A 51,766-nucleotide genomic window follows, 5' to 3' on the forward strand; every position below is an offset into this window, starting at 1 on the left:
CTGGTGCCGTCGCTGCTGCCGGTGGGCGACGGACTGCTGTGCGCGGTCAAGCGATAGCTTCCGCAGGACCGGGTACACCGCTCTCGGGACCCGGGTACGGCGACGCCCCGGCACCGCATGCGGTGCCGGGGCGTCCGAAAGGGTATGGTCGCTGACGCTTCAGCCGACGACGTTCTTGAGGGCGTCGGCGAGCGCCGCGGCCTCGTCAGGGGTCAGCTCGACGACGAGCCGACCGCCGCCTTCGAGCGGAACGCGCATGACGATGCCCCGCCCCTCCTTGGTCACCTCGAGCGGGCCATCACCCGTCCGCGGCTTCATGGCCGCCATGCTCGTTCCCCTTCCTGAAAACAGCTCATCGTCTACCGACGGCCCTGGAGGGCACGCGTGATCCAGACGGGGACACGCGACACCGGCATCGAACACATTGCTTCCAAGCCATTATCCCGCATCTCAGGACCCGATGACCAACATCAGTAGGCATCGCTTGGGCAACGCGCGCGAGCAAAACCACTCAATTCGGCGATGTGGCTGCGATACTTCGCCGCCGTCTGTCCTTACGCCGACCGAGTCGGCTCCGGTTTTCTTTGACGCAGGTCACACGTCGGGTCCGGCTCCCCGGCGACGATCTCCGCCATGCTGTCCTTCGGACATCGACGTACTGAGCGGTACGTCAGCCGCGACGACGCAGACGACGGAGGGGACGCACCATGACCGACACCGTGCTCTACGAGGTGACCGACGGGCTCGCGACGATCACGCTCAACCGCCCCGAGGCGATGAACGCGCTGAACGTCGCGACGAAGGCGGCCCTGCGTGACGCCGCGCGGGAGGCGGCGGCGGACCCGGCAGTCCGGGCGATCCTGCTGACCGCGGCCGGGGACCGGGCGTTCTGTGTGGGCCAGGACCTCAAGGAGCACATCACGCTGCTCGCGTCCGACCGGGAGACGGGTGCGGGGCAGACCATGACCACGGTCCGGGAGCACTACAACCCGATCGTGCGGGCGCTGGTGGGGGCGCCGAAGCCGGTGGTCGCCGCCGTCAACGGGGTCGCCGCCGGCGCCGGGTTCGGGTTCGCGCTGGCCGCGGACTACCGGGTGGTGGCCGACACGGCCGCTTTCAACACGTCGTTCGCGGGGGTGGCGCTGACCGCGGACTCCGGGGTGTCGTGGACGCTGCCCCGGGTGGTGGGGCCGGGGCGCGCCGCCGACCTGTTGCTCTTCCCCCGGAGCATCAGCGCGCAGGACGCGTTCGAGCTGGGCATCGCGAACAAGGTCGTGCCGTCGGCCGAGCTGCGGGCCGAGGGCGAGAAGGTCGCGCGGAAGCTGGCGGAGGGGCCGACGGTGGCGTACGCGGCGCTGAAGGAGGCGGTGGCCTTCGGGCTCACGCACTCCCTCGACGAGACGCTGGACAAGGAGGACGAGCTGCAGACGCGCGCGGGGGCCTCCGAGGATCACGGGATCGCGGTGCAGGCGTTCGTGAACAAGGAGAAGCCGAAGTATCTGGGGCGGTAGGGGGCAGTGGGGAACTGCGGGTGCGTGGGGGCTGGTCGCGCAGCTCCCCGCCCCTTCGGGGCGCTGTCGCTTACGGGGCTTTCCGGGCCGCGCAGGTTTCCAGGTGGTCGTTGACCAGGCCGCAGGCCTGCATCAGGGCGTAGGCCGTCGTCGGGCCGATGAAGCGCAGGCCGCGCTTCTTCAGGGCCTTGGAGAGGGCCGTCGACTCCGTGGTGACCGGCTGGACGTCGGACAGGGTCTTCGGGGCCGGATACGTCCCCGGTGCCGGGGCGTGGGACCAGATCAGCTCGTCCAGCTCGCCCGGCGCCCACTCCGCCAGGACCTGCGCGTTGGCCATCGTCGCGTCGATCTTGAGTCTGTTGCGGATGATGCCGGGGTCGGCCAGGAGCCGCTCGCGGTCCTCGTCCGTGAAGGCGGCCACCTTGTCGATCTGGAAGCCCGCGAACGCGGCTCGGAAGGTGGGGCGGCGGCGCAGGATCGTGATCCAGGAGAGGCCCGACTGGAAGGCCTCCAGGCTGAGGCGTTCGTAGAGGGCGTCGTCGCCGTGGACCGGGCGGCCCCACTCCTCGTCGTGGTACGTGACGTAGTCCTCGGTGGACAGGGCCCAGGGGCAGCGCAGTCTCCCGTCCGGGCCGGCCACGGCCGCTCCGGCCGTCATGCGCGGCCGTCCTGCTCCGGCTTGGCCAGGGACGTGTGCGGGGCGTGCCCGGGGTGCGGCGCGGCCTGGGCGCCGGCCAGTGCGGACTCCAGGTCGGCGATCCGGGCGTCCCGCTCCGCGAGCTCGGCGCCGAGGCGGCTGAGCGCGTCGTCGACGTCGGCCATGCGGTAGCCGCGCGGAGCGAGCGGGAAGCGCAGGCTCTCCACGTCGCCCCGGTTCACCGGGCGGTCCGGGGGCAGCGGGTCCTGGAGCCGCTCGGGTGCCACCTCGGGCAGCGGTCCGCTCTCGCCGCCGCCCACCACGGAGAGTGTGACCGCGGCGACCACGACCGCGAGCGCGACGACCAGGAACAGGAACATAACCATCGCGGTGGCCCCCAGGCTCGATGAAGCTCGGTGCAGCAGCACTCATTGTGCTCAGTGTGCTCGGTGTCGAATGTGTCTGGGTCCGATCGTGCCATGCGAGTCTGACAGTTAGGGTCGCAGGCGGCCGTACCGAAGGACTTACTACGAGAGGTCACAGGGGATGCTCAGGCTGGGCAGGCGGGAATTCGGGCCGAACGAGCCGGTGATCATGGCCATCGTGAACCGGACGCCGGACTCCTTCTACGACCAGGGGGCGACCTTCCGTGACGAGCCTGCCCTCGCGCGCGTGGAGCACGCGGTCGCGGAGGGCGCCGCGATCATCGACATCGGCGGGGTGAAGGCCGGCCCCGGCGAGGAGGTCAGTGCCGCGGAGGAGGCCCGCCGGACCGTCGGGTTCGTCGCGGAGGTGCGCAGGCGCTTCCCGGACGTCGTGATCAGTGTGGACACCTGGCGGGCGTCGGTCGGCGAGGCCGTCTGCGAGGCCGGGGCGGATCTGCTGAACGACGCGTGGGGCGGGGTCGATCCCGGTCTGGCCGAGGTCGCGGCGCGGTACCGGGTGGGGCTGGTGTGCACGCACGCGGGCGGGGCCGAACCGCGGACCCGGCCGCACCGGGTGACGTACGACGACGTGGTGGCCGACATCCTGCGGGTGACCCTGGGGCTGGCCGAGCGGGCCGTCGCTCTCGGGGTGCCCCGGGAGTCCGTGCTGATCGATCCGGGGCACGACTTCGGCAAGAACACGCGGCACAGCCTGGAGGCGACGCGGCGGCTGGGCGAGATGGTGGAGACGGGGTGGCCGGTGCTGGTCTCGCTGTCCAACAAGGACTTCGTGGGCGAGACGCTGGACCGGCCGGTCAAGGAGCGGGTGATCGGCACGCTGGCCACCACGGCGGTGTCGGCGTGGCTGGGGGCGCAGGTGTACCGGGTGCACGAGGTGGCGGAGACCCGGCAGGTGCTGGACATGGTGGCGTCGATCGCCGGGCACCGGCCTCCGGCGGTGGCCCGGCGCGGGCTGGCGTAACCCCTGGGGGTCGCGCCCGGCCCCCAGGGCCCCCCGCCGCCCGGCCCAGCCAGGTCGGCTCCCGGCCGCCCGGCCCAGCCAAGTCAGCTCCCCCGACGCCCGGCCCAGCCAAGTCGGCTCCCCGCCGCCCGCCCCAGCCAGATCGGCTCCCCGCCCGCCCGACCCAGCCAAGTCAGCTCCCGCCGCCCGCCCCAGCCAGATCGGCTCCCCGCCCGCCCGGCCCGGCTCGGTCTGCGCCTCGGGCGGCCGGGGCGGGCGGCGGGCACGGCGCCTAGCGGGCCGCTTCCTTCGAGACCAGGGCGACCGCTTCCGCCACGTCGTCCGTGACGTGGAACAGGAGGAGGTCCTTCTCCGCCGCCTTGCCCTGGGCGACCAGCGTGTTGGTGAGCCAGTCGACCAGACCGCCCCAGTACGCGCTGCCGAACAGCACGATCGGGAAGCGGGTGACCTTCTGGGTCTGGACGAGGGTGAGCGCCTCGAAGAGCTCGTCGAGGGTGCCGAGGCCGCCGGGCAGGACCACGAAGCCCTGCGCGTACTTGACGAACATCATCTTCCGCACGAAGAAGTACCGGAAGTTGAGGCCGATGTCGACGTAGGGGTTGAGCCCCTGCTCGAAGGGGAGCTCGATGCCGAGGCCGACGGAGACGCCGCCCGCTTCGAGGGCGCCCTTGTTGGCCGCCTCCATCGCACCCGGGCCACCGCCCGTGATGACGGCCCAGCCCGCCTCGACCAGTCCGCGGCCCAGCCGCACCCCCGCGTCGTACTCGGGCGACTCCACCGGCGTCCGCGCGGATCCGAACACGCTGATCGCCGGCGGGAGTTCGGCGAGCGTGCCGAAGCCCTCGATGAACTCCGACTGGATGCGCAGCACCCGCCAGGGGTCGGTGTGGACCCAGTCGGAGGGACCGCCGGCGTCCAGCAGCCGCTGGTCCGTCGTGCTCGGGGTCACCTGGCCGCGCCGTCGGAGGACCGGTCCCAGGCGCTGCTCGTCCGGCGGCACCTTCTTCCCCTCGGGGTTCCCGGTAGGCATATGTGCGCTCCCTCCGCTTGCGGGTCTTTCCGCTTCAGCGTAGATCCACGCGGGTTACGCGCGCGGGACGTCGGCGTGTCCGGTGCGGAGCGCGCCCGTGCCGGTGTGTCCGCGACGGTGTCCGCCGCCGCGTCCGTCAGCTCGTCAGCCAGGCGCGCAGCCGCTCCTCGCCCGCCAGGATCTTCCCGGTTTCCACCCGTTCGTCCCGCTTGTGCGCCAAGTGCGGGTTGCCGGGGCCGTAGTTGACCGCCGGCACGCCGAGGGCCGAGAAACGGGAGACGTCGGTCCAGCCGTACTTGGGCATGGGCGTGCCGCCGACCGCCTCGATGAAGGCCGCCGCGGCCGGGTGGGAGAGGCCGGGCAGCGCGCCGGGGCTGTGGTCGTCGACCACGAACTCCTCGACCCCGCAGTCGGCGAAGACCTCGCGGACGTGCTCGATCGCCTCGGCCTCCGACCGGTCCGGCGCGTACCGGAAGTTGACGGTCACCACGCACTCGTCGGGGATGACGTTGCCCGCCACCCCGCCCGAGATGCCGACCGCGTTCAGGCCCTCCCGGTACTCCAGGCCGTCGATGACGGGGTAGCGGGGCTCGTACGAGGCGAGGCGGGCCAGGATCGGGGCGGCCGCGTGGATCGCGTTGGAGCCCATCCAGGAGCGCGCCGAGTGCGCGCGCTCCCCCTTGGTCCTCAGCAGCACCCGCAGGGTGCCCTGGCAGCCGCCCTCGACCTCGCCGTCGGACGGTTCGAGGAGGACCGCGAAGTCGCCCGCCAGCCACTCGGGGCGGGCCTCGGCGACATGCTTGAGGCCGTTGAGGTCGGCGGCGACCTCCTCGTTGTCGTAGAAGACGAAGGTCAGGTCGCGGTTGGGCGCCGGGACGGTGGCCGCGATGCGCAGCTGCACGGCGACGCCCGACTTCATGTCGCAGGTGCCGCAGCCCCACAGCACGCCGTCCTCGTCGAGACGGGAGGGGACGTTGCCGGCGATCGGGACCGTGTCGATGTGGCCGGCCAGCACGACCCGCTCGGCACGGCCCAGGTGCGTACGGGCCACCACGTTGTTGCCGTACCGGTCGACCGTCAGGTGCGGCAGCGCGCGCAGCGCGGTCTCGATCGCGTCCGCCAGCGGCTTCTCGGTGCCGCTCTCCGAACGGAAGTCGACGAGCTGCGCGGTCAGCGCGGCGGCGTCCAGCGTGAGGTCAAGCGAGGTGTCGGCCATGACCTCGACCTTAGGGCCTGCCCGGCGCGCGCCACGCTGAGGGCTGTCTCACAGGCTTCCCGACCCTGCGGTGGCCCCCTCGTACTCTCCAGTATGTTGTACGCGTGTCAGAGCCGTCCCCCATCCGCCCCAAGCGTCGCGGCCGTGTCCTGCGTTTCGTGTCGGGCTTGCTCATCCTGTGCGCCGTCGGTGCCTATCTGGTGGTCCAGTACGTCACCGGAGGCGGTGGCGCCGAGGGCTGCAAGGTCGTGTCGGGCCGAAGCGACGACAGGTCGTACGAGTTCACGCCCGAGCAGGCGGTGAACGCGGCGACGATCGCCGCCGTCGGCACCGGGCGCGGTATGCCCGAGCGTGCGGTGGTCATCGCCCTGGCGACCGCGATCCAGGAGTCGGGGCTGCGCAACATCGAGCACGGCGACCGGGATTCGCTGGGCCTGTTCCAGCAGCGGTCCTCGCAGGGCTGGGGAACCCCGAAGCAGATCCTGGACCCGGCGTACGCGGCCGGCATGTTCTACGCCCATCTGGCCAAGGTGCCCGACTACGAGACCCTGCCGCTGACGGTGGCCGCGCAGCGCGTGCAGCGCAGCGGATACCCGGAGGCGTACGCCAAGCACGAGACCGACGCCTCGCTGCTCGCGGCGGCGCTGACCGGGCAGGCGGCGGCCACGCTGACCTGCGACGGCCGGCCGGCGGCGGCCACCGCGAAGGCGGCGGCGACGGCGACCGGCCCGGACGCGGTACGGACCGCGCTGGTACGGGACTTCGGGCGGGACGCGGTGGAGGAGGCCGGCGCCGAGGTGGGCGGGACGTCCGCGAAGTCGCCGACGCCGACGCCGAGCGTGACCGCCACCGCGCACGGGCGGACGGTGACCGTGCCGGTGCCCGAGGGCGGGAAGAAGGACAAGTCGGGGCGCACCGAGAGCGAGCGCGGCTGGCAGCTGGCCCACTGGGCGGTGGCCAACTCCTCGGCGCTGCACATCCAGCGGGTGTCGTACGCCGGCCGGGAGTGGGCCGCGGGAAGCACCGACAGCCAGTGGCGGCCGGCCGCGGCACAGGGCACGGGCGGCGCGGAGAAGTCCGCGGGGTCGGTCCGGATCGTGACCGGGCAGTAGTTCGGGAGTTCACTCCGGCGGGTCAGCCGGGACGGGTCGTGTACGTGGTGTGCCCACGCATGCGCGCGGACCCGTGTGCATGCGTGGAACCCCTTGGGAGCACCGGGCCGTAAGGATTCTGCGCGACCGCGTCGCCTGATGCTCTTTGCCCGTTTTTATCCACACCCGATAATGCGACGCGTTATCAATTCTTTACCTGGGGTCTCCGCAACCTTCGCGGGCTTCGAGCGGTAGTCACGGCGATCACGTTCCTCCCGTCGAATGGAGCATCATGTCCCTGCCTCTGACCCGCCGGATCGCCCGTGCCGCGCTGCTCGTCGCAGCGGGAGCGGCTGCCGGGGTCGGTGCGGCCGGCTCCGCCAGCGCGGCCCAGAGTCTGCCGGCCGCCACCCCGAACCTGGGCGGCCTGACCGCCCTGGACGGGGCGAGCGTCGGCAACGCCGCCGACGGTGCGGCGCAGCACGTCACCGGGGTTCTCGGCCACACCGGCGGCGCGGCGGTCCAGTCGGCGGTGCCGGCCGCCGGCAAGACCGGCGGCAAGGCCGTCAACAAGGCGGCGCCGCTGGTGCAGCGTGCCGCGGGTGACGCGGCCGGATCCGCCGGTGGGCTGCTGGGCGGCACGGCGGCCACGGCGACGAAGGGCGGGCTGCCGACGGGTGGGCTGCCGGTGAAGGGTCTGCCGCTGGGCGGCTGACGCCGTAGCGCCGGTGAGTCGAGCAGGGGCCCGGGGTTCTCCCCGGGCCCCTGCTCGTTGTGCGTCGAGTGCGGGCCGGTGGGGGCCGGTCGCGCAGTTCCTCCCCCAGCCTTCGGCCGGGGGCACCCCCAGCGCCCCTGACGGGGCGCTCCCAGCCCGCGTTGTTGTCAGGAAAGGCGCTGTACGGCCGCTCGGACTCGTTCGTCCGTCGCTGTCAGGGCCACGCGGACGAAGTTCTGGCCCGCCTCGCCGTAGAAGTCGCCCGGGGCCACCAGGATGCCTCGCTCGGCCAGGTGGGCGACCGTCTGCCAGCAGGACTCGTCCCGCGTCGCCCACAGGTAGAGGCTCGCCTCGCTGTGTTCGATGCGGAAGCCGTGGGACAGCAGGGCCTCGCGGAGGACGGTACGGCGGGACGCGTAGCGCTCCCGCTGCTCCTGGACGTGGGTGTCGTCGGAGAGCGCCGCCACCACCGCCGCCTGGGTCGGGGCCGACGTCATCATGCCGCCGTGCTTGCGGATCTCCAGGAGGGGCCCCAGGACCGCCGGGTCGCCGGCCAGGAAGGCCGCGCGGTAGCCCGCGAGGTTGGAGCGCTTGGAGAGGGAGTGGACGGCCACGATGCCGTCGTAGGAGCCGCCGTTGACGTCCGGGTGCAGGACCGAGACCGGGTCGGCCTCCCAGCCCAGTTCGAGGTAGCACTCGTCGGAGAAGACCAGGACGCCGTGGCCACGGGCCCAGGCGACGATCTCCGTGAGTTCCCGCTGGGAGAGGACCTTGCCGGTCGGGTTGGACGGGGAGTTCAGCCAGAGCAGCTTCAGGCCGTCCGGGTCCAGGTCGCGGGGGTCGTCGTAGACCTCGTGACCGGCGCGCGCGAGGCGGGCGCCGACCTCGTACGTGGGGTACGCCAGGCGCGGGTACGCGACCCGGTCGCCGGGGCCGAGGCCCAGCTGGGTGGGGAGCCAGGCGACGAGTTCCTTGGAGCCGACGATCGGCAGGACGTGGCGGTGCGTGACGTCACGGGCGCCGAGGCGGCGGCCGAGCCAGCCGGTGATCGCGTCGCGCAGCGCGGGGGTGCCCCACACCGTGGGGTAGCCGGGCGAGTCGGCCGCGTCGATCAGGGCCTTCTGGATCAGGTCGGGGACCGGGTCCACCGGGGTGCCGACCGACAGGTCGACGATGCCGTCCGGGTGCGCCGCTGCCGTCTTCTTGTACGGCTCCAGCTTGTCCCAGGGGAAGGTGGGCAGACGGTCGGAGACTGCGGACACGGTGACTCGCTCACTTTCTTCGGGGCGGCGGACGACGCCCGGTACGGCAAACGCCTCGGTCCCGTACGGCGCCGATCGGGCGTGATCAGGCCGTACGGGACCGAGGCGGCACGGTGGTTCGGCGGGGCCGCCGGTGCGGGTTACTCGGCTTCGGCCTGCGGCGGCAGCGCGGCGATGAAGGGGTGGTCGCGCTCGATCAGGCCCAGCTTGCTGGCGCCGCCGGGCGAGCCGAGGTCGTCGAAGAACTCGACGTTGGCCTTGTAGTAGTCCTTCCACTCCTCGGGAGTGTCGTCCTCGTAGAAGATCGCCTCGACCGGGCAGACCGGCTCACAGGCACCGCAGTCGACGCATTCGTCCGGGTGGATGTACAAGGACCGCTGGCCCTCGTAGATGCAGTCGACCGGGCACTCTTCGATGCACGCCTTGTCCTTCACGTCGACACAAGGCTGCGCGATGACGTAGGTCACGCTGTCGTTCCTCCTCGATTGGGCGCCGGCGGGCCTCCGTAGGCTCCGCCGCCTGGCGCGCGGGAGCGCGGCGTCGTCGATGCCCGCCCCTAGTATCTCCGTTCTGGGGCATGATCCGAACAGGAGGGGTGAACTGACCAGTGGAAATCTCTGCCGCGGGACGCTTCGAGGTCCGTATCACCGCTGCTGACGTGGGCAAACGTGTCTCTGTGCGCCGTTTGACCGGACATGGCGACACCGCCGAGAAGTTCACCGACACGGTGGGTGTTCTCACATCATGGGACGACGACGGCGTGCTGACGATCACACGGCGGGCCGGCGAGGTCGTCCGGATACCGGAGTCCGCGCTGGTGGCGGGCAAGGTGGTGCCGGCCGCTCCGGCGCGCCGCCGGGGGCCCGCGGCGACGTACGGCGAACTCGCGCGCGTCTCCTCGCGGGGCTGGCGGCCGGTGGAGAGCGAGCGGCTGGGCGAGTGGGAGCTGAGGGCGGCCGGCGGGTTCACCCGGCGGGCCAACAGCGTGCTGCCGCTCGGCGATCCGGGGCTGCCGCTGGACGCGGCGCTGGAGACAGTACGGCGCTGGTACGGCGCGCGGGGGCTGCCCGCCTACGTGCAGACCGCGACCGGCGCCGAGGGCACCCAGGAACTGCTCTGCGCGGAGCTGGAGCGGCGCGGGTGGGTGCGTGAGGTGAGCGCCGAGCTGTGGACCGGTGGGCTGGCGCAGGTGGCGGACAGCGCGGCGGGGGCGGATGTGCTGCTCTCCCGGACGGCCGACGAGGCGTGGCTGGGGCGGTACCAGCGCAAGGGCGTGAGCGAGGTCGCGTCGCGGGTGCTGGGCGGCGGGCCGTCGGTGTGGTTCGCGACCGTGCCCGGCGAGCACGGCCCGGCCGCCATCGGGCGGCTGGTGGTGGACGGGCGGTGGGCCGGGTTCGCCGCCGTGGAGGTGGATCCGGCGCTGCGGCGGCGGGGGCTGGCCACCGAGGTCATGGCCGCGCTGGCCCGGCGGGCGCTGGCGGAGGGCGCGTCGGCGGCCTGGTTGCAGGTGGAGACGGAGAACGCGGGGGCGCGGGCCCTGTACACCCGGCTGGGCCTGGCCGCGCACCACGCCTACCACCACTACCGGGAGCCGGCACCGGCCGGCTCCTGAGCCGGCCTCTGAAGCGCTGGAAACGGCCTGTGAAGCGCTCGAGCGGCTTCTGAAGCGCTGGAACTGCTCCTCAGGCGCTGGAGCGGTACGGATCATTCCGGAAGGGCACGAAACAGCTATGCGTCCCCCTCATCCCCCACCTCCCTCGCCGGAGCGGGCCGCCGAGGTCCGGCAGCGGTTCGCCGAGGAGGCGCGGTCCGAACGGCCCGATCTGGCGACGCTGTGCCTGCTGCTGGGCGCGGCGGCCGACGGCGGTCTCGACGAGGCCGGGATCGACGCGGCGCAGATGGAACTGGACCGGCTGGCGGGACAGCTGCCCTACCGGCCGGGCGGGCCGGCCGCCTGGGCCACGGCGGCGCGGCGGGTGCTGGGTGAGCGGTTCGGTTTCCGCGGCACCGCCGGGGACTACCAGCGGCTGGAGTCCTCGCTGCTGCACGAGGTGCTGCGGCGGCGGCGCGGGCTGCCGATCCTGCTGTCCGTGGTATGGCTGGAGGTGGCCCGGCGGGCCGGGGCGCCGGTGTACGGGGTCGCGCTGCCGGGGCACTTCGTGGTCGGCTTCGGCGCGGCTGAGGAGCAGGTGCTGGCCGATCCGTTCGACGGCGGCCGGGTGCTGACCGGGGCGGACGCCGAGCTGCTGGTGGTGGGGGCGGCCGGGGTGCCGTTGGAGCCGGCGATGCTGGAGCCGGCGGATCCCCTGGACGTCGTACGGCGGATCCTCAACAACGTCCGGTCGTGGGCGGCGGCGCGCCCGGAACGGTCGGACGTGGGCCTGTGGTCGGTGGACCTGGCACTGCTGTTGCCGTCGCATCCGGCGCGACTGCGGTACGAGCGGGCCCGGTTGCTGGTGGAACGGGGTGACTTCGCCGACGGGGCCGACGAGTTGGAGGAGTACGCGGGGTTGATCGACGTGGTCGACGAGGGGGCGGCGGAGCAGGTGCGGGGGGAGGCACGGGCCGCTCGGGCTCGTCTCAACTGACGGGGGTTTGGGTTCCCGCGCCCCTGGGTTGGCCGCCCTGCCCGGCGCCTGAAGGTCACCGCCGCCTCAGCCTCACTCGTGCCCGTCACCACTGTCTCCGCCGGTCTCTTTGATCCGCCGCAACGGCGTTCAGCCAGGACGGTGCGATCCGGCGGTGACCAGTCGGCCGCATCCCCTCGAGCGGCTACAGCCAGCCCTTCTCTCTCGCGATGCGGACCGCTTCTGCTCTGTTCCGTACCGCGAGCTTCTGGATCGCCGTGGAAAGGTAGTTGCGCACCGTCCCCTGGGAGAGGTGCAGCGCCGAGGCCAGTTCCGCGTTCGTGGAGCCGTCGGCCGCGGCTCGCAGGACCTCTCGTTCGCGGTCAGTCAGCGGGTTGGCGCCCTCCGCCAGGGCCGCCGCCGCGAGGGTGGGGTCGATGACGCGTTCGCCGGCGAGCACCTTGCGGACGGCCTCGGCGAGCTGGGCGGCGGGGGCGTCCTTGACCAGGAACGCGTCGGCGCCCGCCTCCATCGCGCTGCGCAGGTAGCCGGGGCGGCCGAAGGTGGTGAGGACGACCAGTTTGACGGCCGGGAGCGCCTGGTGGAGCCGTGCCGCCGCCTCGATGCCCGTGCAGCCCGGCATCTCGATGTCGAGCAGGGCCACGTCGACGTCGTTCGCCTTCGCCGCGGCCAGCACCTCGTCCCCGCGCGCGACCTGGGCCACGACCTCGATGTCGTCCTCCAGACCCAGCAGGGCGGCCAGTGCCTCGCGGACCATCGACTGGTCCTCGGCGAGGAGGACCTTGATCGTGCTGCTCATGCCCCGGATCCTACGGCCATGCCGGAGGGCAGCGGGATCCGGGCGACCAGCCGGAAGCCGCGCTTCGCACGGGCCGCCTCCAGTGTGCCGCCCGCCTTCTCCAGCCGCTCGGTGAGGCCGGTGAGACCGTTGCCGGGGCCCTTGCCTGAACCGCCCGATCCGTTGTCCTCCACAGCGAGTTCGAGGACCGGGCCGTCCAGAGTCTGGCGGCGCAGCAGCTCTACCGTGCAGGCGGTCGCGCCGCTGTGCCGGACGACGTTGGTGATCGCCTCGCGCAGTGCCCACGCGAGGGCGGCCTCGCCGTCCTCGGGTACTCCGGTGAGGTCGGGGTCGGCCGGGACCTCCGCGGTGACCGCGGCGGCGGTCAGGGCGACCTGGGCGCCCGCGAGTTCGGCGGCGAGCCGGGCCCGCCGGTATCCGGTGACCGCCTCCCGGACGTCCACCAGGGCCTGCCTGCTGACCTGTTCGATGTCGGAGACCTGCTGGGCCGCCTTGTCGGGGTGGTCCGGGAGCATCCGGCCCGCCAGTTCGCTCTTCAGCGTGATCAGCGAGAGCGAGTGTCCCAGCAGGTCGTGCAGGTCACGGGCGAGCCGCAACCGTTCCTCGTTCGCGGCCAGTTGGGCGACGGTGGCACGGGCCTTGCGCAACTCGACCGTGGTGGCGACGAGTTGCCGGATGCCGGTCATCGAGTAGCCGACCAGGAGCACCACCAGGAACAGCCCCCAGGCGTCGTCCAGGTCGTGGGCGTGCCAGCCTGCCAGCATCATGGCGGCGGTGGTGGCCGGGATCGTCCAGTAGGCGACGCGCAGCGGGAAGGTGATGCCGCACATCACCGAGACGTAGACGAACAGGCCGAGCCAGGAGCCGCCGAGGCTGAAGGCGAGGGCGACCGCGAGCACCCACTGCACGGCGACGGCGACGGTGACGGTCCCGCCGCGGAACGGCCGGCCCATCTGGCGGAAGACGATGGACAGGTAGATCCCGACGAACGCCGCCAGACCGGTCCAGCCGGCCACCGTGGCGCCGGTGGTGTGGTGGCCGGCGGTCAGGTCTCCGACCGGGGAGGCCAGGAAGACCAGCCAGGGCAGGACCCACACCAGTTTGCGCATCGCCTCGCCCCGGTTACGGGGCGGACGGCCGATCCGCACCAGCCGGTCCGCCCGGGCTTCCTCGTCCGGCCGCAGGTCTTCCGTCATCGCGCTCACGCCTTCAGCGTGTCCTTCCGGTACAGCCAGGCCGCGCCGCCGACGAAGAGGGCGAAGAAGACGACGAGGATGGCGATGTCCTGGGCTTTCGGGGCCTGGCTCTGTTCGATGGCCCGTCCCAGGGCAGCGTACGCGTGCGTGGGCAGCCACCTCGCGATGTCCTGGAGCCAGGCCGGGAAGGAGGACGAGGGCCACCACAGGCCGCCGAGGATCGACAGGCCGAAGTAGGTGATCATCGTGATCGGGCGGACCGCGTCACCGCTCGCCAGATACCCGATGGCGACGCCGAGCGCGGCGAAGACCAGGCTGCCGGCCCAGATCGCGCCGGTCAGCGCCAGCCACTGCCAGGCGTCCAGACGTACGTGCTTGACCGAGGCGGCGACCAGGAAGACGACCACGATGGAGGGCAGGCTCACCACGGCGGCGCTGGCGGTCTTGGCGAGCACGTAGCCGCGTCCGGGCAGGGTGGTCAGCCGCAGCTGCCGTACCCAGCCGCTCTCGCGTTCCTTGGCGATGCGCTCGCTGTTGCCCATCAGGACGGCGGTCAGGGCGCCGAAGGAGGCCATGGAGACCATGACGTACGCGGCGAGCGACAGGCCGGAGTCGTCGATGGTCTGGCTGGTGTCGCCCTGGCTCGCCACCAGCAGGAAGATGATCGAGGGGTAGATCACCGAGAAGAACAGGAACTTGCGGTTGCGCAGGGCGCGGGCGAGTTCCAGCTTGATCAGCGCGTTCATGACTGCTTGGCCTCCTCGGCCTCCGTGATGGCGACGAACGCCTGCTCCAGACCGAGTCCGGCGACTTCGAGGTTGCGGGGGTAGACACCGAGGGCGTACAGCGCGTGCACGGTGGCGTCGGCGTCGGAGGACTGCATGCGGACCGTCTGGCCGCTGACGTCGACGGCGGTCAGGAAGGGCAGCTCGCGCAGCGGTGCCTCGTCGATCTCGCCCTCCAGGTCGAAGGCGATCCGCCGGGCTCCCGCCCTGGCCTTGATCTCGGCGGCGGTGCCGTCGGCGAGCAGCCGGCCGCGGTGCAGCACCAGCACCCGGTCGGCGATGGCGTCGGCCTCTTCCAGGTAGTGGGTGGCGAACAGGACCGTGCGCCCCTGGTCGGCCTGTTCCCGCATGGTGGCCCAGAAGGCCTGGCGGGCGGAGACGTCCATGCCGGTGGTCGGCTCGTCCAGGACGATCAGGTCGCTGTCTCCGGCGGTGGCGAGGGCGAAGCGGACGCGCTGGGCCTGGCCGCCGGAGAGCTTGTTGACCTTGCGGTCGGCGATCCCGGAGATGCCCGCGCGGGCCAGCACGTCGGCCACCTCGTAGGGCTTCGGATGCAGGTCGCAGGCCAGCTTCACCAGTTCCCGCACGGTGACCTCGTCCATCAGGCCGCCGCTCTGCAGCATCGCGCCGACCCGTCCGGCGACGATGGCCTCGCGCGGGCTCATGCCGAAGACGCCGACCGAGCCTGCGTCGGCCTGCTTGAGGCCGAGCAGCAGGTCGAGCGTGGTCGACTTGCCCGCGCCGTTGGGCCCGAGCAGGGCCACGGTCTCCCCCGGGTACAGCCGCAGCGAGAGCCCGTCGACGGCCCGCACGTCCCCGTAGGTCTTGCTCACTTGGTCGAACCCGACGACCGGGGTGCCGGTGGCCGTCGTCGCCGCTGTCGTTGTCATGCGTCCATGCTGGCCGGGCAGGCCCGGCCGGGGGCAGTGCCGACCGTCCGGAGAGCCGCATGACAGATGTCATGCACGTGGCGTGACAGCCAGAGAGAGGGGGCGCCCGGTGGTCACCGGGCGCCCCCTCTCTCTGAGCCGTCGTCAGCTCGGGTTCGTCTCGATCACGCCGACACGCTCGGCCGTCGTCTTGCCGACCAGGGCCTTGCGGAGCGCGGAGGCGACGTCCTGGGGAGTGACCGCCGTCTTCTGGCCGGTTCCCCGGGTGATCAGCACGCCGTTGAAGGTGCTGCCGTACGCCGCCTTGAGGGCGTCCAGGTTGTACGTCTCCACCAGCTTGCCGTCGACGGCCTTGAATCCGAGGATCTTCGGCAGGGAGACGGGGCCGAACTTGATGCTGTGCGTGGCGTCCGTCTGGACGACGACCAGGTTGGACATCGCCGGCTCCGCGAACGCCTTCATCTCGCGGTCGACCTCGGTCTTGGAGACCGTCGGCTGCTGGGTGGTCGTCGGTACGGACACCGTGGCGGAGGTGTCGGTCTCCACCATCGTCCGGTACGCCTGTGTGACCGCCTGGGCGGACGCGGCCGCGTCGATGCCCTTGCCCGGCTTGCCGTAGACCGCGACGGCCTTGCCGGACTTGAACTCGATCGTGCCCTCGGTGACGGAGCCGGCGCTGCCGCCGAGGTCCTTGAGGGCGGCCTGGAGCTTCTCCTCGTCGACCGGCATGTCGGGGTCGACGACCCGCTTCTGGCCGAACAGGGAGCCGATCACGGAGACCGGGTTGTAGTCGCTCTTGGCGGCCGCGTCGACCGTCTTCTGCATGTCGAACTGGAGGCCCGCCTGGTCCGGCGGCAGCGAGACCGTCTTGCCGTCGACCGACAGCTTCAGCGGCTTGTTCACGCGGTCGCCGAAGGCGTCGTCGAGCTTCTTGACCGCGTCGTCGCGGGTGCCGCCGCCGATGTCGACGCCGAGCACGGTGGTGCCCTTGGGGACGTCGGAGTGGTTCATGAGGAGCCCGGCGCCGTAGACACCGACGCCCGCGACCACCACGACACCGACGAGCAGCGGCAGCTTGCTGCGCTTCTTCTTGCCCTTCGCCTTGCCCTTGCCCTTGGACTCGGCCGGGGGCGGCGAGACCGGCTCGGGCAGCTTGGGCGGCGTGTGCGACTGCGGCACGGCGCCGGGGCCGCCCGGCGCGAAGGGGGAGTTGGCGCCCGGCGTCACGACCGGCATGCCGCTGGTGACGGTGTGTCCGGAGACGTTGCCCGCCGGGGCGCCGTGGCCGGGCATGCCCGGTTCCGGGGCGGGCTTCTGCGGGGTGAGGATGGCGGTGTCGTCGCTCAGTCCGCCGCCGGGGACGGCGAGGTTGGGACCGCCGGGGGCGGTGCGCGCGCCGGGTCCGGCCTGCGGGGTACGGCCGTTGGGCCGGCCCGGACCGCGGCCGGGGCCCGCGGGGCCGCCGGGGGCGCCCGGGGCACCGGGGCCGCCTGGGGCACCGAAGGGCTCGCCGCCGGTGACCGGCGGGACGAACGGGCCGTCGCCGGTGACCGGTCCGCCGGTGGGTCCCGCCGGACCCTGCGGGCCGCCGGGGCCGCCGGGCCCCGCGGGGCCGTTGAAGCCGTTGGGACCACCGGGGCCGGCCGGGCCGCCGCCGGGCAGGCCGGTGCCGTTCGGGGCGCCGTTCGGGCTGCCGCCCTCGGCGAAGTACGGCAGTTCGTCGCGGCGGGGTTCGACGCTGTCCTTGGCGCCGCCCCGGGGGCCGCCGAGCGGGCCCGCGGCGAGCGCCTCGGTCACGTCGAAGGAGCCGGTGCCGCCGCCGTGCCCGGGAGCAACCGGGCCGCCGGTGGCACCCGTGGGCAGCCCCGAACCGTTGGTGGAGCCGGGCCGGGAGCCGCCGGGCGCGCCCATCGAGCCGACGACCCCGCCGGGACGGCCGCCGTTCGCCCGCGGGCCGCCCGGGGTGCCCTGGGGGCCCGGGGTGCCGGGTGCGGCCGGCGTGTTCTGGGTCACGGCTGGCGAACCGCCCGGTGGCGTCGCCCCGTTGGCGGCGGGGCCGCGCTGGGGGCCCTTGGCCGGGCCGGACTTGCGCGGCGCGAACCAGTCGCTGGCCTTCTCACCGGAAGCGGGGGCGGGGGCCGGGGCCGCTTCCGCGGCGGGCGGCTCGACGGTGCCGGTGGGCGTGGCGGGGCCCGTCGGCAGCGCGTGGGTGCCCGTCTCCTCGCTCGGAGCGGCCTCGGTGTCCGTGACGGGTGTGCGGACGACCACCGGCGGAATCGGCCGGGATCCGGGGATGTTGATCCGGATCCGGGTCGTCAGCGTGGTCTCGGTCTTGCGTTCCTCCGGCTGCGCGGCCGAACGGCCCGCGCCCGCGGCGTCGTCGGAAGCCATGGGGGTCCCGTACGGCGGCGTGCCCGAGGGGTATGCGGCTCCGCCGCGCCCGTCGGGCCCGGAGGACGGAGTGTCAGTTTCACGACTCAAGGCAGGTTCTCCCGGTTGGCTCCACCGCCCGTTTCGACCTTGCTCGGGCGGCTCGGCGGCGCGCACCACCATACTGGCCACTTCTGACGCTTATCCCATGACCGCTGGGGAAACCCACACCGGACTCGCACGCGCGCCGCACGGCGAAGTGGTACGTCACTTGCCAAGTCGGGCGCCGTCCGCCGCGGGTTGCCGCCCCAAACCTATTGTGGCGCAGATCACAGCGAGAGCCATGCCGCCGAGCAGGAAGAGGTACGAGCCGCCTCCCGCGCCGAACAGGAAGTCCCCCTCGGGGCGGCTGGCGGTGAGGAAGATGACGGCGACGACCCAGCCGAACGCGGGCGCCACGGCCCCGGAACGGCTGCCGGTCGCCCGCGAACCGCCGAGGAAGAGCCCGGCGGCACCGGCCAGCGCGAGCAGCAGCCCGCCGGGGAACCAGCCGGCCTGGACGAGGGTCCCGGCGAGGCCGACCACGGCGCCGAGCACGAACAGGCCGAACAGGGCCGCGGCGCGCCCCGCGGAGGGCGGCCGCAACGGTTGCGCGAGCATCGAGCCGGGTCCGGCGGAGCTCATGAGGTCACCCCTGTCGAGACGTCGAGGCCGGCGAACAGGTCGGTCTCGGGTGTGGCGCCCGGCACGCCGGACACCAACTCGTAGTACTCCGTGGTGAACACGGGCTGCGCCAGCTCGTTGGAGAGGGCGAAGCAGGGTGCCGCACCGGGCGCCACCTCGATCTGGGTGGCGTGGGCGGCCATCGCCGCGGTCTTCGCGGTGGCGTACGCGGCGCCGTCGATCGCGGTGGTGACCCGCTGGTCGTCGACCACGCCGGGCACGTCGTCGACGGCCGCGGGCTTGTCGAAGGGCAGCGTCGGCAGGTCCTCGCGGAGGCGGGCGAAGGCCTCCTCGGCGACGGTGCGCGGGACGCGGTTCCAGTAGACCTTGGGGACGCGGTGGCCGGCCTCGGCGGCGAGTTCGACGGCTCTCATGGCGACGCGGTGGGCCTGGATGTGGTCCGGGTGACCGTAGCCGCCGTGGTCGTCGTAGGTGACGACGACCTGGGGGCGGGTCTCGAGGATGACCTCGACGAGATGGGCGGCGGCCTCGTCGACGTCGGCCTGCCAGAAGCAGCCGGGCACGTCGTTGTCGGGCAGGCCCATCATTCCGGAGTCGCGGTAGCGGCCGGCGCCGCCGAGCAGCCGGAAGTCGTCGACGCCGAGTTCACGCATGGCGGCGGTGAGCTCGCCCAGCCGGTACTCGCCCAGCGCCGGGCCGGTCAGATGCCTCAGCTCCGGCGGGATGACCTCGCCGCCCTCGCCGAGGGTGCAGGTGACCAGCGTCACATGGACACCCTGGTCCGCGTAGCGGGCCATGGTGGCGCCGTTGTTGATCGACTCGTCGTCCGGGTGCGCGTGCACGAGGAGCAGGCGTCGGGCAGGGACTTCCGTCATGTCCCCACCCTACGAAACGACACCGACAGTGCCGCGCAGCCCCGGCCCGCGTCCGTACCGGGTCAGAACTTGATGCTTCCGATCATGCTGGCGACGTTGGTCGTCAGATCGCTGATCGTCGGCGCGACGGTCGAGGAGGCGAGATAGAAACCGAGCAGCATGCACACCACGGCATGACCGCCCTTCAGACCCGACTTCTTGATCAGCAAGAAGACGATGATCGCCAGCAGCACCACCGCCGAAATCGAGAGTGCCACGGCGGCTCACCTCCAAAGATCCCAGGGACGCGGGGGTTCGGACTATGGGGGTTGTAGATCGGTACAGCAATTCCTTGCGGAAGCCAGCAGGTTCATACCCACCCAGCGGTAGTGATCATAACTATGCGTGCTCGCGCATCGCTCGGCGCACGGCCGCACAAGGGGGCGCATGGCCAATATGGTCAGGGCATGACGACCGAGGCTGTCTCATTCCCCCGCCGGCACGCCCGCACCCAGCGTTTCACGCTCGGCGCGCCGCGCGCTTTCACCGTGGCCCCCGACGGCTCCCGCGTGGCGTTTCTGCGCTCCGGTTCCGGTACGGACCGCGCCAACTCCCTGTGGGTTCTCGATGTGCCGACCGGCGAGGAACGCCTCGCGGCGGACCCCCGGGCGCTGCTCGGCGGCGCCGAGGAGCATCTCTCGCCACAGGAGCGGGCCCGTCGCGAGCGCAGCCGCGAGGGCGGGGCCGGCATCGTCGGCTACGCCACGGACGCGGCACTGGAGTTGGCGTCTTTCGCCTTGTCAGGGCGGCTTTTCACGGCGGAGCTCAGGGCCGGCACGGCGCGCGAACTCACCGTCCCGGGGCCGGTGATCGACCCGCGTCCGTCCCCCGACGGCCGCCATGTCGCGTACGTCGCGCAGGGCGCCGTGCGGGTGGTGGGCGCCGAGGGCGAGGGCGACCGGGCGCTGGCGGAGCCGGAGTCGGAACAGGTCACCTATGGATTGGCCGAGTTCGTCGCGGCCGAGGAGATGGGCCGCTCGCGCGGCTTCTGGTGGTCGCCCGGGTCCGACCGGCTGCTCGTGGCGCGGGTGGACGACACGCCGGTACAGCGCTGGTGGATCGCCGACCCCGCCCACCCCGAGCGTGACCCGAACCACGTCGCGTACCCCGCTGCGGGCACACCGAACGCGGACGTGAGCCTGTTCGTGCACGACCTCGACGGGGGGCGCACGGAGGTCTCCTGGGACCGGGCGCGCTACCCGTACTTGGCGCATGTGCACTGGTCAGACGCGGGTGCCCCGCTGCTGCTCGTACAGGCGCGCGACCAGCGCAGCCAGCTGTTCCTCGCCGTGGACCCGCAGTCGGGGACGACCCGGATGGTGCACGCCGACGAAGATCCAACTTGGCTTGAACTTTTCGCCGGAGTGCCCTGCTGGAGTCCCTCCGGGCGGCTCGTGCGGATCGCCGACGAGGGCGGCGCCCGGGTCCTCGCGGTGGGTGAACGGCCGCTCACCGGAGCCCAGTTGCACATCCGTGCGGTACTCGACGTGACCAGCGACGACGTGCTGGTCTCGGCGTCCGCCGGCGAGGAGGCCGAGTCCCCGGAGATCGGCGAGGTGCACGTCTACCGGGTCAGCGAACTCGGCGTGGAGCGCGTGTCGCAGGAGCCCGGCGTGCATACGGCGGTTCGCGCCGGGGGCGTGACCGTGCTGGTGTCCGCCACCCTGGACCGGCCGGGCAGCCGCGTCCAGGTACTGCGCGACGGGAAGCCCGCGGCGACTGTCACGTCGTACGCCGAAGATCCTGGTTTGTCCCCGCGCGTGACACTCACCCAGGGGGGCGCACGGCGAATTCCGTGCGCCGTGCTTATGCCACGGGACTACCACGGGGACACTCCCCTTCCGGTTCTGCTCGACCCCTACGGGGGTCCGCACGGCCAGCGGGTGGTCGCCGCGCACAACGCCCACCTGACCTCGCAGTGGTTCGCCGACCAGGGCTTCGCGGTGGTCGTCGCCGACGGCCGGGGCACCCCGGGCCGCTCCCCCGCCTGGGAGAAGTCCATCAAGGACGACGTCGCGGCGGTCGTCCTCCAGGACCAGGTGGACGCGGTCCAGGCACTCGCCGCCGACTTCCCCCTCGACCTCAGCCGGGTCGCGATCCGCGGCTGGTCGTTCGGCGGCTACCTCGCCGCACTCGCGGCCCTGCGCCGCCCGGACGTCTTCCACGCGGCGGTGGTCGGCGCCCCCGTGACCGACCTGCGCCTGTACGACACCCACTACCAGGAGCGCTACCTCGGCGACCCCGGCGAGCAGCCGGAGGTGTACCGCCGCAACTCGGTGATCGACGACGCGGGTCTGACCGAGGCGGCCGGACCGCACCGCCCGATGATGGTCATCCACGGCCTCGCCGACGACAACGTGGTGGTGGCCCACTCGCTGCGGCTGTCCTCGGCGCTGCTGGCGGCGGGCCGCCCGCACGAGGTACTGCCCTTGTCGGGCGTGACGCACATGACCCCGCAGGAACAGGTGGCGGAGAACCTGCTGCTGCTCCAGCTGGACTTCCTGAAGCGGTCGCTGGGGCTCGGGTAGGGGTACGGGCACGGGCCGGGACGACATGGCGCGTCCCGGCCCGTTCACGGCACCCGCACGGCCGTACGCTGTTCAGCGTGCCGCGTCCGTATATCGGGACCGGGTCGGCGAAGTTGCCTGCGTGTTAACGCGATTGACCCGCATACGCCCCGCTATGCACCCCGGTCGCCAAGATCGTCCGGCGCTTCCCCGGCCGGTTCCTCCGGCGGGACGACCCGCTTCTCCTCCGCGAAGTGACAGGCCGAGTCGTGCGCCGCCGGCCCCGGCACGTCCCGGAACACGGCCGGTACCGCGAGCAGCGGCACCTCCACGGCGCACCGCTCCCGCGCCTTCCAGCAGCGCGTGCGGAACCGGCACCCGGACGGCACGTTCGTCGGCGACGGCACGTCCCCGCTCAGGATGATCCGCTCGCGGTGCTCCCGGGCCTCGGGGTCCGGTACCGGCACCGCGGAGAGCAGTGCCTGCGTGTAGGGGTGGGTCGGGTGGTCGTAGATCTCCTCGTCCCGGCCGGTCTCCACGATCCGCCCGAGGTACATCACCCCGACCCGGTCCGAGATGTGCCGCACGATCGACAGGTCGTGGGCGATGAAGACGTACGACAGGTCGAAGTCCTTCTGGAGCCGGGCGAGCAGGTTGATCACCTGGGCCTGGACCGAGACGTCCAGCGCGGAGACGGGCTCGTCGGCGACGATCACCTCGGGTCGCAGCGCCAGCCCGCGCGCGATGCCGATGCGCTGCCGCTGGCCGCCGGAGAACTGGTGCGGATAGCGGTTGACGTACTCGGGGTTGAGTCCGACGACGTCCAGCAGGTCCTGGACCCGTCTGCGCCGGTCGCCCTTGGGTGCCGCCTCGGGGTGGATCTCGTAGGGCTCCCCGATGATGTCGCCGACGGTCATCCGGGGGTTGAGCGAGGTGTACGGGTCCTGGAAGACCATCTGGATGTTGCGGCGGACCGCTTTCAGGGCCCGCCCGCTCAACCCGGTGATGTCCTCGCCCTTGTACTTGATCGACCCGGCGGTGGGCCGCTCCAGGTTGACCAGCATCTTGGCGACGGTCGACTTGCCGCAGCCGGACTCCCCGACGATCCCGAGGGTCTCTCCCTTGTCGAGCACGAAGTCGACACCGTCAACGGCCTTGACGGCACCGACCTGTTTCTTGAAGAGAACGCCCTGGGTCAATGGATAGTGCTTGACCAGTCCATCCACTTCAATGATCGCCTCAACCATTGACGCAATCCCTCCAGAAGTGACAGGCGCTCCCCCGGTGCCGGTCCACCTCGTACAGCGGCGGTTCGTCGGTGCGGCAGACGTCCTGTGCCATGGGGCAGCGCGGGTTGAAGGCGCAGCCGGGAGGGATGTCCATGAGGTTGGGCGGCAGGCCCTTGATGGCGTAGAGCTCCTGGCCCTTCTGGTCCAGGCGCGGGATGGAGTCGAGCAGCCCGCGGGTGTACGGATGGGCGGGCGCCTTGTAGATGTCGTGCACGGGCGCGGACTCGACGATCCGCCCGGCGTACATGACGGCGATCCGGTCGGCGACGTCCGCGACCACGCCCAGGTCGTGGGTGATCAGGATCAGCCCCATGCGGAACTCGCGCTGCAACTCCGCGAGCAGATCCATGACCTGGGCCTGCACGGTCACGTCCAGGGCGGTCGTCGGTTCGTCGGCGATGACGAGAGCCGGTTCCAGGGCCAGCGCCATGGCGATCATGATGCGCTGGCGCATCCCGCCGGAGAACTGGTGCGGATAGTCCCGCACCCGCTGGGCCGCGCCCGGGATCCGCACCCGGTCCATCAGCTCGACCGCCCTGGCCCGCGCGTCCTTCCTCGACATGCCCCGGTGCACGACGAACATCTCGCCCAGCTGGTCGCCCACCGACAGCACCGGGTTCAGCGCCGACAGCGCGTCCTGGAAGATCATCGCCATCCCGGCGCCCCGGATCCGCCGCCGTTCCTCCTCCTTCAGCTTCAGCAGGTCGCGTCCCTGGAAGAGGATCTCGCCGGCGCCGATCCGCCCCGGCGGGGTGTCGAGGATCCCCATCACGGCCTGCGCGGTCACCGACTTGCCGGACCCGGACTCGCCCAGTACGGCGAGCGTCTCACCCTCGCCGACGGCGTACGAGACCCCGTTGACCGCCTTCGCCACCCCGTCCCTCGTGATGAACTCCACGTGCAGGTCGCGTACTTCGAGCAGCACGGCGGCGCTCACCTCAGCTTCGGGTCGAGGGCGTCGCGCACCGCGTCGCCGAGCATGATGAAGGCCAGGACGGTCAGCGCGAGCGCCCCGGAGGGCCACAGCAGCGCGTGCGGGGCGTTGCGGATGTACGGGGAGGCCGCCGAGATGTCGATGCCCCAGGAGACGCTGGGCGGCTTCAGACCGACGCCCAGGTACGACAGGGTCGCCTCCAGCGCGATGAAGGTGCCGAGGGCGATGGTCGCCACCACGATCACGGGGGCGACGGCGTTGGGCGCGATGTGCCGCAGCAGGATCCGGGAGTGGGAGGCGCCGAGGGCGCGGGCGGCCTGCACGTAGTCGTTCTGCTTCGCGGTGATCACCGAGCCGCGGGCGATCCGGGAGATCTGCGGCCAGCCGAGCAGCACCATGAAGCCGATGACCGGCCAGACCGTGTTGCTGGTGACCACCGAGAGCAGGACGAGACCGCCGAGGACGACCGGGATCGCGAAGAAGACGTCGGTGATCCGGGACAGGATCGAGTCCCAGAAGCCGCCGAAGAACCCGGCGAGGCCGCCGAGGACCGACCCGAGCAGGGCGACCCCGAGCGTGGCGCAGACGCCCACCGTGACGGACGTACGGGCCCCGTAGACGGTCCGGGTGTACACGTTGCAGCCCTGTCCGTCGTACCCGAAGGGCGCGCCCGGCTGGGAGCCCTCCTGGGCCTTGGCGAGGTCGCACTGGAGAGGGCTGCCGGAGGCGATCAGGGACGGCCACAGGGAGATGACGACCAGGAAGAGGATGACCAGGCCGGAGACGATGAAGACCGGGTTGCGGCGCAGGTCCCGCCACGCGTCGGACCAGAGTGAGCGGGGCCGGTCGGCCGGGCCGGTGCCAAGCGGGCCGCCCGGCGCCCGCTCCAGCGTCTCGGCCTCGGTCGTCGCGAGGTCCATCGCCCCGCCCGCCCCCGTCCCCGCGATCGCCCGGCCCGACTCGAACGGCTGCTCAGGCATAGCGGATCCTCGGGTCGAGTACGGCGTACAGGAGGTCGACGAGGAGGTTGGCCACCAGGAAGACGAGGACCAGGACCGTCACGAAGCCGACGACGGTCTGCGTGTTCTGCCGCAGGATCCCCTGGTAGAGCTGGTAGCCGACGCCGTGGATGTTGAAGATCCGCTCGGTGACGATCGCCCCGCCCATCAGCGCGCCGATGTCGGTGCCGATGAAGGTGACGACGGGGATGAGGGAGTTGCGCAGCAGATGGCGGGTGACGACCCGGCGCCGGGGCAGGCCCTTGGCGACGGCCGTGCGGACGTAGTCGCTGCGCCTGTTCTCGGCGATGGAGGTCCGGGCCAGCCGGGTCACGTAGGCGAGCGAGACGGAGGCGAGGACGAGCCCCGGCACGATCAGCTCGCCGAAGCCGGCGTCCGGGGAGACGGAGGGTCTGATCCAGCCCCATTCGACGCCGAGCAGCAGCTGGAGCAGCAGACCGGTGACGAAGGTGGGCACGGAGATGACGACCAGGGTGGCGAGCAGCACACCGGTGTCGACGGGCCGGCCGCGCCGCATCCCGGTGAGCACGCCCAGGGTGATGCCGATGACGATCTCGAAGAGGATGGCCACGATCGTCAGCCTGATGGTGACGGGGAACGCGGTGGACATCAGCTCGGTGACCGGCTGGCCGTTGAACGCCGTACCGAAGTCGCCGGTGAAGACGTTCCCCATGTAGGTGAGGTATTGCTGCCACACCGGCTTGTCGAGTCCGAACTCCTTCTTCAGCTGGGCGGCGGTCGCCGGGTCGCAGGCGCGTTCGCCGCACAGTCCGGCGATCGGGTCGCCCATGACGTTGACCATCAGGAAGATCAGCAGCGTGGCCCCGACGAACACCGGGATCATCTGGAGCAGCCGCCGGACGACGTAGCGTCCCATGCCGGGTCAGCTGACCTTGATCTCGTTGTAGACGGGCACGCTGAACGGGTTGAGCGCCACGTTCGCCAGCCGTTCCGAGTAGCCGGCGCTGCCGTTCTGGTACCAGAGCGGGATGGCGGCCATGTTGTCGCGGACGACACCCTCGGCCTGCTGGAACGTCGAGACGGCCTTGGCGGTGTCGGTCTCGGCGTTCGCCTGGTCGACGAGCTTGTCGAAGTCCTTGTTCGACCACTTGCCGTCGTTGGAGGAGGCGTTGGTGTAGTAGAGCGGCTGGAGGAAGTTCTGGATGAGCGGGTAGTCCATCTGCCAGCCGGCGCGGAACGGGCCGCTCATCTTGTGCTGCCCGATCTGGTTGCGGAAGTCGGCGAAGGTGCCGACCGGGTTCCCGACGCACGCCTTGTCGTTGCCGAGCGCGTTGTTGATGGAGTTGCACACGGCGTCCACCCACATCCTGTGCGAGCCGGTGTCGGCGTTGTACGTGATCTTGAGCTGGCCGCCGGGGATGCCGCCGCCCTCCTGGACCAGCTTCTTGGCCTGGGCGGGGTCGTACGCGCAGGCGCTCCCGCACAGCCCTTCCTTGAACCCGCCGTCGGCGCCGAGCACCGGCGAGGTCCAGTCGGTGGCCGGGGTGCGGGTGTTCTGGAAGATGGTGTCGGTGATCTGCTTGCGGTTGATGGCCATGGACAGGCCGGTGCGGACCTTCTCCGAGCCGTTCTTGTTCCAGGCGCCGTCGTAGTAGGGGAAGGCGAGTGTCTGGATGATGCCGGCCGGGGTGTTGATGTAACGACCACCGAGGTCGCTCTTGACGTTCTTCAGCTGCGAGGCGGGAACGTCGTCGACGAGGTCCAGGTTGCCGGCGATCAGGTCGGTGTAGGCGGTGTCGTTGTCCGTGTAGACCTTGAGGGTGACCCCGCCGTTCTGCGCCTTGTCGTCGCCGGGGTAGCCGTCCCACTTCTTCAGCGCCATCTGCGAGCCCTTGGTGTACGACTCGATGCGGTACGGCCCGTCGCCGACCGGCTGCCGCAGCCACCCGGCGTGGTCGGTGAAGAACGACTGGGGAAGCGGCGCGAAGGCCGCGTAGCCGAGGGTGTCGGGGAAGCTGGAGAACTTCTGGTTCAGCCGGACCGTGAAGGTCTTGTCGTCGACGACCTGGAGACCGGACAGGGTGTCGGCGCTCTGGGTGCCACTGTCCGGGTGGACCTTGTCGTAGCCCTGGATGTAGCCGAAGAAGTAGGCGTTCTTCTGGTTGTTCTTCAGGCCCGCGCCGTAGTTCCAGGCGTCCACGAAGGACTTGGCGGTCACCTTCTCGCCGTTGGAGAAGGTCCAGCCGCCCTTGAGGGTGACGGTGAAGTTCTGCGAGTCGGTCGTGTCGATCTTGTCGGCGAGCATGTTCTGGGCCTTGCCGGTCTTCGGGTCGTACTTCTTCAGCCCCCGGAAGATCATGTCGAGGACCTTGCCGCCCTGGACCTCGTTGGTGTTGGCGGGCTCCAGGGGGTTCTGGGGGTCTCCCCAGGAGGAGCTGAGCACACCGCTCTCGCCGCCACCGCCACCGCTGCCGCCGCCCCCGCAGGCCGTGGCCGCCAGCGCCACCACCACCGCGCAGACCGCCCCCCGGGCGCGCGTCGCTGAACGCATGGCCTGCCTCCTCCATGACGGATGATCCATTACCGGTCAATATCATCAGAAATAGTGCATAGCGCATATTTGCTACGCCCATCCGCAGCAGGACCCACTCGAAGGGGTGGCTCCGCCCGGGTGCGGCCCCGTCGGCGCCAGCGCTCTACCAGGCCACCTTCACCGGTAGAGACCAAAGGTGATCGCGACCGCCGTCAACTCGCCTTTTGTGCAGGCCACACTGGCTTCACGCGCCGTTGACGCACCCGGACGGCCGCTGATAGACACACTCATCACTCAACTGGCGTCACCAGGCGAGACCCCGGCCCTGAAGCCCGAACAAGCCGTCCCTGTGCGAGCGATGACGCGAGGACACCCCCCATGAGCCCACAAGCCCAGCACAGCGCAAGGCGTTCACACCCGAGCAGCTCCCGCCTCCGTGCGCCCCGGCCGCTGGTGGCCGCCGGTGCCCTCGCCCTGACCTTCTCGGCGGTGCTCGCGACCCCGCTCGACCCGTTACCCCAGCAGGCGTCGGCCGCCACCGGCGACAAGGTGCTCACCGTCGCGGTCGCGCAGAGCGTCGACTCCCTGAGCCCCTTCCTGGCGACGCGGCTGCTCAGCACCAGCGTCCAGCGGCTGATGTACGAGTACCTCACCGACTACGACCCCGGCGACGCGCACCCGGTCCCCGGCCTCGCCACCAGGTGGACCGCCTCCGCCGACAAGCTCACCTGGACGTACACGATCCGCTCCGACGCGAAGTGGTCGGACGGACAGAAGGTGACCGCCCAGGACGCGGCGTGGACGTTCCGCAAGCTGATGACGGACCAGGCGGCCGCCACCGCGAACGGCAACTTCGTCACCAACTTCCGCAGCGTGACGGCCCCGAGCCCCACCGAGCTGGTCGTCGAACTGAAGAAGCCGCAGGCCACGATGACCGCCCTGGACGTGCCGATCGTGCCCGAGCACATCTGGAAGGACGTCCCGGACTTCTCCAAGTTCAACAACGACACCAAGTTCCCCGTCGTCGGCGACGGGCCGTTCGTCCTCACCGACTACAAGGCGGACAGCTACGTCCGGCTCAGGGCCAACAAGGACTTCTGGCGCGGCGCCCCCAAGTTCGACGAGCTGGTCTTCCGGTACTACAAGGACCAGGACGCCGCCGTGGCCGCCCTGCGCAAGGGCGAGGTCTCCTTCGTGGCCGGCGCGCCGGCCCTGACCCCCGCCCAGGCGTCCTCGCTCGAGGGCCGCAAGGACATCCACGTCAACGACGCCCCGGGCCGCCGCTTCTACGCCCTCGCCACCAACCCCGGCGCCCGCGCGAAGAACGGCCGGAAGTTCGGCGACGGCGACCCCTCCCTGCTCGACGAGCGGGTGCGGCACGCCCTGTTCCTCGCCGTCGACCGGAAGACCATCGTCGACAAGGTGTTCCAGGGCCACGCGGTCGAGGGCCAGGGCTACATCCCGCCGCGCTTCGCCACGTACTTCTGGAAACCGTCGGCGGGCCAGGCGCTCGGCTACGACCCCGCGAAGGCCGCACGCCTCCTCGACCAGGCCGGCTACCGGAAGAACGCCGACGGCAGACGGGTCGGCAAGGACGGCAGACCGCTGAACTACCGGGTGCTGTGCCACGCCACCGACCCCAACGACAAGGCCGTGGGCCAGTACCTCAGGGAGTGGTGGGCCAAGCTGGGCATCGGCATGACCCTCGACTGCCTGGACAACGTCACCGACCCCTGGCTCGCGGGCAAGTACGACCTGGCCTTCGACGGCTGGTCCGTCAACCCCGACCCGGACTACGTGCTGTCCATCCACACCTGCGCCGCCCTGCCGGCCACCCCCAAGGACACCGGCCCGACCGACAACTTCGTCTGCGACCGGGCCTACGACGACCTGTACGCCCGGCAGCTCGCCGAGTACGACCCCGCCAAACGGGCCACTGTCGTCAAACAGCTGGAGTCCCGGCTGTACGACCTGGGGTACATGAACGTCATGGCGTACCCGAACGCCGTCGAGGCCTACCGCACCGACCAGATCGCGTCGATCGAGACGATGCCCAAGGCCGCCGGCAACATCTACGGACAGGACGGCTACTGGAGCTGGTGGTCGGCGGTACCGGCCGACTCCGCGGGCTCCTCAGGGAGCGGTTCGACGGGGATCGTCGTCGGCGTCGTCGCGGGCGTCGTGGTCCTGGCGGGCGCCGCGGTGTTCCTCGCCAGGCGCCGCCGCGCCACGGCCGACGACCGCGAGTAGCCCATGCAGCCCACCGCTCCCGACGCACCGTCCGCCCCCGCCGGTCCGGACCCGCTGCCGGTCCCGGCCGGTCCTGCGGTCCGCGGACCGCGGGCCCGTACGGCCGCCGCCTATCTGCGCTACGGCGCGGCCAAGGCGGGCGGTGCCGCCGTCTCGCTGTTCGCCGTCCTCGTCACCGGTTTCTTCCTCTTCCGGCTGATCCCCGGCGACCCGGTCCGGACCATGACCGGCGGCCGACCGATCTCGGCCGGGCAACTCGCCGCGTATCGCGAGGAGTTCGGTCTTGACCTGCCGGTGTGGGAGCAGTTCACGGACTACTGCCGCAAGGCGCTCACCGGCGACCTGGGGACGTCGTACCAGTTCCACGCCCCGGTCGTCGACAAGATCGGCGAGGCGCTGCCGAACACCCTGCTGCTGACCGGTACGGCGTTCGTGATCTACACCGCGCTCGGGATGTTCCTCGGCACCCGCTCGGCCTGGCGGCACGGCCGGCTCGGCGACCGGCTCAACACCGGTCTGGCGCTGACCCTGTACTCCGTCCCGTCGTTCTGGCTGGGTCTGCTGGCCATCATCGTGTTCGGGGTGGGCCTCGGCCCGGTCCCCGGGCTCTTCCCGACCGGCGGCATGGAGTCGGGCGGCGAGCAGGGCCTCGCCCGCGTCCTCGACGTCGCCCATCACCTCGTCCTGCCGGTGCTCACCCTCGTCGCGGTCGAGTACGGGCAGACGCTGCTGGTCACCCGCTCGGCGCTGCTGGCCGAGATGGGCAGCGACTACCTCACGACCGCCCGCGCCAAGGGCCTGCGGGACGACCTGGTGCGCCGCCGGCACGCGGTCCCGAACGCCCTGCTGCCCACGGTCACCCTGGTCTTCGTCAACCTCGGCCGGACCGTCGCCGGCGTCATCCTGGTCGAGACCGTCTTCTCCTGGCCCGGCCTCGGCGGGCTCTTCTACCAGGCCCTGAGCGTGCCCGACCTGCCCCTGGTGCAGGGGCTGTTCCTCTTCTTCGCCTCGGCGGTGATCGTCATGAACACTCTGGCCGACCTGTTGTACCCCCTGCTCGACCCCCGGGTGGGCCGATGACGGCCGGCGCCACGCCCCCGGCGCCGGGGGCGGCGGAGGCCGGGACGCCCGGCGCCGCCGCCGGACCTCGTGCCCTGGCCCGGCGGCGGCGCCGGGCCTCCGCCGCACGCTTCTGGCGGCAGTACCGGACCCAGCGCGCCGGGCTCGCCGGCCTGACCGCGCTCGCCCTGTTCGCCCTGGTGGCGCTGACCGCGCCGCTGACCGTCGGCTCCGGCGTGGCCGGGGTGACCGACGCGCCGGGCGGTCCGCTGGAGGCGCCGAGCGGTGCGTTCCCGCTGGGCACCGACCGGTTCGGGCGCGACCTGCTGGGGCTGGTGGTGTGGGGCTCCCGGGTCTCGCTGCTCGTCGGGCTGCTCGCGGCGGTGCTGTCGGTGGTGATCGGCGCGGTCGTCGGTGTCACCGCGGGCCACTTCCGGGGGGTGTACGCGACCGTGCTGATGCGGATCACGGACTGGTTCCTGGTGATGCCGGCCCTGGTGCTCGCCATCGCGCTGGCCACCGTGATGTCCCGGTCGCTGGGCACGGTGGTGCTCGCCATCGGCGTCACCTCCTGGCCGACGACGGCCCGCCTGGTGCGGGCGCAGACGCTCGCGGTGGAGTCCCGGCCGTACATCGAACGGGCCAGGGCGCTGGGCGGCGGCCACTGGCACGTCATGACCCGGCACGTGCTGCCCAACGTGATGCCGCTGGTCCTCGCCCAGACCACGCTGATGATCTCCTCCTCGATCCTCGCGGAGGCGACGCTGGCCTTCCTGGGGCTCGGTGATCCAACGGTCATCTCGTGGGGCGGGCTGCTTCAGGACGCGCGTGAGGCCGGGGCGGTCAGCGCCGGGGACTGGTGGTACCTGATGCCGCCGGGCATCGCGATCGCGGTGGTCGCGCTGGCGTTCACACTGTGCGGGCGTGCGGTGGAGGCCGTCCTCGATCCCAGGCTGGGGGTGGCTCGTTGACCCTGCTGGAGGTCCGGGACCTGGAGGTGACCTACCCGGGCGGCGCGGCCGCGGTGCGGGGCGTGGACCTCGCGCTGGCCGCGGGTCGCAAGCTGGGCATCGCGGGCGAGTCGGGGTGCGGCAAGTCCACGCTGGCGCTGGCGCTGCTCAGACTCCTGCCGGCCGGGACGCGGGTGTCCGGGGAGGTCCTGCTGAACGGCGAGGACGTGCTGACCATGCGCTGGGGGCAGGTGCGGGCGGTGCGCTGGGCGGGCGCCTCGATCGTGTTCCAGGGGGCGATGCACTCGCTCAACCCGGTGCACCGGGTCGGCGACCAGATCGCCGAGCCGGTCCTGCTGCACCGCGGGGCGACGGCCGCCGCGGCCCGGCGGCGGGCCGGTGAACTGCTGGAGCACGTGGGCCTGCCGGCGTCCCGGGCCGCCGCGTATCCGCACGAGCTGTCCGGTGGCCAGCGCCAGCGCGTGATGATCGCCATGGCGCTGGCCTGCGACCCGCGGCTGATCGTCGCCGACGAGCCGACGACGGCCCTGGACGTGATGATCCAGGCGCAGATCCTGCGGCTGATCGAGCGGCTGGTGGCGGACCAGGACGTGGGCCTGATCATGATCAGCCACGATCTGGCGGTGCTCGCCGACACCTGTGACCGGCTCACCGTGATGTACGCGGGCCGCGTCGTCGAGGAGGGCCCCGCCCGCCAGGTCTACGAGGACGCCCGGCACCCGTACGCGCGGGCCCTCTCGGCGGCGTTCCCGCGCATCGGCGATCCCGCCTCCCGGTTCGCGCCGCACGGTCTGCCCGGCGACCCGCCCGATCCGGCCGCGCTGCCCGCCGGCTGCGCGTTCCATCCGCGCTGCCCGGTGCCGCTGGACGTGTGCGCCACGCGGGACCAGCCGCTGCGGGACGCCGGACCGGACCGGCGGGCCGCCTGTGTGCACGTGGGGGCGGCGGTACCCGGACCGGCCTCCGCCGCCGAGGACGCGAGGAGCACCTCATGACGACGACACCGCCGCCGCTGCTCAGCGCCGAGGGGCTGCACGTGGTCTTCCCCGGACGGCACGGCGCCGCCGGGATCCGGGCCGTGGACGGCGTCGAACTGGGCATCCGGGCCGGGGAGATCGTGGCGCTGGTCGGCGAGTCCGGCTGCGGGAAGACGACGCTGGCCCGCTCCCTGCTCGGGCTGGTGAGGCCGGCCGCGGGACGGGTCACCTTCGCCGGGAAGCCCCTGGAGTACTCCTCGCGCGCGCTGAAGGCGTACCGCAGAAGGGTCCAGCTGGTGCTGCAGGATCCGACCGGCTCGCTCAACCCCCGGCACACCGTGTACGACGCGGTGGCCGAGGGACTGCGCATCCACGGCCGTACGGGGGACGAGCGGGCGGCCGTCGCGGCGGCCCTCGCCCACGCGGGACTGCGGCCGCCGGAACGCTTCTTCCTGCGCTACCCGCACCAGTTGTCCGGAGGGCAGCGCCAGCGGGTGGTGATCGCGGGCGCCCTGGTCCTGGAGCCCGAACTGATCGTCGCCGACGAGCCGGTGGCCTCCCTGGACTCCTCCGTGCGCGGCGAGATCCTGGCCCTGCTGCTGCGGCTGCGCGCCGAACTGGGTCTCGCCGCGCTGGTGGTCACCCACGACCTGGGGCTGGCCTGGAACATCGCGGACCGGGTCGCGGTGATGTACCTGGGCCGGATCGTGGAGACGGGGGACGTCGAGCAGGTCCTCACGGCTCCCCGGCACCCCTACACCCAGGCGCTGCTGTCGGTCCTGCCGGAGGCGCCGGGCGAGCCCGTGGTGCTGACCGGTGAGCCGCCCGACCCGTCCCGCGTCCCGGGCGGCTGCCGCTTCCACGCCCGCTGCCAGATCCTGGCGGACGGCACGGCGGCCCGCGCGGGCGTCGCGGACGCCTGCCGCACCCAGGACCCGGAGGTCCTGGACGGCACCACCGACCGTCAGGTGGCCTGCCACTGGGCACAGGCCCGGATCACGGCGTGAGCCCGGCCGGCGGTTCGTCGGCGGCGACCAGTTCCACCTCGAAACCGTCGCTGTTCACGAGATAGGCCGCGTAGTGCCGCGGTCCGCCCGCGTGCGGGTAGCGGTCGGCGAACAGGGGCGACCACCCGTGCGCGGGCGCGCTGTCCGCCAGTTCGTCGACCTGGCCGGGCGGCCCGGCGTGGAACGCGAGGTGGTTGAGACCGGGACGGGTCCGCTCGTGCGCGCCTGCCGTCAGCGCGGGCGACTGCTCGACGACGAGATAGGTCTCCCCCATCCGCCAGCTACGGCCGTCCGCCCACTCCTGGTACGGGCGGTAGCCGAGCCGGCCCAGCAGCCAGCCCCATTCGGCGGCCGCGCGCGACAGGTCGGGAACCCACAGCTCGACATGGTGCAGCATCCGGGCCGCCTCCTCGGGACATGACGGTTCCCGGTACCCCTCGGGGATACCGGGAACCGTGGTGGGGTCGGGCGTCAGGCCGCGTGGACGACGTCCTTCTCCTCCGCGAAGTGGCAGGCCGACTCGTGGGACGCCGGGGTGTCCGAGGCCTTGAAGCGCTCGGGGATCGCCAGCAGCGGGACCTCCTCGGCGCACTTGTCCTGGGCCTTCCAGCAGCGGGTGCGGAAGTGGCAGCCGGACGGCGGGTTGGCCGGCGAGGGCACGTCACCGGTGAGGATGATCCGCTCGCGGTGCTCACGGGCCTCCGGGTCGGGGACCGGGACCGCCGACAGCAGCGCCTGGGTGTAGGGGTGCGTCGGGTGCTCGTAGATCTGCTCGTCGGAACCGATCTCGGCGATCTTGCCGAGGTACATGACCCCGACCCGGTCCGAGATGTGCCGGACGATCGACAGGTCGTGCGCGATGAAGATGTACGACAGGTTGAACTCGTCCTGCAGCCGCTCCATCAGGTTGATGACCTGGGCCTGGACGGACACGTCCAGCGCGGACACCGGCTCGTCGCAGATGATGATCTCCGGGTTGAGCGCCAGGCCGCGCGCGATGCCGATGCGCTGCCGCTGGCCGCCGGAGAACTGGTGCGGGTACCGGTTGATGTACTCGGGGTTGAGCCCGACGACGTCCAGCAGTTCCTGCACCCGGCGGCGCCGGTCGCCCTTCGGGGCCACCTCGGGGTGGATGTCGAAGGGCTCGCCGATGATGTCACCGACCGTCATACGCGGGTTGAGCGAGGTGTACGGGTCCTGGAACACCATCTGGATGTTGCGGCGGACGGCCTTCAGCGCGCGCCCGGACAGCTTGGTGATGTCCTGGCCCTTGTAGAAGATCTCGCCGGCCGTCGCCTGCTCCAGGTTCATCAGAAGCTTGGCCACCGTCGACTTGCCGCAGCCGGACTCGCCCACGATGCCCAGGGTCTCGCCCTGGTGCAGGTCGAAGGAGACGCCGTCGACGGCCTTGACCGCGCCGATCTGCTTCTTGAACAGGATGCCCTGGGTCAGCGGGAAGTGCTTGACCAGGTTGCGCACCTGCAGGATCGGCTCGCCCCGCTCGACGGTCGCCTCGATGGCGGCGACCGAGGCCTCCTCGGACGCGGCTTCCACCACGTCCACGTCGGAGACGTTCGGCGTGGCGTCCTGCGGCTCGTCGTTCTTGCTGAGCTCAGCCATGGAGCGTCTCCTTCCAGAAGTGGCAGGCCGAGGCCCGGCCCGGCAGTTCGCCGCCGTCCTGCTCGGTCACCGGCAGCAGCGCCGGGATGTCCGTACGGCAGATGTCCTGGGCCTTGGGACAGCGCGGGTTGAATGCGCAACCGGTCGGGACGCGCAGCAGGTTGGGCGGCAGACCCTTGATCGCGTAGAGCTCCTGGCCCTTCTGGTCCAGGCGCGGGATCGAGTCCAGCAGACCGCGGGTGTAGGGGTGCGCGGGCCGCTTGTACAGCTCGTGGACCGGGGCGGTCTCGACGATCCGGCCCGCGTACATCACGGCGATCTTGTCCGCGACGTCGGCGACGACGCCGAGGTCGTGGGTGATCAGGATCAGACCCATGTTGTACTCGCGCTGCAACTCCGCGAGCAGGTCCATCACCTGGGCCTGGACCGTCACGTCGAGGGCCGTGGTCGGCTCGTCGGCGATGATCAGCTCGGGCTCCAGGGCCAGCGCCATCGCGATCATGATGCGCTGGCGCATACCGCCCGAGAACTGGTGCGGGTAGTCGTTCACGCGGGCCGCCGCGGCCGGGATCTTCACCCGGTCCATCAGCTCGATCGCCTTGGCCTTGGCGTCCTTCTTGGACATGCCCTGGTGGACCCGGAACATCTCGCCGAGCTGGTAGCCGACGGACAGCACCGGGTTCAGCGAGCTGAGCGCGTCCTGGAAGATCATGGCGATGCGCTGGCCGCGGATCTTGCGGCGCTCGTCGGCGGACATGGTGAGCATGTCCTGGCCGAGGAAGCGGATCTCGCCCTGCGGGATCTTCGCCGGGGGCATGTCGAGGATGCCCATGATGGCCTGCGCGGTCACGGACTTGCCGGAACCGGACTCACCGAGGACGGCGAGGGTCTCGCCCGCGGCGACGCTGTAGTTGACGCCGTTGACTGCCTTGACGACGCCCTCGCGGGTGTGGAACTCGACGTGCAGGTCCCGCACTTCGAGGAGCGGGCCGCCGTCGGTGTCACGCGGCGAGGGCACGAAGGCTTCTTCGATGATGGTCACGTACGCCTCCCTCAGCGCATCTTCGGGTCAAGGGCGTTGCGCACGGCCTCACCGAGCATGATGAACGCCAGCACGGTGACGATCAGCATGATCGAGGGGTACAGCATGATCCACTGCGCCACTCGGATCTGGTTGCCGCCGTCGGAGATGTCGTTGCCCCAGGACACGCCGTTCAGACCGAGTCCCAGGTACGACAGGGTGGCCTCGGCGGAGATGTAGATGCCGAGCGAGATGGTGGCGACGACGATCACCGGTGCCAGCGTGTTCGGCAGGATGTGCCGGAACATGATGCGCGGTGTGCTCGCGCCCAGCGCCTTGGCTGCGTGCACGTAGTCGGACTGCTTGGTCGTGATCACCGCGCCGCGCATCACGCGGGCTATCTGGGTCCAGCCGAAGAAGCTCAGGGCGCCGATGACGACCCAGGTCGTGCGGTTCTGGAAGGAGGTGAGGAAGACCATCGTGCCGAGCAGGAACGGGATGCCGAAGAAGACGTCCGTCAGCCGGGACAGGATCGAGTCGACGATGCCGCCGAAGTAACCGGCGATCATGCCGACCAGACCACCCACGACGGTCACCGCGACCGTGGTGCCGAAGCCCACCGCTATGGAGGCGCGGGCGCCGTAGATGACACGGGCGTAGACGCTGCGGCCCTGCTGGTCGTAGCCCAGCCAGTCGGCCGAGAAGAAGTTGCCGAGCTTGGGCTTCTGCAGGAAGTGCTTGGCCAGGTCGCCCGAGGTCGGGTTGGCGCCGGTGAACCAGCCGGGGAAGAAGGTGATCGTCAGCAGCAGCAGGATCAGCGCCGCCGAGACGAGGAAGATCCAGCTGCGTCGCAGGTCCTGCCAGGCGTCGCCCCACAGGCTGCGCGTCTTCTCCGGCTTGCCCGGCTCGGGCAGTGCCCCTCCGGCCGCCGCGACGGCGGCGTCCTCGGCAGCGGCCTCGGGCACGGTCTTGGTCACGTCAGGCATAGCGAATCCTCGGGTCAAGGACCGCATAAAGCAGGTCGACGAGCAGGTTGGCGAGCAGGTAGACGAGGACCAGGATGGTCACCAGGCCCACGAGGGTGGTGCCTTCACGGCGCACGATCGACTGGTAGATCGTGCCTCCGATGCCCTGGATGTTGAAGAGGCCCTCGGTGACGACGGCACCGCCCATGAGGGCGCCGATGTCGGTACCCAGGTAGGTGACCACCGGGATCAGCGAGTTGCGCATGAGGTGGACGCCCACCACGCGCCGCTTCGGCAGGCCCTTCGCGATGGCCGTACGGATGTAGTCGGCGCGCAGGTTCTCGGCGATCGAGGTCCGGGTGAGCCGGGTCACGTACGCGAGGGACGCGGTCGCCAGCACGATGGCCGGCATCAGCATCTCGTTGTAGTTCGTCGGGTCGTTGACGTTCGGTGGCAGCCAGTTCAGGTCGAAGGCGAAGATGACCTTGAGGATGTAACCGAGGACGAACACCGGCACCGAGATCAGCAGCAGGGTGAACAGCAGGATCGCGTTGTCGGTGACACGCCCGGCGCGCAGACCGGCGACGATGCCCAGGGCGATGCCGAACACCATCTCGATGAGGAAGGAGAGACCGGCCAGACGGAGGGTGACGGGGAACGCGTCGCCGAGCACGTCCGTGACCGGACGGCCGCTCGCGATCTGCGTACCGAAGTCGCCGTGCAGGATCATGTTCTTCATGTAGTGCCAGTACTGGACCAGGATCGGCTGGTCCAAGCCGTACTGATGTCTCAGCTGGGCGATCACCTGCGGGCTGCCGCCCTTGTCGCCGAACAGTCCTCGCACGGGGTCGCCGGGCAGGGCGTAGACCATGAGGAAGATCAGCAGGGTTGTCCCGATGAAGACCGGGATCATCTGGAGCAGTCGTCGTGCGACGTAGCGCCCCATCGTGCCTCCATGTCAGTCACAGCGGCAGCCGACGGGCCCTTTCCCCGCGCACCGTTGAATGATGCGTACGGAAAGGGCCCCCAGTTACTGCCGTTGCCCGGGGCGCGGCGGAACCGCGCCCCGGATACGGGCTTGTGATTACTTCTTCGCGACCTGAACGCCGGTGAGCACCGGGTCGCCGGCCTGGTCGAACTTGACTCCGGACACCTTCTCCGAGTAGCCCGCGTTGACCTTGTAGTACCAGAGCGGAATGCTGGGCATGTAGTTGACCAGCTCCTTCTCGATGGCCTGGTACTTCTGCTCCGACTCCTCCAGCGAGCTGGCGGAGTCGGCGGCGGCGATGTCCGCGTCGACCTTCGCGTTGGAGAAGCCGCTCTGGTTGCCGTCCGACTTGGAGCCGTACAGGTCACGGATGAAGTTGGCGTTCATCGGGAAGTCGAGCACCCAGCCCGAGCGGTACAGGGACTTGACCTGGTGCGCGTCACGCGCGTTCAGGTCGGCCTGGAAGTCGGCCTTCGAGTCGCCCGCGCACTTCACACCGGTGGCGTTGGTGATGGAGTTGCAGACCGCGTCCACCCAGTCCTTGTGACCGCCGTCCGCGTTGTACTGGATGGTGATGGAGTTGCCCGGAACGCCGCCACCCTCCTTGATGAGCTGCTTGGCCTTCGCCGCGTTGTACGTGGTGACGTCACCGGCCGCGTTCGGCTGGAAGCCGAGGACGCCCTTGGCGACCCAGCCCGTCGCGGGCTCACGGGTGCCGTTGAGCACGGTCTTGGTGATGGTGGCGCGGTCGATCGCCATCGAGAGGCCCTGGAGGACCTTCGGGTTGATGTTCTTCCACTGCTTGGTGTAGAACGCCGGCGCGATGGTCTGGATCGCGGAGATCGGCTGGTCGACCGCGCGGTCGCCGAGGTCCTGCTTGTAGACCGGCAGGTCCTTGGGGGCGATCTGGGTCAGGACGTCGACGTTGCCCGACTTCAGGTCCTCGTACGCCGTCTCGGGGGTGGCGTAGTTCTTGAAGATCACGCCACCGTTCTTGGCGGCGTCCGGACCCTTGTAGCCGTCGAACTTGGCGACCTGGATCTGCTTCTTGTGCTGCCAGCTGACGAACTTGTACGGGCCGTTGCCGATCGGGTGCTGGCCGGCGGCCTTCGGGTCCTTGTAGAAGGACTCGGGCAGCGGCGAGAAGACCTCGTAGCCGAGCTTGTACACGAAGTACGGCATCGGCTTGGAGAGCGTGATCGTGAAGGTGTTGTCGTCGACGACCTTCAGACCGGAGAGCGAGGTGGCCTTCGGCTTGCCCTTGGCCGGCGCGACGTCGTCGTAGCCCTGGATGTCGGAGAACCAGAAGCTGTTGGTCTGCTTGTTCGCCGGGGCGGCGGCCCAGTTCCACGCCTTGACGTAGGAGTCGGCGGTGACCGCGGTGCCGTCGTGGAACTTCCAGCCCGGCTTCAGCTTGACCGTGAAGGTCTTGTTGTCCTTGCTGTCCACCGACTGGGCATTGACCATGACGATCTTGCCCGCGGAGTCGTAGGAGACCAGCTGCGAGAAGAGCGACTTGATGACGATGCTGCCGTAGGACTCCATGGTGTTGGCCGGCTGCAGCGGGTTCTGCGGCTCGCCGGACTCGACCGAAAACACACCGTTAGGGTCGGTCGCGGCCTTGCTGCTGCCCTTGTCGTCGCTGCCGCCGCCACACGCCGTGGCCCCCAGCGCCACAACCGCAGCTATCGCAACCCACTTGGCGCTCTTGGCACCACGCATGGGGCTCCTCCTAAAGAGTCCATTGGTTCACCGCATGGAGGAGCACTTGACACGTCGCCGTCACCGGCGCCTGAAACGGTCAGGTGCTCCCCGCGCCCGCGAGTCGACGCCGCCTACGGCGCACGACTCGTTGATCCGAGCTCTACGCGCCTAACTATCTGCCATCCGCCATGGTCGAACCACACTCGCAAGGTCTCGGTTCGATCACACCTTCGGCGTACATCTTCCAAAATCCGGACAAAGGGTTTGCCGAAAGATCCCTGCGAAACGGACTTGTTACACATCTATCGGTCGCGAATGTTCGCATACCGAACGCGAGTCGGATGAAAATCCAGTTGCAGAATTCCGGCTGCTGCGGCATGGGCGCAGGGCGGAGCACTCGCTGTGAGAGAGCCTAGTGCCGTACGGTCCCCTCTTTGCCGTTCCACGACGAGACCTAGGGTTTTCCCTATCCCGCGGACCGAGGGCCCGAACGCGGAGAGCCGGGCCCTCCGCGATGCGGAGGGCCCGGCTCCTTTCCGGTGACAGCTCGGGTCAGCCGTGCTTGGCGCGGCTGGCGGCGCGGGCCCGCTCGCGGGCGTCCAGGTTCACCTTGCGGATCCGGACGGCCTCCGGGGTCACCTCGACGCACTCGTCGTCACGGCAGAACTCCAGCGACTGCTCCAGGGAGAGCTTGCGCGGCGGCACGATCGCCTCGAACGTGTCGGCCGAGGACGACCGCATGTTCGTGAGCTTCTTCTCCTTGGTGATGTTGACGTCCATGTCGTCGGAGCGGGAGTTCTCGCCGACGATCATGCCCTCGTACACCTCGGTGCCGGGCTCGGTGAACAGCACACCGCGCTCCTGGAGGTTCGTCATCGCGAACGCGGTGACGGCACCGGAGCGGTCGGCGACCAGGGAGCCGTTGTTGCGGGTCTGCAGGGGGCCGAACCAGGGCTCGTGGCCCTCGTGGATGGAGTGCCCGATACCCGTGCCGCGGGTCTGCGTCAGGAACTCGGTCCGGAAGCCGATGAGACCGCGGGACGGCACCACGAACTCCATGCGCACCCAGCCGGAGCCGTGGTTGGACATGTTGTCCATCCGGCCCTTGCGGACGCCCATGAGCTGCGTGACCGCGCCCATGTGCTCCTCGGGCACGTCGATCGTCATGCGCTCGACCGGCTCGTACGTCTTGCCGTCGACCTGCTTCGTGACGACCTGGGGCTTGCCGATGGTCAGCTCGAAGCCCTCGCGGCGCATCTGCTCGACCAGGATGGCGAGCGCCAGCTCACCACGGCCCTGGACCTCCCAGGCGTCCGGACGCTCGGTGTCGAGCACGCGCAGCGAGACGTTACCGATCAGCTCGCGGTCCAGGCGGTCCTTGACCTGGCGGGCGGTGACCTTGCGGTCCTTGACCGCGGCCTTGTTGTCGGCGCCCTTGCCGGTGCCGCCCCGGCCGACCAGCGGCGAGGTGTTCGTACCGATGACCATCGAGATCGCCGGCTCGTCGACCGTGATCAGCGGCAGCGGGATCGGGTTCTCGGGATCGGCGAGGGTCTCGCCGATCATGATCTCCGCGATACCGGCGACGGCACAGATGTCACCCGGGCCCGCCACCTCGGCGGGCTTGCGGGTGAGCGCCTCGGTCATCAGCAGCTCGGTGATGCGCACGTTGGACATCGTGCCGTCACGCTTGATCCAGGTGACGGTCTGGCCCTTGCGCAGCTCACCCTGCTCGACGCGGAGCAGCGCGATACGGCCGAGGAAGTTGTCGGCGTCCAGGTTGGTGACGTGCGCCTGGAGCGGGGCCGCCTCGTCGTACTCGGGGGCCGGGACGTGCGACAGGATGGTGGAGAAGAACGGCTCCAGGCTGTCGCTGTCCTGCGGGACGGTGCCGTCCTCGGGCTTGGTCAGCGAGGCCACGCCGTCACGCGCGCAGGCGTAGACGATCGGGAACTCGATCTGGTCCTCGTCGGCGTCCAGGTCGAGGAAGAGGTCGTAGGTCTCGTTGACGACCTCGTCGATCCGGGAGTCCGGGCGGTCCGTCTTGTTGATGCACAGGATGACGGGCAGGCGCTGCTGGAGCGCCTTGCGGAGCACGAAGCGGGTCTGCGGCAGCGGGCCCTCGGAGGCGTCGACCAGCAGCACCACCGCGTCCACCATCGACAGACCGCGCTCGACCTCGCCACCGAAGTCGGCGTGGCCCGGGGTGTCGATGATGTTGATGGTGATGACGTCGCCGCCATCCTTGGGGTGGTACTTCACGGCCGTGTTCTTGGCCAGGATCGTGATGCCCTTCTCACGCTCCAGGTCGTTCGAGTCCATCATTCGGTCGTCGAGCGACTCGGCGGCGTGCGCCGCGAAGGCACCGGCCTGCTTCAGCATGGCGTCGACGAGGGTCGTCTTCCCGTGGTCGACATGGGCGACGATGGCGACGTTGCGGATGTCGTGGCGCGTGGCCATAGTGCGGCGTACTCCCGGAGTGTGAGGAAGGGGCCTGCGCGTACATCGGTGTCCGCGGACCCTGCCGGGCTGAACACGCCACGGCCTCACCCCATGGTACTGGGCCGCCGCCGCGGCGGCCTCCCGGGGCAGGAAAGCACGCCCCGGGAGGGGTCGGATCAGGCGCCCTTCCTGGCGGCCGAGCCGTCCTCGCAGGAGAGCCGGGCGGCCTGCCGGGCGATGCCCGCGCCGACCGTCTCACCGCAGTTGACGAGACCGGCCAGGTCGACCCTCCAGTTCCGGGCCTGCCCTGTGCTGCTCGCACCGTCGCGGCAGGAGTAGCGGAAGGTACCGGTCACCTCCCGCACGCCGGCGTAGGCCACGATGTCCCCGGGCCCGTCGATTCTGGTGAAACCGTCGTCCAGGGCCGGTGCCTTGGCGTGCACGTCGGTGAAGACATAGGTGGTGCCGCTGTCGTCGTCCGCGAGGGTGGCGGCCGTGGAGTCGATCTCACCGATCCGCTTCCCGAGGGAGAAGAGGACCTCGGCCGGAGAGAGCGCCGGGCCCTCGGTGCGCACCGAGGGGTGCGGGGTGTACACCCGCCGGAGCGGGTTCTCCAGGGCGCCGCCGCCCTTGCCGAGCCGCTGGCTCGCGGAGACCCCGGTCAGCCGGTCCGACTGCTTGACACCGGACCAGGTGAACGTGCCACCCCTGCACGCCTTCGGCCGGGCCGCCGTGGTCCCGTGCCCGTCACCGCCCCCACCACCGCCGCCAGCGGTGCAGGCCGTCAGGGCCGCCGCCAGAGCCACCGCGGCCAGTCCCGTCGCCCGGATCCGTCGCCCCGTGCCACGCATGTGCGCCCCCCGTCCCCCGTGCGCGGGCGACGGACGCCCGCAGCATGCTCGTACGAGCCAGGCTGCGGGCGTCGGCGGTGCGGGACAAGCGGTTTGAGCAGAGTCTGAGCTACGGCACCGGTCAGCCCTTCGGTGACGGGCTCGCCGAGACCTTGGCACCCTTCTTCAGGAAGCCCATGTCCTGGTAGACGGGGGTCTGGAAGCCGAACGCCCCCACGTTCACCAGGCCCTTGCGGGCGCCCACGATCTGTGGCCGCTGGTACAGCGGCAGCGAGCCCGCCGAGGCCCAGATCCTGGAGTCCGCCTTGCGCAGCAGACCGTCCGCCTCGTCCTCGTCCAGGGTGCCGAGCGCCTGGTCGAAGAGCTGGTCCACCTGGTCGGTGCCGATCCGCGTGTAGTTCTGCTCGACGTTCAGCGAGCCGTCGGCCGCCACCACCGGCTTGGCGTAGATCGGCCGCGCGTCGGTCGCCGGGAACGCGGACGCCGGCCAGGAGTAGAGCGCGAGGTCGTACTGCCCGGCGGCGATGTGGTCCTTGAAGTAGCTCTCGTCCGGGACCTTCTTGACCTCGGTCAGGATCCCCACCTTGTCCAGCATCTTCGTGATCTGGTCGGCGACCGCCTGGAGCGTCTCCGAACCCGGCCCGGACGGCAGCACGAACCGCAGTGAGAGCGCCTGACCGTCCTTGGCCAGCGGTCCGGCCGGCGCCCCCGCGCCCTTGGGCGCGGCGGTGCCCTTCGGCGCGTACGCCCCCGGCGCCCCGTGCGCGTGGTCCTTCTGGTGGTCGCGGGTGTCCTTGCCGTCGGGTCCCTTGTCGTCCTCCCCGACGACGTACTGGCCGTCCCGTCCGCCGTCGGACTTGTCGCCGGGATCGCGCTGGTCGCCCGCGTCTCCCTTGTCTCCCTTGTCTTGGTCATCCCCCTTGCCGGCCTTCTCGTTCGCCGCCCCCGCCGCCTTGCCGCCGGCCTGCTTGACCGGCCCGCCGGCCACCCAGCCCGCGTCGGCGAGCAGCGCCTGCGCCTCGTGGGTGTCGAGGCCGCCGAGCGCGCCGCTGCTGTCGGTGTAGACGGCCTGCCCCGAGAGGCCGAGGTGGCTGCCGACCGGCACGGCGGGCAGGCCCAGCGGGCCGAGGACCAGCTTGGCGAGGGACTGGCGGTCGAGCGCGCGGGCCACGGCGCGACGCACCCGCTCGTCGGCGAGCGGGCCCTCGGAGCCGTTCAGGGCGAGCTGGGTGTAGGCGGGCTCCAGCGACTTGCGGACGTCGAAGGCGCGCAGCTCCTGCTGCTGTTCCAGCCACTTCGCGATGGTCTTGCGGAGCTTCTTCGGCCCCTTCGGCAGCTTCTCCTCGTCCATGCCGAGGGCCAGCGCCCAGGAGCGCAGCTTCCGTGCGGAGGTCTTGCCGGCGCCCTGCAACGGGGTGCCGGTGCCCTTGCCGCGCCCGGCGATGATGATCCGCTCGGCCTCGGAGGCGTCGATGTCGGCGACGTCCACGGTGCCGGCGGCGAGCGCCGAGGCCCGCTTCTCGCGGGAGACGGCGTGCAGGTCGATCTCGTCGAGCTTGGCCGGGCGGCCCCACCAGCGCGGGTTGCGGGTGAGGACGACGTCCTTCTTGGCGGTGTCGACCCGGTCGACCCGGAAGGGTCCGGCCGTGACGGCCAGCTTGCGGCGGGCACCGTCGTTGAAGGTGTCCGGGGTGCCCATGACGTCCTTCGGGTACAGCGGTGAGAACAGCGACCTCCAGTCGGCGTACGGCCGGTCGAAGGTGACCCGGACCTCCAGGTCGTTGGCGCCGCGCTCGATCTGGGCGATGCGGTCGTAGCCGGCGTTTCGGGCGGTCCAGTAGGCGGAGTCCTTGCCGGACAGGGCGCGCCACTGGGCGGCGAAGTCGGCGGCGCCGATCTCCCGGCCGTCGCTCCAGACGGCCTGCTGGTTGAGCTTGTAGAGGACGACCTGGCGCGGCTCGGTCTCGATGACCTTCGCGGACTCCAGGTAGTCGGGGTTGCGGACCGGCTTGCCGGTGGCGTCGATGGTGAACATGGACGGCAGGACGGCCTGGGCGACCCGGGTGGTGCCGGCGTCGGCGTCCGCCTGGAAGGTGTTGAGGGTCTCCGGTACGGCGTCCACGGCCATCTTGAGCGTGCCGCCCTCGGCGACCGAGTCCCGGGCGACCGCCGCGATGTCCTGCGCGGCGAGCGGCTTGCTGCCCTCGTCGTCGGAACCGCAGCCCGCGAGGAGGGGGACGGCGAGGGCGCCGGCGGTGAGGAAGGCGAGGCTGCGTTGGAGGCGCCGCGCGGAGCCGTTGTTCGGCTGCGGCTGCGTCGTGGTTGCTCGCGCAGTTCCCCGCGCCCCTGAAGGGGCGCTACGGCTGACGCCCTGGTGAGACATCTCTGCTTACCTCCGGGAGGCCCCGTGACACGAGTGCGATCTGTTCACATTTGGGGGTATTTTGGAGTTGATCACATGTACGTCAGAAGTACGGACCCCACTGAAATGGACGGGGTCCGTCGGCCGGGGACGACACGGCGGCGGGGACGGTCAAAGGCCACCCGTGCGGCGCAATGCCCCGGCGCACACAGAGCGCGTGCGGGCGCGCGACGGAGGCATGCAATCCGCCAATCGCTGCACATGGCTTCACATCGGCAGGTGTGACGCGCAACACTCGCAGGCGCATGAACGTTGCCGCCTTGGACCAGGAGTCCGTGGAAGTGAGGTCACGTCATGTCCGTGCACGACGACCTGACGTCAGTCCAGCGCTGCCTTGAGGACCTGAACCGGTCCGTCGGCCGCCTGGAGCAGCAGCTCGGAAGCGGCGGACTGGAGATGCGCCGTGTCCGCGCCGACGCCGATCACCTGCGCGAGAGCGTGGCACTGCTGCGGGCGGCGGCCGACGCCGGCGCCCCCGGCAAGCGCCCGGATCTCGTCACCATCTCCGACGACCCGTACGACATCAACCTGTGGACGGACACGGACGACGAGGGTCTCGGCGCCCGCGACCGGCGCGCCCCGTAGGAGCGCCGCCCGCAGGCCCCCGATCCCCGAACCGACCGGAGTCATCCGTTGGCCACTGGTACGGAACCACATCCGAACAGCGGCGGCGTACGCACCCGTACGCGCGCCGCGATCTCCGACCCGCACCTGCGGACCGACCGCTGGTGGCTGGCGCCCGCCGTCACCGCGGCCGGTCTGTTCGCGTTCGTCGTCTACTCGACCTGGCGGGCCTTCGCGAACGCCCACTACTACTCGGCGCCGTACGTCTCGCCGTTCTACTCGCCCTGTCTGGCCGAGAACTGCAAGGACATGCCGTCCGGGCCGAACGCCGACCTCTTCGGCAGCTGGTGGGCGATCTCCCCGGCGATCATCATCCTGATCTTCCCGCTGGGCTTCCGCCTGACCTGCTACTACTACCGCAAGGCCTACTACCGCAGCTTCTGGGCGTCGCCGCCGGCCTGCGCGGTGGCCGAGCCGCACGCCAAGTACACCGGTGAGACCCGCTTCCCGCTGATCCTCCAGAACATCCACCGGTACTTCTTCTACGCCGCCCTGCTGGTCGCCTGCGTGCTGACCTACGACACGGTCCTGTCCTTCCGGGACACCCACGAGAACTGGGGCCACATGGGTCTCGGCACCCTGGTCTTCCTGGTCAACATCACGCTGATCTGGCTGTACACGCTGTCCTGCCACTCCTGCCGGCACATCGTCGGCGGCAAGCTCAAGCACTTCTCCAAACACCCCGTGCGCTACAAGGCGTGGCAGTTCGTCGGCCGGCTCAACGCCCGGCACATGCTGCTCGCCTGGGCGTCGTTGGTGAGCGTGGCGCTCGCCGACTTCTACGTCTATCTGCTCGCGTCCGGTGTCTTCGACGATCCGCGATTCTTCTGACGAGTGAGGCCTTCTGATGGCAGCGGTGGAGCGGCAGCAGTGGGACGTCGTGGTCGTCGGCGCCGGCGGGGCCGGACTGCGCGCCGCGATCGAGGCGCGCGAGCGGGGCGTCCGTACGGCGGTGATCTGCAAGTCGCTGTTCGGCAAGGCGCACACGGTGATGGCCGAGGGGGGCATCGCCGCGGCCATGGCCAACGTCAACGAGCACGACAACTGGCAGGTGCACTTCCGCGACACCATGCGCGGCGGCAAGTTCCTCAACCAGTGGCGGATGGCCGAACTGCACGCCAAGGAGGCCCCGGACCGGGTCTGGGAGCTGGAGACCTGGGGCGCGCTCTTCGACCGCACGAAGGACGGGAAGATCTCCCAGCGCAACTTCGGCGGCCACGAGTACCCGCGCCTCGCCCACGTGGGTGACCGCACGGGCCTCGAACTGATCCGGACCCTGCAACAGAAGATCGTCGCGCTCCAGCAGGAGGACCACCGCGAGACCGGTGACTACGAGTCCCGGCTGAAGGTCTTCCAGGAGTGCACGGTCACCCGGATCCTCAAGGACGGCTCCCGGGTCAGTGGCGTCTTCGCGTACGAGCGGGAGACCGGCCGTTTCCTCGTCCTGGAAGCGCCCGCCGTGGTGATCGCGACCGGCGGCATCGGCAAGTCCTTCAAGGTGACGTCGAACTCGTGGGAGTACACGGGCGACGGGCACGCGCTGGCGCTGCTGGCCGGGGCGCCGCTGCTGAACATGGAGTTCGTGCAGTTCCACCCGACGGGCATGGTCTGGCCGCCGTCAGTGAAAGGCATCCTCGTCACCGAGTCGGTGCGCGGCGACGGCGGGGTGCTGCGCAACTCCGACGGCAAACGGTTCATGTTCGACTACGTCCCGGACGTCTTCAAGGAGAAGTACGCCGAGTCCGAGGAAGAGGGCGACCGCTGGTACGAGGACCCGGACCACAACCGGCGTCCCCCCGAACTGCTCCCCCGCGACGAGGTGGCCCGGGCCATCAACTCCGAGGTGAAGGCGGGCCGCGGCTCCCCGCACGGCGGGGTCTTCCTGGACGTGTCGACGCGGATGCCGGCCGAGGTGATCCGGCGCCGGCTGCCGTCCATGTACCACCAGTTCAAGGAGCTGGCGGACGTCGACATCACCGCGGAGGCCATGGAGGTCGGGCCGACCTGCCACTACGTGATGGGCGGGGTCGCCGTCGACTCGGACACCGCCGCCGCGCGCGGGGTGCCGGGACTGTTCGCGGCCGGTGAGGTGGCCGGCGGGATGCACGGCTCCAACCGGCTCGGCGGCAACTCCCTGTCCGACCTGCTGGTGTTCGGCCGACGGGCCGGCTGGCACGCGGCCGACTACGCGGCGGGCCTCGACGCCCGGCCCGCGGTGGACGACGGCCAGGTCGACACCGCCGCCGCGGAGGCGCTGCGCCCGTTCTCCGCGGAGAGCGAGGACCCCGACGCGGGGCCGCCGGAGAACCCGTACACCCTCCATCAGGAGCTCCAGCAGTCCATGAACGACCTGGTCGGCATCATCCGCCGGGAGGGCGAGATGGAGCAGGCCCTGGAGAAGCTCGCCGCGCTGCGGGTACGGGCCCGCCGGGCCGGGGTGGAGGGCCACCGCCAGTTCAACCCGGGCTGGCACCTCGCCCTGGACCTCCGGAACATGCTGCTGGTCAGCGAGTGCGTGGCGCGGGCGGCACTGGAGCGCACCGAGTCGCGCGGCGGGCACACCCGCGAGGACCATCCGGCCATGGACCGCAGGTGGCGCCCGGTCAACCTGCTGTGCCGGCTGGCCGATCCGACGGGCGGCCTGGCGGCTACCGACCCGGTGCGCGGCCAGATCACCCTCGTCCGCGAGAGCACCGAACCCATCCGTCCCGACCTGCTGGCCCTCTTCGAGAAGGAGGAGCTGGTCAAGTACCTCGCCGAAGAGGAGCTGTACGAATGAGCGGCTACACGGCCCGTTTCCGGGTGTGGCGGGGTGACGTCGAGGGCGGCGGCCTGGCGGACTTCGAGGTCGAGGTCAACGAGGGCGAGGTGGTCCTCGACATCATCCACCGCCTCCAGGCCACCCAGGCGCCCGACCTGGCGGTCCGCTGGAACTGCAAGGCGGGCAAGTGCGGTTCGTGCTCGGCGGAGATCAACGGCCGGCCCCGGCTGATGTGCATGACCCGGATGTCCGTCTTCACCGAGGACGAGACCATCACGGTCACCCCGCTGCGCGCCTTCCCGGTGATCCGCGATCTCGTCACCGACGTCGGCTTCAACTACCAGAAGGCCAGGGAGGTCCCGGCGTTCGTACCGCCCGCCGGGGTGGGTCCCGGCGAGTACCGGATGTTCCAGGAGGACGTGGACCGGTCGCAGGAGTTCCGCAAGTGCATCGAGTGCTTCCTGTGCCAGGACACCTGCCATGTGGTGCGCGACCACGAGGAGAACAAACCGGCGTTCGCCGGCCCGCGCTTCCTGATGCGGGTGGCCGAACTGGACATGCACCCGCTGGACGCGGCCGACGCCTCCGGCCTGGACCGCAAGCGCACGGCCCAGGACGAGCACGGCCTCGGCTACTGCAACATCACCAAGTGCTGCACGGAGGTGTGCCCCGAGGGCATCCACATCACGGACAACGCGCTGATCCCCCTGAAGGAGCGGGCCGTCGACCGCAAGTACGACCCGCTGGTGTGGCTCGGCTCGAAGATCAGGAGGCGCCCGGCAGCAGGCTGAGGGCCTGCCGGAGGTTGAACTCGGCGATGTCCCGCATCGGTTCCCGCTCCGGGAAGTCGCCGTCGAGCAGCCTGAGCGGCCCCGCGACGAGGTTGAGGTGCATGGCGAGCCGGTACAGCCCCAGCCGGTCCTCGTCGAGGTCGGCGGCGCGCAGCACGTCGTAGGCGGGCCCGAAGCGGTGCTGGAGGAAGACGTGCTCCCACTCGGCGTCGAAGTACATCAGTCCTTCGATGTCGATGAGCGCGGGATCGCCCTGCTCGGTCACCAGCACGTGGTCCGGGCCCAGTTCGCCGTGCACGAGCGAGGCGTGGTCGCGGGGCTCGACCGCGTCGTAGAGCTCGCGGACCCGCTCGGTCAGCGCCCGGCGGGCCGCGCGCACCCGGGGGTCGCGCTCGGCGACCTCCGCGATGTCGTGCACCGCGCGGTCGGCGACGACCTGCTCGCAGGAGTCGCCGAGCGGCTTGCCGTCCTCCTCCACGAGGGCGGCCTTGCCGTATCCGGCGGCGGTGTACTCGCGGAGCACGCCGAGCGTCCCGGCGAGCCGGGCGAGCGGCACCCGTGCCGCGCCCGGGTCGCTGCGCAGCAGCACCTCCAGGCTGCCGCCGCGGACGTCCTCGACGACCGCCGCGTAGGCGGGCAGGTACTCGGCCTCCTCGTCGGCGAAGAGCAGGCGCGGGGTGCGGACGCCGAGTTCGGTGAGCCGGTCGTGGGCGGCCAGGAAGAGGCCGAGCCCGGAGGCGTGCGCGAACGGGTCGCGGATGTCGGCGTCGGCCGGCCCCCAGTAGTCCTCCTCCGGGGACCAGACGTAGGCGATCGCGGACCGGCCGTTGTCGAGGGCGAGCCGGTAGACCCCTTTCTTGGATCCGCCGCGCAGCCGGGTGACGACGGCGGGAACCTTGCCGAGGGCCTGGCGGGCGAGCGGTGCGAGGTCGTCACGGGTGAGGTGGGCACGAGCGGTTGTCATGGCGTACGGACCCAGTCCTTCCGATAAGAGGTCCAGTCATCCTCGGTGGCGGCGAAGTCGACGTACAGGGCGACGCCGAAGTTAGCGCGATCCGCGTCCGCGCGTGACAGTCCCAGCCGAACCCCGCGTACGGCCGCCGGCACGGTCTCGGCGTGCGCCCAGTGGCCGAAACGATTCTCGTGGTAGAAGGGCAGCCCCATCAGAAGGTCGGTTCCGGCCGGGGTGACCTCGATCGCGAGGCTGGTCTGCTGGGCGACATAGCCTCCGTACAGGCTCTCCAGCGGCTGCATGGTGTCGTACGACATCACGGCGATCTGGTCCACCCGACGGGCGACCTGGCCGAAATATTCCTGCGACCACCATTTCGGATGACCGGTGAGAGTACCCCAGAAGGAGTGAAAGGCCGGCAGCGGATCGATCTGGTGTGCGGCGACGGACAGCAGCGGGGTCACGGGGCGCAGGGCGTCGAGAAGGGCGAGGTAGTTCCGGTCGCCGGAGTGCAGGGGCTCCAGGTCGAAGTGGACCCCGTCGAACCCGGCGGCGACGACCTGACGGGCGGACGCGACCACGGCGGCGCGCGTCTCGTCCTTCTCCAGGTGCATGGCGCCCGGCTTCTCGGGTGCGATCTCGTCGCCCAGCCAGGCCTGTACGCGCACGCCCGGCAGTTTTCGATGCACGGCCGTTATCAGCCAACGCGCCTTGGGGTAGGCCGATGTGGGCAGCGTGCCGTTGTGTTCCAGTGGTCCGGCGTGGACGTAGAGGTCGCGTATGCCGGTGCCGGCGAGCCGGGCGGCGAGGGCGGTGACGTCGGCGTCGCCCTTGCGCCCGTCGACCCAGGCGTGCCCGAGCCACAGGGCGTCCCTGTCCCGGGTACGGGCGCCCGGCTCCGGGTCGCCGGTGTAGTTGACACGGAGGGCGGTCTCGGCGATGAGGAGGGGGACGAACAGGACGAGCACAGCGAGAAGCGCCCCCCTCCGTGCCCGCCGCCCCCAGCCGCCCCTCCTCCGCCCC

Annotated in this window: 48 protein-coding genes (1 of these 48 cut by a window edge); 17 read left to right on the forward strand and 31 right to left on the reverse strand. The window is 70.9% G+C overall.

Annotated features, from left to right (window positions below; genetic code table 11):
• A protein-coding gene (locus tag MB828_RS12450) for an O-methyltransferase (RefSeq protein WP_133025437.1) crosses the window boundary here: on the forward strand, positions 1-57 show its 3' portion. The gene continues 627 nt to the left of window position 1, outside the view; only the last 57 of its 684 coding nucleotides appear in the window; its start codon lies off the left edge, out of view; its stop codon occupies positions 55-57.
• A gap of 102 nt (positions 58-159) precedes the next feature.
• Here the strand turns inward: MB828_RS12450 and MB828_RS12455 are convergent, their stop codons facing one another.
• Positions 160-327, reverse strand: a complete 168-nt coding sequence (locus MB828_RS12455) for a DUF3117 domain-containing protein (RefSeq protein ID WP_069751535.1) — start codon at positions 325-327, stop codon at positions 160-162.
• A 380-nt stretch (positions 328-707) separates the two neighbouring features.
• Between MB828_RS12455 and MB828_RS12460 the strand changes: the two genes are divergently transcribed.
• Entirely contained in the window at positions 708-1,511 is an 804-nt protein-coding gene (locus tag MB828_RS12460) for an enoyl-CoA hydratase/isomerase family protein (RefSeq protein ID WP_301648190.1), read from the forward strand.
• Positions 1,512-1,581: 70 nt separating this feature from the next.
• Here the strand turns inward: MB828_RS12460 and MB828_RS12465 are convergent, their stop codons facing one another.
• Positions 1,582-2,169 carry a DNA-3-methyladenine glycosylase I gene (locus MB828_RS12465; RefSeq protein WP_301648191.1) on the reverse strand — a complete coding sequence of 196 codons (588 nt, stop codon included), beginning with the start codon at positions 2,167-2,169 and terminating at the stop codon, positions 1,582-1,584.
• On the reverse strand, positions 2,166-2,534 hold the full coding sequence (locus tag MB828_RS12470) for a DivIVA domain-containing protein (protein ID WP_133025440.1): 369 nt from the start codon (positions 2,532-2,534) through the stop codon (positions 2,166-2,168). Before MB828_RS12470 ends, MB828_RS12465 begins: the two co-directional genes overlap by 4 nt.
• A gap of 160 nt (positions 2,535-2,694) precedes the next feature.
• Here MB828_RS12470 and folP point away from each other — a divergent pair, with 160 nt between their 5' ends.
• A complete protein-coding gene (gene folP, locus MB828_RS12475; RefSeq protein ID WP_133025441.1) occupies positions 2,695-3,555 on the forward strand; it encodes a dihydropteroate synthase in 861 nt (286 codons plus the stop codon).
• Positions 3,556-3,826: 271 nt separating this feature from the next.
• Here folP and MB828_RS12480 read toward each other — a convergent pair whose 3' ends face one another.
• Both MB828_RS12480 and dapE read right to left on the reverse strand, forming a co-directional pair.
• Positions 3,827-4,585, reverse strand: a complete 759-nt coding sequence (locus MB828_RS12480; protein ID WP_301648192.1) for a TIGR00730 family Rossman fold protein — start codon at positions 4,583-4,585, stop codon at positions 3,827-3,829.
• 136 nt (positions 4,586-4,721) lie between these two features.
• Positions 4,722-5,801 carry a succinyl-diaminopimelate desuccinylase gene (gene dapE / locus MB828_RS12485; protein ID WP_301648193.1) on the reverse strand — a complete coding sequence of 360 codons (1,080 nt, stop codon included), beginning with the start codon at positions 5,799-5,801 and terminating at the stop codon, positions 4,722-4,724.
• Between the two features lie 104 nt (positions 5,802-5,905).
• Between dapE and MB828_RS12490 the strand changes: the two genes are divergently transcribed.
• Positions 5,906-6,913, forward strand: a complete 1,008-nt coding sequence (locus tag MB828_RS12490; protein WP_301648194.1) for a heavy metal transporter — start codon at positions 5,906-5,908, stop codon at positions 6,911-6,913.
• A gap of 271 nt (positions 6,914-7,184) precedes the next feature.
• Positions 7,185-7,607 (forward strand): ATP-binding protein, encoded by a 423-nt coding sequence (locus MB828_RS12495; protein ID WP_133025445.1) that lies wholly within the window; start codon positions 7,185-7,187, stop codon positions 7,605-7,607.
• Positions 7,608-7,774: 167 nt separating this feature from the next.
• Here MB828_RS12495 and MB828_RS12500 read toward each other — a convergent pair whose 3' ends face one another.
• Together MB828_RS12500 and fdxA are read right to left on the reverse strand one after the other, a co-directional pair.
• On the reverse strand, positions 7,775-8,869 hold the full coding sequence (locus MB828_RS12500) for a bifunctional succinyldiaminopimelate transaminase/glutamate-prephenate aminotransferase (protein WP_301648195.1): 1,095 nt from the start codon (positions 8,867-8,869) through the stop codon (positions 7,775-7,777).
• 140 nt (positions 8,870-9,009) lie between these two features.
• A complete protein-coding gene (gene fdxA / locus MB828_RS12505; RefSeq protein WP_046730523.1) occupies positions 9,010-9,336 on the reverse strand; it encodes a ferredoxin in 327 nt (108 codons plus the stop codon).
• 140 nt (positions 9,337-9,476) lie between these two features.
• Between fdxA and MB828_RS12510 the strand changes: the two genes are divergently transcribed.
• Both MB828_RS12510 and MB828_RS12515 read left to right on the forward strand, forming a co-directional pair.
• The gene (locus MB828_RS12510) at positions 9,477-10,481 is read left to right on the forward strand and encodes a GNAT family N-acetyltransferase (protein WP_301648196.1); all 1,005 of its coding nucleotides are present in this window, start codon (positions 9,477-9,479) and stop codon (positions 10,479-10,481) included.
• A gap of 118 nt (positions 10,482-10,599) precedes the next feature.
• The gene (locus MB828_RS12515) at positions 10,600-11,457 is read left to right on the forward strand and encodes a transglutaminase-like domain-containing protein (protein WP_301648197.1); all 858 of its coding nucleotides are present in this window, start codon (positions 10,600-10,602) and stop codon (positions 11,455-11,457) included.
• A 184-nt stretch (positions 11,458-11,641) separates the two neighbouring features.
• On the opposite strand, the gene MB828_RS12520 is transcribed toward MB828_RS12515, so the two are convergent.
• The 8 genes from MB828_RS12520 to MB828_RS12555 all read right to left on the reverse strand — a co-directional run bounded on the left by MB828_RS12520 (position 11,642) and on the right by MB828_RS12555 (position 19,313).
• Positions 11,642-12,256, reverse strand: coding sequence for a response regulator transcription factor (locus tag MB828_RS12520; RefSeq protein ID WP_301648198.1), 615 nt, complete (start codon positions 12,254-12,256; stop codon positions 11,642-11,644).
• Complete coding sequence (locus tag MB828_RS12525) at positions 12,253-13,452, reverse strand: sensor histidine kinase (protein WP_301648224.1); 1,200 nt, start codon at positions 13,450-13,452, stop codon at positions 12,253-12,255. The genes MB828_RS12520 and MB828_RS12525 overlap by 4 nt, the downstream gene beginning before the upstream one ends.
• A gap of 5 nt (positions 13,453-13,457) precedes the next feature.
• Positions 13,458-14,198 carry an ABC transporter permease gene (locus MB828_RS12530; RefSeq protein WP_133025450.1) on the reverse strand — a complete coding sequence of 247 codons (741 nt, stop codon included), beginning with the start codon at positions 14,196-14,198 and terminating at the stop codon, positions 13,458-13,460.
• Positions 14,195-15,127: an ABC transporter ATP-binding protein gene (locus MB828_RS12535; RefSeq protein WP_301648199.1), complete on the reverse strand. Its 933-nt coding sequence runs from the start codon at positions 15,125-15,127 to the stop codon at positions 14,195-14,197. The genes MB828_RS12530 and MB828_RS12535 overlap by 4 nt, the downstream gene beginning before the upstream one ends.
• Before the next feature lie 144 nt (positions 15,128-15,271).
• A complete protein-coding gene (locus tag MB828_RS12540) occupies positions 15,272-17,608 on the reverse strand; it encodes a hypothetical protein (RefSeq protein WP_301648200.1) in 2,337 nt (778 codons plus the stop codon).
• 156 nt (positions 17,609-17,764) lie between these two features.
• On the reverse strand, positions 17,765-18,181 hold the full coding sequence (locus MB828_RS12545) for a DUF6113 family protein (protein WP_301648201.1): 417 nt from the start codon (positions 18,179-18,181) through the stop codon (positions 17,765-17,767).
• Positions 18,178-19,056 carry an N-acetyl-1-D-myo-inositol-2-amino-2-deoxy-alpha-D-glucopyranoside deacetylase gene (gene mshB, locus MB828_RS12550; protein WP_301648202.1) on the reverse strand — a complete coding sequence of 293 codons (879 nt, stop codon included), beginning with the start codon at positions 19,054-19,056 and terminating at the stop codon, positions 18,178-18,180. The genes MB828_RS12545 and mshB overlap by 4 nt, the downstream gene beginning before the upstream one ends.
• 62 nt (positions 19,057-19,118) lie before the next feature.
• Complete coding sequence (locus MB828_RS12555) at positions 19,119-19,313, reverse strand: hypothetical protein (RefSeq protein WP_046733847.1); 195 nt, start codon at positions 19,311-19,313, stop codon at positions 19,119-19,121.
• Positions 19,314-19,502: 189 nt separating this feature from the next.
• On the opposite strand from MB828_RS12555, the gene MB828_RS12560 reads away from it, so the two are divergent.
• The gene (locus MB828_RS12560; RefSeq protein WP_301648203.1) at positions 19,503-21,623 is read left to right on the forward strand and encodes a S9 family peptidase; all 2,121 of its coding nucleotides are present in this window, start codon (positions 19,503-19,505) and stop codon (positions 21,621-21,623) included.
• Between the two features lie 152 nt (positions 21,624-21,775).
• Here MB828_RS12560 and MB828_RS12565 read toward each other — a convergent pair whose 3' ends face one another.
• From MB828_RS12565 to MB828_RS12585, 5 genes are read right to left on the reverse strand one after another with little or no spacing between them, the layout of a single operon-like run.
• Positions 21,776-22,849, reverse strand: coding sequence for an ABC transporter ATP-binding protein (locus tag MB828_RS12565; protein ID WP_301648204.1), 1,074 nt, complete (start codon positions 22,847-22,849; stop codon positions 21,776-21,778).
• Positions 22,842-23,816 (reverse strand): ABC transporter ATP-binding protein, encoded by a 975-nt coding sequence (locus tag MB828_RS12570; RefSeq protein ID WP_301648225.1) that lies wholly within the window; start codon positions 23,814-23,816, stop codon positions 22,842-22,844. Before MB828_RS12570 ends, MB828_RS12565 begins: the two co-directional genes overlap by 8 nt.
• 8 nt (positions 23,817-23,824) lie before the next feature.
• Positions 23,825-24,805, reverse strand: coding sequence for an ABC transporter permease (locus MB828_RS12575; RefSeq protein WP_133025457.1), 981 nt, complete (start codon positions 24,803-24,805; stop codon positions 23,825-23,827).
• A complete protein-coding gene (locus tag MB828_RS12580; RefSeq protein WP_301648205.1) occupies positions 24,798-25,721 on the reverse strand; it encodes an ABC transporter permease in 924 nt (307 codons plus the stop codon). The genes MB828_RS12575 and MB828_RS12580 overlap by 8 nt, the downstream gene beginning before the upstream one ends.
• Before the next feature lie 6 nt (positions 25,722-25,727).
• Positions 25,728-27,356 (reverse strand): peptide ABC transporter substrate-binding protein, encoded by a 1,629-nt coding sequence (locus MB828_RS12585; RefSeq protein ID WP_301648206.1) that lies wholly within the window; start codon positions 27,354-27,356, stop codon positions 25,728-25,730.
• 360 nt (positions 27,357-27,716) lie between these two features.
• On the opposite strand from MB828_RS12585, the gene MB828_RS12590 reads away from it, so the two are divergent.
• The 5 genes from MB828_RS12590 to MB828_RS12610 are packed head-to-tail and all read left to right on the forward strand — an operon-like array spanning position 27,717 to position 33,602.
• Positions 27,717-29,588, forward strand: a complete 1,872-nt coding sequence (locus MB828_RS12590) for an ABC transporter substrate-binding protein (RefSeq protein WP_301648207.1) — start codon at positions 27,717-27,719, stop codon at positions 29,586-29,588.
• Between the two features lie 3 nt (positions 29,589-29,591).
• A complete protein-coding gene (locus MB828_RS12595) occupies positions 29,592-30,668 on the forward strand; it encodes an ABC transporter permease (RefSeq protein ID WP_301648208.1) in 1,077 nt (358 codons plus the stop codon).
• Complete coding sequence (locus MB828_RS12600; RefSeq protein WP_301648209.1) at positions 30,665-31,618, forward strand: ABC transporter permease; 954 nt, start codon at positions 30,665-30,667, stop codon at positions 31,616-31,618. Before MB828_RS12595 ends, MB828_RS12600 begins: the two co-directional genes overlap by 4 nt.
• Positions 31,615-32,613, forward strand: coding sequence for an ABC transporter ATP-binding protein (locus MB828_RS12605; protein ID WP_301648210.1), 999 nt, complete (start codon positions 31,615-31,617; stop codon positions 32,611-32,613). Before MB828_RS12600 ends, MB828_RS12605 begins: the two co-directional genes overlap by 4 nt.
• Entirely contained in the window at positions 32,610-33,602 is a 993-nt protein-coding gene (locus MB828_RS12610; protein ID WP_301648211.1) for an ABC transporter ATP-binding protein, read from the forward strand. The genes MB828_RS12605 and MB828_RS12610 overlap by 4 nt, the downstream gene beginning before the upstream one ends.
• On the opposite strand, the gene MB828_RS12615 is transcribed toward MB828_RS12610, so the two are convergent.
• From MB828_RS12615 to MB828_RS12655, 9 genes are all read right to left on the reverse strand, one after another.
• Positions 33,592-33,999, reverse strand: coding sequence for a VOC family protein (locus MB828_RS12615; protein ID WP_301648212.1), 408 nt, complete (start codon positions 33,997-33,999; stop codon positions 33,592-33,594). The genes MB828_RS12610 and MB828_RS12615 overlap by 11 nt on opposite strands.
• Positions 34,000-34,073: 74 nt before the next feature.
• A complete protein-coding gene (locus MB828_RS12620) occupies positions 34,074-35,222 on the reverse strand; it encodes an ABC transporter ATP-binding protein (protein ID WP_046733858.1) in 1,149 nt (382 codons plus the stop codon).
• Positions 35,215-36,264, reverse strand: coding sequence for an ABC transporter ATP-binding protein (locus MB828_RS12625; RefSeq protein WP_301648213.1), 1,050 nt, complete (start codon positions 36,262-36,264; stop codon positions 35,215-35,217). The genes MB828_RS12620 and MB828_RS12625 overlap by 8 nt, the downstream gene beginning before the upstream one ends.
• Before the next feature lie 11 nt (positions 36,265-36,275).
• A complete protein-coding gene (locus tag MB828_RS12630; RefSeq protein ID WP_301648214.1) occupies positions 36,276-37,229 on the reverse strand; it encodes an ABC transporter permease in 954 nt (317 codons plus the stop codon).
• Positions 37,222-38,154 carry an ABC transporter permease gene (locus tag MB828_RS12635; protein ID WP_046733861.1) on the reverse strand — a complete coding sequence of 311 codons (933 nt, stop codon included), beginning with the start codon at positions 38,152-38,154 and terminating at the stop codon, positions 37,222-37,224. The genes MB828_RS12630 and MB828_RS12635 overlap by 8 nt, the downstream gene beginning before the upstream one ends.
• A 138-nt stretch (positions 38,155-38,292) precedes the next feature.
• On the reverse strand, positions 38,293-39,918 hold the full coding sequence (locus tag MB828_RS12640) for a peptide ABC transporter substrate-binding protein (protein ID WP_133025467.1): 1,626 nt from the start codon (positions 39,916-39,918) through the stop codon (positions 38,293-38,295).
• Between the two features lie 534 nt (positions 39,919-40,452).
• On the reverse strand, positions 40,453-42,360 hold the full coding sequence (gene typA, locus MB828_RS12645) for a translational GTPase TypA (RefSeq protein WP_133025468.1): 1,908 nt from the start codon (positions 42,358-42,360) through the stop codon (positions 40,453-40,455).
• A gap of 158 nt (positions 42,361-42,518) precedes the next feature.
• Entirely contained in the window at positions 42,519-43,193 is a 675-nt protein-coding gene (locus MB828_RS12650; protein ID WP_301648215.1) for a hypothetical protein, read from the reverse strand.
• A 121-nt stretch (positions 43,194-43,314) separates the two neighbouring features.
• Complete coding sequence (locus tag MB828_RS12655; RefSeq protein WP_301648216.1) at positions 43,315-45,576, reverse strand: ABC transporter family substrate-binding protein; 2,262 nt, start codon at positions 45,574-45,576, stop codon at positions 43,315-43,317.
• Between the two features lie 333 nt (positions 45,577-45,909).
• On the opposite strand from MB828_RS12655, the gene MB828_RS12660 reads away from it, so the two are divergent.
• From MB828_RS12660 to MB828_RS12675, 4 genes are read left to right on the forward strand one after another with little or no spacing between them, the layout of a single operon-like run.
• Positions 45,910-46,200 carry a hypothetical protein gene (locus MB828_RS12660; protein ID WP_133025471.1) on the forward strand — a complete coding sequence of 97 codons (291 nt, stop codon included), beginning with the start codon at positions 45,910-45,912 and terminating at the stop codon, positions 46,198-46,200.
• A gap of 48 nt (positions 46,201-46,248) precedes the next feature.
• Positions 46,249-47,070: a hypothetical protein gene (locus tag MB828_RS12665; RefSeq protein WP_301648217.1), complete on the forward strand. Its 822-nt coding sequence runs from the start codon at positions 46,249-46,251 to the stop codon at positions 47,068-47,070.
• A gap of 16 nt (positions 47,071-47,086) precedes the next feature.
• Entirely contained in the window at positions 47,087-49,018 is a 1,932-nt protein-coding gene (locus MB828_RS12670; protein ID WP_301648218.1) for a fumarate reductase/succinate dehydrogenase flavoprotein subunit, read from the forward strand.
• A complete protein-coding gene (locus MB828_RS12675) occupies positions 49,015-49,791 on the forward strand; it encodes a succinate dehydrogenase/fumarate reductase iron-sulfur subunit (protein WP_133025473.1) in 777 nt (258 codons plus the stop codon). Before MB828_RS12670 ends, MB828_RS12675 begins: the two co-directional genes overlap by 4 nt.
• Here MB828_RS12675 and MB828_RS12680 read toward each other — a convergent pair.
• Entirely contained in the window at positions 49,766-50,755 is a 990-nt protein-coding gene (locus tag MB828_RS12680) for a phosphotransferase family protein (protein ID WP_301648219.1), read from the reverse strand. The genes MB828_RS12675 and MB828_RS12680 overlap by 26 nt on opposite strands.
• Positions 50,752-51,766: glycoside hydrolase family 18 protein (locus MB828_RS12685; RefSeq protein WP_301648220.1), on the reverse strand; the 1,015-nt coding region annotated here is incomplete at its 5' end. The genes MB828_RS12685 and MB828_RS12680, both read right to left, overlap by 4 nt.

Source organism: Streptomyces arenae, from assembly GCF_022343545.1.
Classification (GTDB): Bacteria; Actinomycetota; Actinomycetes; order Streptomycetales; family Streptomycetaceae; genus Streptomyces; species Streptomyces humi.

Bases quoted from the DNA above. Each gene is read 5' to 3' on its own strand.
- MB828_RS12455 (WP_069751535.1), bottom strand. From the start codon at position 327: ATGGCGGCCATGAAGCCGCGGACGGGTGATGGCCCGCTCGAGGTGACC.
- MB828_RS12460 (WP_301648190.1), top strand. From the start codon at position 708: ATGACCGACACCGTGCTCTACGAGGTGACCGACGGGCTCGCGACGATC.
- MB828_RS12465 (WP_301648191.1), bottom strand. From the start codon at position 2,169: ATGACGGCCGGAGCGGCCGTGGCCGGCCCGGACGGGAGACTGCGCTGC.
- MB828_RS12470 (WP_133025440.1), bottom strand. From the start codon at position 2,534: ATGGTTATGTTCCTGTTCCTGGTCGTCGCGCTCGCGGTCGTGGTCGCC.
- folP (WP_133025441.1), top strand. From the start codon at position 2,695: ATGCTCAGGCTGGGCAGGCGGGAATTCGGGCCGAACGAGCCGGTGATC.
- MB828_RS12480 (WP_301648192.1), bottom strand. From the start codon at position 4,585: ATGCCTACCGGGAACCCCGAGGGGAAGAAGGTGCCGCCGGACGAGCAG.
- dapE (WP_301648193.1), bottom strand. From the start codon at position 5,801: ATGGCCGACACCTCGCTTGACCTCACGCTGGACGCCGCCGCGCTGACC.
- MB828_RS12495 (WP_133025445.1), top strand. From the start codon at position 7,185: ATGTCCCTGCCTCTGACCCGCCGGATCGCCCGTGCCGCGCTGCTCGTC.
- MB828_RS12515 (WP_301648197.1), top strand. From the start codon at position 10,600: ATGCGTCCCCCTCATCCCCCACCTCCCTCGCCGGAGCGGGCCGCCGAG.
- MB828_RS12520 (WP_301648198.1), bottom strand. From the start codon at position 12,256: ATGAGCAGCACGATCAAGGTCCTCCTCGCCGAGGACCAGTCGATGGTC.
- MB828_RS12525 (WP_301648224.1), bottom strand. From the start codon at position 13,452: ATGACGGAAGACCTGCGGCCGGACGAGGAAGCCCGGGCGGACCGGCTG.
- MB828_RS12530 (WP_133025450.1), bottom strand. From the start codon at position 14,198: ATGAACGCGCTGATCAAGCTGGAACTCGCCCGCGCCCTGCGCAACCGC.
- MB828_RS12535 (WP_301648199.1), bottom strand. From the start codon at position 15,127: ATGACAACGACAGCGGCGACGACGGCCACCGGCACCCCGGTCGTCGGG.
- MB828_RS12545 (WP_301648201.1), bottom strand. From the start codon at position 18,181: ATGAGCTCCGCCGGACCCGGCTCGATGCTCGCGCAACCGTTGCGGCCG.
- mshB (WP_301648202.1), bottom strand. From the start codon at position 19,056: ATGACGGAAGTCCCTGCCCGACGCCTGCTCCTCGTGCACGCGCACCCG.
- MB828_RS12560 (WP_301648203.1), top strand. From the start codon at position 19,503: ATGACGACCGAGGCTGTCTCATTCCCCCGCCGGCACGCCCGCACCCAG.
- MB828_RS12565 (WP_301648204.1), bottom strand. From the start codon at position 22,849: ATGGTTGAGGCGATCATTGAAGTGGATGGACTGGTCAAGCACTATCCA.
- MB828_RS12575 (WP_133025457.1), bottom strand. From the start codon at position 24,805: ATGCCTGAGCAGCCGTTCGAGTCGGGCCGGGCGATCGCGGGGACGGGG.
- MB828_RS12580 (WP_301648205.1), bottom strand. From the start codon at position 25,721: ATGGGACGCTACGTCGTCCGGCGGCTGCTCCAGATGATCCCGGTGTTC.
- MB828_RS12585 (WP_301648206.1), bottom strand. From the start codon at position 27,356: ATGCGTTCAGCGACGCGCGCCCGGGGGGCGGTCTGCGCGGTGGTGGTG.
- MB828_RS12590 (WP_301648207.1), top strand. From the start codon at position 27,717: ATGAGCCCACAAGCCCAGCACAGCGCAAGGCGTTCACACCCGAGCAGC.
- MB828_RS12595 (WP_301648208.1), top strand. From the start codon at position 29,592: ATGCAGCCCACCGCTCCCGACGCACCGTCCGCCCCCGCCGGTCCGGAC.
- MB828_RS12600 (WP_301648209.1), top strand. From the start codon at position 30,665: ATGACGGCCGGCGCCACGCCCCCGGCGCCGGGGGCGGCGGAGGCCGGG.
- MB828_RS12610 (WP_301648211.1), top strand. From the start codon at position 32,610: ATGACGACGACACCGCCGCCGCTGCTCAGCGCCGAGGGGCTGCACGTG.
- MB828_RS12615 (WP_301648212.1), bottom strand. From the start codon at position 33,999: ATGCTGCACCATGTCGAGCTGTGGGTTCCCGACCTGTCGCGCGCGGCC.
- MB828_RS12620 (WP_046733858.1), bottom strand. From the start codon at position 35,222: ATGGCTGAGCTCAGCAAGAACGACGAGCCGCAGGACGCCACGCCGAAC.
- MB828_RS12630 (WP_301648214.1), bottom strand. From the start codon at position 37,229: ATGCCTGACGTGACCAAGACCGTGCCCGAGGCCGCTGCCGAGGACGCC.
- MB828_RS12635 (WP_046733861.1), bottom strand. From the start codon at position 38,154: ATGGGGCGCTACGTCGCACGACGACTGCTCCAGATGATCCCGGTCTTC.
- MB828_RS12640 (WP_133025467.1), bottom strand. From the start codon at position 39,918: ATGCGTGGTGCCAAGAGCGCCAAGTGGGTTGCGATAGCTGCGGTTGTG.
- typA (WP_133025468.1), bottom strand. From the start codon at position 42,360: ATGGCCACGCGCCACGACATCCGCAACGTCGCCATCGTCGCCCATGTC.
- MB828_RS12650 (WP_301648215.1), bottom strand. From the start codon at position 43,193: ATGCGTGGCACGGGGCGACGGATCCGGGCGACGGGACTGGCCGCGGTG.
- MB828_RS12655 (WP_301648216.1), bottom strand. From the start codon at position 45,576: ATGTCTCACCAGGGCGTCAGCCGTAGCGCCCCTTCAGGGGCGCGGGGA.
- MB828_RS12660 (WP_133025471.1), top strand. From the start codon at position 45,910: ATGTCCGTGCACGACGACCTGACGTCAGTCCAGCGCTGCCTTGAGGAC.
- MB828_RS12670 (WP_301648218.1), top strand. From the start codon at position 47,087: ATGGCAGCGGTGGAGCGGCAGCAGTGGGACGTCGTGGTCGTCGGCGCC.
- MB828_RS12675 (WP_133025473.1), top strand. From the start codon at position 49,015: ATGAGCGGCTACACGGCCCGTTTCCGGGTGTGGCGGGGTGACGTCGAG.
- MB828_RS12680 (WP_301648219.1), bottom strand. From the start codon at position 50,755: ATGACAACCGCTCGTGCCCACCTCACCCGTGACGACCTCGCACCGCTC.